The sequence below is a fragment of the Inquilinus sp. 2KB_23 genome (genome assembly GCF_052115705.1).
Classification (GTDB): domain Bacteria; phylum Pseudomonadota; class Alphaproteobacteria; order DSM-16000; family Inquilinaceae; genus Inquilinus; species Inquilinus ginsengisoli_A.
Window position 1 is genome coordinate 110,441 of record NZ_JBFRHF010000011.1, and the last position, 54,955, is coordinate 165,395.

59 protein-coding genes (2 of these 59 cut by a window edge) are annotated in these 54,955 nt (G+C 69.1%); 29 read left to right on the plus strand and 30 right to left on the minus strand.

What is annotated here, in order from left to right:
• The 8 genes from AB4112_RS16010 to AB4112_RS16045 form a co-directional block, all read right to left on the minus strand.
• Positions 1-334, minus strand: the start of a protein-coding gene (locus tag AB4112_RS16010; RefSeq protein WP_441720963.1) for an ABC transporter permease. It extends 611 nt beyond the left edge of the window; only the first 334 of its 945 coding nucleotides appear in the window; it begins with the start codon at positions 332-334; its stop codon lies beyond the left edge, outside the window.
• A 34-nt stretch (positions 335-368) separates the two neighbouring features.
• The gene (locus AB4112_RS16015; RefSeq protein WP_441720965.1) at positions 369-2,033 is read right to left on the minus strand and encodes a TIGR04028 family ABC transporter substrate-binding protein; all 1,665 of its coding nucleotides are present in this window, start codon (positions 2,031-2,033) and stop codon (positions 369-371) included.
• Positions 2,034-2,278: 245 nt separating this feature from the next.
• A complete protein-coding gene (locus AB4112_RS16020) occupies positions 2,279-2,986 on the minus strand; it encodes an aspartate/glutamate racemase family protein (RefSeq protein ID WP_441720967.1) in 708 nt (235 codons plus the stop codon).
• A 100-nt stretch (positions 2,987-3,086) separates the two neighbouring features.
• Positions 3,087-3,788, minus strand: coding sequence for an MBL fold metallo-hydrolase (locus tag AB4112_RS16025; protein WP_441720970.1), 702 nt, complete (start codon positions 3,786-3,788; stop codon positions 3,087-3,089).
• 55 nt (positions 3,789-3,843) lie between these two features.
• On the minus strand, positions 3,844-4,350 hold the full coding sequence (locus tag AB4112_RS16030; RefSeq protein ID WP_441720972.1) for a MucR family transcriptional regulator: 507 nt from the start codon (positions 4,348-4,350) through the stop codon (positions 3,844-3,846).
• Between the two features lie 266 nt (positions 4,351-4,616).
• Entirely contained in the window at positions 4,617-4,811 is a 195-nt protein-coding gene (locus tag AB4112_RS16035) for a hypothetical protein (protein ID WP_309793100.1), read from the minus strand.
• Positions 4,808-6,148 carry an ATP-binding protein gene (locus AB4112_RS16040; protein ID WP_441720974.1) on the minus strand — a complete coding sequence of 447 codons (1,341 nt, stop codon included), beginning with the start codon at positions 6,146-6,148 and terminating at the stop codon, positions 4,808-4,810. The genes AB4112_RS16035 and AB4112_RS16040 overlap by 4 nt, the downstream gene beginning before the upstream one ends.
• Positions 6,148-6,888: a response regulator gene (locus AB4112_RS16045; protein ID WP_441720977.1), complete on the minus strand. Its 741-nt coding sequence runs from the start codon at positions 6,886-6,888 to the stop codon at positions 6,148-6,150. Before AB4112_RS16045 ends, AB4112_RS16040 begins: the two co-directional genes overlap by 1 nt.
• A 219-nt stretch (positions 6,889-7,107) precedes the next feature.
• Here AB4112_RS16045 and AB4112_RS16050 point away from each other — a divergent pair, with 219 nt between their 5' ends.
• The 3 genes from AB4112_RS16050 to AB4112_RS16060 are packed head-to-tail and all read left to right on the plus strand — an operon-like array spanning position 7,108 to position 8,613.
• Positions 7,108-7,788, plus strand: coding sequence for a glutathione S-transferase family protein (locus tag AB4112_RS16050; protein WP_309793096.1), 681 nt, complete (start codon positions 7,108-7,110; stop codon positions 7,786-7,788).
• 10 nt (positions 7,789-7,798) lie between these two features.
• Positions 7,799-8,140 carry an ArsR/SmtB family transcription factor gene (locus AB4112_RS16055; protein ID WP_309793094.1) on the plus strand — a complete coding sequence of 114 codons (342 nt, stop codon included), beginning with the start codon at positions 7,799-7,801 and terminating at the stop codon, positions 8,138-8,140.
• A complete protein-coding gene (locus AB4112_RS16060) occupies positions 8,137-8,613 on the plus strand; it encodes an SRPBCC family protein (RefSeq protein ID WP_309793093.1) in 477 nt (158 codons plus the stop codon). Before AB4112_RS16055 ends, AB4112_RS16060 begins: the two co-directional genes overlap by 4 nt.
• Before the next feature lies 1 nt (position 8,614).
• Here AB4112_RS16060 and AB4112_RS16065 read toward each other — a convergent pair whose 3' ends face one another.
• The 4 genes from AB4112_RS16065 to AB4112_RS16080 form a co-directional block, all read right to left on the minus strand.
• The gene (locus AB4112_RS16065; RefSeq protein WP_309793092.1) at positions 8,615-9,721 is read right to left on the minus strand and encodes an alcohol dehydrogenase family protein; all 1,107 of its coding nucleotides are present in this window, start codon (positions 9,719-9,721) and stop codon (positions 8,615-8,617) included.
• A 14-nt stretch (positions 9,722-9,735) separates the two neighbouring features.
• On the minus strand, positions 9,736-11,115 hold the full coding sequence (locus AB4112_RS16070; protein WP_441720981.1) for an aspartate aminotransferase family protein: 1,380 nt from the start codon (positions 11,113-11,115) through the stop codon (positions 9,736-9,738).
• Between the two features lie 147 nt (positions 11,116-11,262).
• A complete protein-coding gene (locus AB4112_RS16075) occupies positions 11,263-12,756 on the minus strand; it encodes an NAD-dependent succinate-semialdehyde dehydrogenase (RefSeq protein WP_441720983.1) in 1,494 nt (497 codons plus the stop codon).
• A 131-nt stretch (positions 12,757-12,887) separates the two neighbouring features.
• Positions 12,888-13,379, minus strand: a complete 492-nt coding sequence (locus AB4112_RS16080) for an Lrp/AsnC family transcriptional regulator (RefSeq protein WP_309793088.1) — start codon at positions 13,377-13,379, stop codon at positions 12,888-12,890.
• Positions 13,380-13,445: 66 nt separating this feature from the next.
• Here AB4112_RS16080 and ehuR point away from each other — a divergent pair, with 66 nt between their 5' ends.
• The 10 genes from ehuR (at position 13,446) to doeB (ending at position 23,242) form a co-directional block, all read left to right on the plus strand.
• A complete protein-coding gene (gene ehuR, locus AB4112_RS16085; protein WP_441720985.1) occupies positions 13,446-14,837 on the plus strand; it encodes a MocR-like ectoine utilization transcription factor EhuR in 1,392 nt (463 codons plus the stop codon).
• Positions 14,838-14,971: 134 nt separating this feature from the next.
• The gene (gene ehuA / locus AB4112_RS16090) at positions 14,972-15,772 is read left to right on the plus strand and encodes an ectoine/hydroxyectoine ABC transporter ATP-binding protein EhuA (protein WP_309793086.1); all 801 of its coding nucleotides are present in this window, start codon (positions 14,972-14,974) and stop codon (positions 15,770-15,772) included.
• 37 nt (positions 15,773-15,809) lie between these two features.
• Positions 15,810-16,652, plus strand: a complete 843-nt coding sequence (gene ehuB / locus AB4112_RS16095; protein WP_309793085.1) for an ectoine/hydroxyectoine ABC transporter substrate-binding protein EhuB — start codon at positions 15,810-15,812, stop codon at positions 16,650-16,652.
• A gap of 23 nt (positions 16,653-16,675) precedes the next feature.
• Positions 16,676-17,335 carry an ectoine/hydroxyectoine ABC transporter permease subunit EhuC gene (gene ehuC, locus AB4112_RS16100; protein ID WP_309793084.1) on the plus strand — a complete coding sequence of 220 codons (660 nt, stop codon included), beginning with the start codon at positions 16,676-16,678 and terminating at the stop codon, positions 17,333-17,335.
• Positions 17,336-17,339: 4 nt separating this feature from the next.
• Entirely contained in the window at positions 17,340-17,996 is a 657-nt protein-coding gene (ehuD, locus tag AB4112_RS16105; protein WP_309793083.1) for an ectoine/hydroxyectoine ABC transporter permease subunit EhuD, read from the plus strand.
• A gap of 13 nt (positions 17,997-18,009) precedes the next feature.
• Positions 18,010-18,771: an ectoine utilization protein EutA gene (gene eutA / locus AB4112_RS16110; RefSeq protein WP_309793082.1), complete on the plus strand. Its 762-nt coding sequence runs from the start codon at positions 18,010-18,012 to the stop codon at positions 18,769-18,771.
• A 304-nt stretch (positions 18,772-19,075) separates the two neighbouring features.
• Positions 19,076-20,068, plus strand: coding sequence for a hydroxyectoine utilization dehydratase EutB (gene eutB / locus AB4112_RS16115; protein WP_309793081.1), 993 nt, complete (start codon positions 19,076-19,078; stop codon positions 20,066-20,068).
• Positions 20,065-21,048, plus strand: a complete 984-nt coding sequence (gene eutC / locus AB4112_RS16120; RefSeq protein ID WP_309793079.1) for an ectoine utilization protein EutC — start codon at positions 20,065-20,067, stop codon at positions 21,046-21,048. The genes eutB and eutC overlap by 4 nt, the downstream gene beginning before the upstream one ends.
• Before the next feature lie 11 nt (positions 21,049-21,059).
• The gene (gene doeA / locus AB4112_RS16125) at positions 21,060-22,238 is read left to right on the plus strand and encodes an ectoine hydrolase DoeA (RefSeq protein WP_309793077.1); all 1,179 of its coding nucleotides are present in this window, start codon (positions 21,060-21,062) and stop codon (positions 22,236-22,238) included.
• Complete coding sequence (gene doeB / locus AB4112_RS16130) at positions 22,235-23,242, plus strand: N(2)-acetyl-L-2,4-diaminobutanoate deacetylase DoeB (RefSeq protein WP_309793076.1); 1,008 nt, start codon at positions 22,235-22,237, stop codon at positions 23,240-23,242. Before doeA ends, doeB begins: the two co-directional genes overlap by 4 nt.
• A 4-nt stretch (positions 23,243-23,246) precedes the next feature.
• Here the strand turns inward: doeB and AB4112_RS16135 are convergent, their stop codons facing one another.
• Positions 23,247-24,164, minus strand: coding sequence for a LysR family transcriptional regulator (locus tag AB4112_RS16135; RefSeq protein ID WP_309793075.1), 918 nt, complete (start codon positions 24,162-24,164; stop codon positions 23,247-23,249).
• A 129-nt stretch (positions 24,165-24,293) separates the two neighbouring features.
• Between AB4112_RS16135 and AB4112_RS16140 the strand changes: the two genes are divergently transcribed.
• Together AB4112_RS16140 and AB4112_RS16145 are read left to right on the plus strand one after the other, a co-directional pair.
• Positions 24,294-25,181 carry an alpha/beta fold hydrolase gene (locus AB4112_RS16140; RefSeq protein ID WP_309793074.1) on the plus strand — a complete coding sequence of 296 codons (888 nt, stop codon included), beginning with the start codon at positions 24,294-24,296 and terminating at the stop codon, positions 25,179-25,181.
• Positions 25,178-26,149, plus strand: coding sequence for an MBL fold metallo-hydrolase (locus AB4112_RS16145; protein ID WP_309793073.1), 972 nt, complete (start codon positions 25,178-25,180; stop codon positions 26,147-26,149). Before AB4112_RS16140 ends, AB4112_RS16145 begins: the two co-directional genes overlap by 4 nt.
• Before the next feature lie 13 nt (positions 26,150-26,162).
• Here AB4112_RS16145 and AB4112_RS16150 read toward each other — a convergent pair whose 3' ends face one another.
• From AB4112_RS16150 to AB4112_RS16160, 3 genes are all read right to left on the minus strand, one after another.
• Positions 26,163-26,585, minus strand: a complete 423-nt coding sequence (locus tag AB4112_RS16150) for a DoxX family protein (protein WP_309793072.1) — start codon at positions 26,583-26,585, stop codon at positions 26,163-26,165.
• Between the two features lie 117 nt (positions 26,586-26,702).
• Entirely contained in the window at positions 26,703-27,323 is a 621-nt protein-coding gene (locus tag AB4112_RS16155) for a LysE family translocator (protein ID WP_309793070.1), read from the minus strand.
• A gap of 169 nt (positions 27,324-27,492) precedes the next feature.
• The gene (locus tag AB4112_RS16160) at positions 27,493-28,071 is read right to left on the minus strand and encodes an amino acid synthesis family protein (protein WP_309793069.1); all 579 of its coding nucleotides are present in this window, start codon (positions 28,069-28,071) and stop codon (positions 27,493-27,495) included.
• A gap of 161 nt (positions 28,072-28,232) precedes the next feature.
• Between AB4112_RS16160 and AB4112_RS16165 the strand changes: the two genes are divergently transcribed.
• From AB4112_RS16165 to proX, 10 genes are all read left to right on the plus strand, one after another.
• Positions 28,233-30,050, plus strand: a complete 1,818-nt coding sequence (locus AB4112_RS16165) for a helix-turn-helix domain-containing protein (protein ID WP_309793068.1) — start codon at positions 28,233-28,235, stop codon at positions 30,048-30,050.
• Between the two features lie 115 nt (positions 30,051-30,165).
• Complete coding sequence (locus tag AB4112_RS16170) at positions 30,166-31,146, plus strand: flavin reductase (RefSeq protein ID WP_309793067.1); 981 nt, start codon at positions 30,166-30,168, stop codon at positions 31,144-31,146.
• Between the two features lie 46 nt (positions 31,147-31,192).
• Positions 31,193-32,692, plus strand: a complete 1,500-nt coding sequence (locus AB4112_RS16175; RefSeq protein WP_441720998.1) for an aldehyde dehydrogenase — start codon at positions 31,193-31,195, stop codon at positions 32,690-32,692.
• Between the two features lie 47 nt (positions 32,693-32,739).
• The gene (locus AB4112_RS16180) at positions 32,740-33,828 is read left to right on the plus strand and encodes an LLM class flavin-dependent oxidoreductase (protein ID WP_309793064.1); all 1,089 of its coding nucleotides are present in this window, start codon (positions 32,740-32,742) and stop codon (positions 33,826-33,828) included.
• A 439-nt stretch (positions 33,829-34,267) separates the two neighbouring features.
• Positions 34,268-35,056, plus strand: coding sequence for an alpha/beta fold hydrolase (locus tag AB4112_RS16185; protein WP_309793063.1), 789 nt, complete (start codon positions 34,268-34,270; stop codon positions 35,054-35,056).
• Complete coding sequence (locus AB4112_RS16190) at positions 35,049-35,438, plus strand: carboxymuconolactone decarboxylase family protein (RefSeq protein ID WP_309793061.1); 390 nt, start codon at positions 35,049-35,051, stop codon at positions 35,436-35,438. The genes AB4112_RS16185 and AB4112_RS16190 overlap by 8 nt, the downstream gene beginning before the upstream one ends.
• Positions 35,435-35,749 (plus strand): NIPSNAP family protein, encoded by a 315-nt coding sequence (locus AB4112_RS16195; protein ID WP_309793060.1) that lies wholly within the window; start codon positions 35,435-35,437, stop codon positions 35,747-35,749. Before AB4112_RS16190 ends, AB4112_RS16195 begins: the two co-directional genes overlap by 4 nt.
• A 169-nt stretch (positions 35,750-35,918) precedes the next feature.
• Positions 35,919-37,103: a quaternary amine ABC transporter ATP-binding protein gene (locus AB4112_RS16200; protein ID WP_309793059.1), complete on the plus strand. Its 1,185-nt coding sequence runs from the start codon at positions 35,919-35,921 to the stop codon at positions 37,101-37,103.
• Between the two features lie 15 nt (positions 37,104-37,118).
• A complete protein-coding gene (locus tag AB4112_RS16205) occupies positions 37,119-38,066 on the plus strand; it encodes an ABC transporter permease (protein WP_309793058.1) in 948 nt (315 codons plus the stop codon).
• A 51-nt stretch (positions 38,067-38,117) separates the two neighbouring features.
• Positions 38,118-39,173 (plus strand): glycine betaine/L-proline ABC transporter substrate-binding protein ProX, encoded by a 1,056-nt coding sequence (gene proX, locus AB4112_RS16210; protein ID WP_309793057.1) that lies wholly within the window; start codon positions 38,118-38,120, stop codon positions 39,171-39,173.
• A 70-nt stretch (positions 39,174-39,243) separates the two neighbouring features.
• On the opposite strand, the gene AB4112_RS16215 is transcribed toward proX, so the two are convergent.
• The 8 genes from AB4112_RS16215 to AB4112_RS16250 all read right to left on the minus strand — a co-directional run bounded on the left by AB4112_RS16215 (position 39,244) and on the right by AB4112_RS16250 (position 45,622).
• A complete protein-coding gene (locus tag AB4112_RS16215; protein ID WP_309793056.1) occupies positions 39,244-39,564 on the minus strand; it encodes a hypothetical protein in 321 nt (106 codons plus the stop codon).
• Positions 39,565-39,576: 12 nt separating this feature from the next.
• Positions 39,577-40,851 (minus strand): hypothetical protein, encoded by a 1,275-nt coding sequence (locus tag AB4112_RS16220; RefSeq protein WP_441721006.1) that lies wholly within the window; start codon positions 40,849-40,851, stop codon positions 39,577-39,579.
• 160 nt (positions 40,852-41,011) lie between these two features.
• The gene (locus AB4112_RS16225; RefSeq protein WP_441721009.1) at positions 41,012-41,719 is read right to left on the minus strand and encodes a TylF/MycF/NovP-related O-methyltransferase; all 708 of its coding nucleotides are present in this window, start codon (positions 41,717-41,719) and stop codon (positions 41,012-41,014) included.
• Positions 41,720-41,883: 164 nt separating this feature from the next.
• A complete protein-coding gene (locus tag AB4112_RS16230) occupies positions 41,884-42,135 on the minus strand; it encodes an acyl carrier protein (RefSeq protein ID WP_309793053.1) in 252 nt (83 codons plus the stop codon).
• Complete coding sequence (locus AB4112_RS16235; RefSeq protein ID WP_441721012.1) at positions 42,132-43,925, minus strand: HAD-IIIC family phosphatase; 1,794 nt, start codon at positions 43,923-43,925, stop codon at positions 42,132-42,134. Before AB4112_RS16235 ends, AB4112_RS16230 begins: the two co-directional genes overlap by 4 nt.
• A gap of 10 nt (positions 43,926-43,935) precedes the next feature.
• Positions 43,936-44,667 carry an SDR family NAD(P)-dependent oxidoreductase gene (locus tag AB4112_RS16240; protein WP_441721015.1) on the minus strand — a complete coding sequence of 244 codons (732 nt, stop codon included), beginning with the start codon at positions 44,665-44,667 and terminating at the stop codon, positions 43,936-43,938.
• Positions 44,649-45,104, minus strand: coding sequence for a MaoC/PaaZ C-terminal domain-containing protein (locus AB4112_RS16245; protein WP_309793049.1), 456 nt, complete (start codon positions 45,102-45,104; stop codon positions 44,649-44,651). Before AB4112_RS16245 ends, AB4112_RS16240 begins: the two co-directional genes overlap by 19 nt.
• Entirely contained in the window at positions 45,101-45,622 is a 522-nt protein-coding gene (locus AB4112_RS16250) for an acyltransferase (RefSeq protein ID WP_309793048.1), read from the minus strand. The genes AB4112_RS16245 and AB4112_RS16250 overlap by 4 nt, the downstream gene beginning before the upstream one ends.
• A 211-nt stretch (positions 45,623-45,833) precedes the next feature.
• On the opposite strand from AB4112_RS16250, the gene AB4112_RS16255 reads away from it, so the two are divergent.
• Entirely contained in the window at positions 45,834-46,736 is a 903-nt protein-coding gene (locus AB4112_RS16255) for a proline iminopeptidase-family hydrolase (RefSeq protein ID WP_441721019.1), read from the plus strand.
• A gap of 566 nt (positions 46,737-47,302) precedes the next feature.
• Positions 47,303-47,809: a hypothetical protein gene (locus AB4112_RS16260; protein ID WP_309793046.1), complete on the plus strand. Its 507-nt coding sequence runs from the start codon at positions 47,303-47,305 to the stop codon at positions 47,807-47,809.
• 24 nt (positions 47,810-47,833) lie between these two features.
• Here the strand turns inward: AB4112_RS16260 and AB4112_RS16265 are convergent, their stop codons facing one another.
• The 4 genes from AB4112_RS16265 to AB4112_RS16280 form a co-directional block, all read right to left on the minus strand.
• Complete coding sequence (locus AB4112_RS16265; RefSeq protein WP_309793045.1) at positions 47,834-48,121, minus strand: DUF1488 family protein; 288 nt, start codon at positions 48,119-48,121, stop codon at positions 47,834-47,836.
• 43 nt (positions 48,122-48,164) lie between these two features.
• Positions 48,165-49,112: an isopenicillin N synthase family dioxygenase gene (locus AB4112_RS16270; protein WP_441721023.1), complete on the minus strand. Its 948-nt coding sequence runs from the start codon at positions 49,110-49,112 to the stop codon at positions 48,165-48,167.
• 66 nt (positions 49,113-49,178) lie between these two features.
• A complete protein-coding gene (locus tag AB4112_RS16275) occupies positions 49,179-50,060 on the minus strand; it encodes an alpha/beta fold hydrolase (protein ID WP_441721025.1) in 882 nt (293 codons plus the stop codon).
• A 137-nt stretch (positions 50,061-50,197) separates the two neighbouring features.
• Positions 50,198-50,794 (minus strand): TetR/AcrR family transcriptional regulator, encoded by a 597-nt coding sequence (locus AB4112_RS16280; protein WP_441721028.1) that lies wholly within the window; start codon positions 50,792-50,794, stop codon positions 50,198-50,200.
• 110 nt (positions 50,795-50,904) lie between these two features.
• Here AB4112_RS16280 and AB4112_RS16285 point away from each other — a divergent pair, with 110 nt between their 5' ends.
• Positions 50,905-52,092 (plus strand): acetyl-CoA C-acyltransferase, encoded by a 1,188-nt coding sequence (locus AB4112_RS16285; protein WP_441721031.1) that lies wholly within the window; start codon positions 50,905-50,907, stop codon positions 52,090-52,092.
• 12 nt (positions 52,093-52,104) lie between these two features.
• Here AB4112_RS16285 and AB4112_RS16290 read toward each other — a convergent pair whose 3' ends face one another.
• Both AB4112_RS16290 and AB4112_RS16295 read right to left on the minus strand, forming a co-directional pair.
• Complete coding sequence (locus AB4112_RS16290; protein WP_441721034.1) at positions 52,105-53,220, minus strand: hypothetical protein; 1,116 nt, start codon at positions 53,218-53,220, stop codon at positions 52,105-52,107.
• Positions 53,221-53,331: 111 nt separating this feature from the next.
• Positions 53,332-53,931 carry a class I SAM-dependent methyltransferase gene (locus AB4112_RS16295; RefSeq protein WP_309793039.1) on the minus strand — a complete coding sequence of 200 codons (600 nt, stop codon included), beginning with the start codon at positions 53,929-53,931 and terminating at the stop codon, positions 53,332-53,334.
• A 531-nt stretch (positions 53,932-54,462) separates the two neighbouring features.
• Between AB4112_RS16295 and AB4112_RS16300 the strand changes: the two genes are divergently transcribed.
• Positions 54,463-54,955, plus strand: the start of a protein-coding gene (locus AB4112_RS16300; RefSeq protein ID WP_441721037.1) for an MFS transporter. Its footprint extends 827 nt past the window's final position; 493 of the gene's 1,320 nt are visible here — the first part of the coding sequence; it begins with the start codon at positions 54,463-54,465; the stop codon falls past the right edge of the window.

The following is a 54,955-nucleotide window of genomic DNA, read 5'->3' on the forward strand; positions in this document are numbered from 1 at the left end:
CCAGCGCGAAGCCGAAGGCGGCCAGGCGGAAGGTCGGCGGCAGGTTGGCCAACAGGCCGTCGCCGACCGGCACGCCGGCCTGGACCGAATAGCCGAAATCCCCGGTCAGGAAATTGCCCAGCGTGTGCAGATACTGCGCCCACACCGGGCTGTCGGCGCCGTAGGATTCCCGGATCTCGGCGATCTGGACCGGGCTCAACCCCAGATCCGGATTCTGGAACTTGATCAGGATCGCGTCGCCCGGCAGGGCCTGCAGCAGGATGAAGGATGCCGTGAAGGCGGCCCACAGCACCACCACCGCCTGTCCCACCCTGCCGATCAGATATCTGGACATCGGGCCTCCTGCGCGATCCGGGATCCGCTGCGGCTCAGTGCGCCGCCAGCCAGGCGCCGTAGAAGCTGGGGCGGCCGACCGCCTCGAAGGCGACGCCCTTGGCGTAGGGCGCGCCGGCGAAGGCCTGCGGCTCCTCGAAGATTGGGATGGCATAGGCCTGGTCCAGCACATAGGCCTGGACCTCGGCGACGATCTGCAGCCGCTTGGCCGTGTCCGGCTCGGACGACAGCGCCACCAGCAGGCCGTTCAGCTTGTCGTCGACGAAGCTCTTCACCTTGGTGCTGGCGCCGCCCTTCTGCCGCAGCACGTCGCGGTTGGTCGGGTAGAACTGGCTCTTGATCACGTCGGGGTCGGCGCGGCCGACCATGGCCGGCGACACCGGCGTCTTCTCCGGGTCGAGATTGTCGACCGTGGCGCTGCCGGCATCGCCGGCCAGCACGTTCAGCTTGACCCCGACGCGGCCCCATTGCTGGGCCACCAGCTGCAGCGTCTCCTTGTTCTGCGGCTGCGGCAGGGATTCATAGGCGGTCAGCACCAGCTCGCGCCCGTCCTTCTGGCGCAGCCCGTCGGCGCCGACGGTCCAGCCGGCCTCGTCGAGCAGCCGCTTCGCCTCGGCCTCGTCATGGGTCAGCTTGGCCGACAGGTCGACATAGCCCTGCGCCGTCGAGGCGATGACCGAGGTCGCCTTCGGATAGTTGTCGGAGAACAGGGTGCCGACGATCTCGTCGGCGTCGGTGGCGTGCAGCAGCGCCTGGCGCACCCGCACATCCGCCACCAGCGGATTGTCCGGCCGGAACACCACGCTGTTGTTCACGCCGCGGGTCGGCGCGGCATAGACGAGGTAGCCCTGGTCCTTCACCTGCGGCTCGTCATAGGCCTGGACCTGGCGGATGAAATCGGCCTGGCCGGCCAGCAGCGCGCCGATCCGGACGCTGTCCTCCGGCGTCACGATCAGCTTGATGCCGTCGAGATAGGCGCGGCCCTGATGCGCCAGCGGCGCCGGCCCCCAGTTGTAGTCCGCCCGGGCCTTGAAGGTCAGTTCCTTGCCCAGGGTCTCGCTCTCGACCACGAAGGGGCCGGACCCGATGATCCTGGTCGCGTCGCCCAGCTCCTCGAACGGCCGCGCCAGGGTGGCCAGCGAGACGAGGCCGGAGCCGATCACCGATGTGCCCTGCAGGAAGCCCGGCGACGGCTTCTTGAAGAAGAAGCGCACCGTGTGCGCGTCGACCACCTCGCTGTGGTCGTAGTTGTTGATCACCTCCGACACCGGCTGCTTCAGGGCGGCATTGCCCTTGCCATAGGTGTCGAAGTTCTTCGCCACCGCATTGGCGTCCAGCGGCGTGCCGTCGGAGAAGGTGACGCCGCTGCGGATCTTGAAGGTGTATTCGGTGGCGTCGGCGTTGACGGTCCAGGATTCCGCGATCCACGGCTCGATCTTCAGCGTCTTCGGATCCTGCCAGGTCAGCTTGTCGGTGATCTGGTTCAGCACGCCGCCATTCGGATAGAACCCGCCCGCCGGGGGATACAGGTTGGTGTGGGGCTGCTGCTCGAGATAGACCAGCGTGCCGCCGGTGACGGGCGTGTCCGCATCGCCGGCGGCCGATGACGGGGCCGCGAGCAGCATCGTCGACAGCAGGGCGGCGACAGCTCCGGCGGTGGTTCTGAGACGGTGGTTGATCGGCACGATGGTCCCCCTCATCGCCGGACTCGGCGCTGCGATTTCCGCAAGAAAAATATGTGTATCAGCCGCGTGTGATGTGCCGAGTCCCGCCTTTGATCCGGCGATTGCCCGAAACAACGAGAGATAGATATTATTAGATATAATTTACCATGCAAGAAAAGTTTATAACCAATATATACGTATTAATAGTGTTATTTATGATGAAGCGAAGCCGCAGGCGAGCCGGGGCTTCGCCCTGCGGACGGCTTTATCTTGCGGTGCGTTCAGGTCGGCGTTGCGGCGCCTTGCACCGCGCGGCGCAGGGCCGCCCGGGCCAGCAGGCGGGTGGAATCGAGCGTCGGCAACGGCGAGTTCCCGTCGTTCATGATCAGCGGGATCTCGGTGCAGCCCAGGATGACCGCGTCGCAGCCCTGGTCCTTCATCCGCCCGATCACCCGCTGGAAGGCGGCGACCGCCTCGGGCTTCAGCACGCCGTAGACCAGCTCGTCCATGATGATGCGGTTGGTCTCGTCGCGCTCGGCGTCGGTCGGGCGCAGGAACTCCAGCCCCACCGTCGTCAGTTTGTCCGGATAGACCTCGCTGTCGACCAGCCAGCGGGTGCCGGTGACGCCGAGGCGCCGGAAGCCGCGCGCCACGGCCTCGTCGGCGACGACCTCGGCGATGTGCAGCCAGGGCAGGGGCGACCGCGGCAGGACGTCGGGCATCGCCTGGTGGATGGTGTTGTCCGGGCAGATCAGGAAGTCGGCGCCGGCCCGGGCCAGCCTGGCCGCCGAGTCCAGCATCAGCGCGGCCACGCCCTGCCGGTCGCCGCGTTCGAGGCAGGCGACATAGTCGGCCAGCGACGGCGTGTGCATCGAGATCTCAGGGTGGGCGTGCGGGCCGAGCAATTGCGCGCCCTCGGCGCAGATGGTGCGGTAGCACAGCGCCGCGCCTTCGGCGGAGCAGCCCACGATGCCGATGTGGTCGGGCATGACGGTCGGGTTCCATGAGGCGGAGTGGGGCCGCGCGGCCGCGGCGGACGTCCCATGGAGTATCGCCGAGGCCGGCGGGGCTTTCCAGTCCGCTCCCCCTCTACGGTCCCGACCCCCACTTCCTGCGGAACCGGGCGGAGGCGTCCTGCAGGATGGCGCCGCCATGCCCGAAGCAGGCGATCTGGAAATCCAGCGCCGCCAGCCGGCCCAGGCTGCGTCTGCCCTCCTCGAGATCCTCGTATCCCAGGCTCAGGCCCAGGCCCGGCAGGTTGCTGCAGGCATCGGCCGCGAACAGCACGCCGCCATGCTGCGGCCACAGGAACGCCAGCTGTCCGGCGCAGTGGCCGGGAACGTGGATCGCCGTCAGGCCCCCGGCGATCGGCAGGGTCTCGCCGTCGCGGACCTGGTGTTCGACGGTGGCCGGCGCGATCGCGTCGACCGGCCGGACAAACAGCCGGAACATCAGGCCGGTCAGCCGGCCCGGCGCCGGGTGGACGGCACGGAACCCGGTCCCGGCGATCGCAATCGGGGCATCGAGCGGGTGCATGTAGGCCACCGCCCCGGTCGCCCCCTTCAGCACGGCGAGGCTGCCGATGTGGTCGGGATGGGCGTGGGTCAGGACGATGTGGCGGAGATCGGATGGCTGCTTCCCGATCTGCCGCATCGCCCGCAGGATCCTGTCCGCGCTGCCCGGGAAGCCGGTGTCGATCAGGGTGCAGCCCCTGCACGAATCGAGCAGGAAGGTGTTCATCGCGCCGACGGGAATGGCGTAGAGGCCGGGCGCGATCAGCTTGGGCGCCATGGTCTCTCAGCCGCAGCATCCCGACTCGCCGCCGTCCTGCCTGCATCGGCCTCGATCATTCAGCCGCCGAACGCATCTGGGCGCGGCGCGGCGCCTCGGCCGGCTGTTCGTTCGACGCGTCGGGCGCCGTGGCTTCCGAGCGGTCATAGGTGCCGAGGCCGATCGCCATGGCGTAGGTCCGGCGCTGCTTGGCGTAGTTCGGGGCGATCATGGGATAGGTGGCCGGCAGCCCCCAGCGCTGGCGATAGGCCTCCGGGGTCAGGTTGTATGTGGCCAGCAGGTAGCGCTTCAGCAGCTTCCGCTTCCGGCCGTCCTCGAGGCAGACGATGTAGTCCGGCATCACCGACTTCTTCACGGGCACCGCGGGCTTCAGCTGGTTCGAGGCCGGTCGGGCCGTCGTATCGAGGTCGTGGAGCGCGTCATGGACCTGGCGGATGACGTCCGGAAGATCCCGGCTCGAGACCTTGTTGTGCGAGAGATAGGCGGTGACGATCTGGGTGGTGAGGGGCCGCATCTTGTCTGTCGCCTGGGTTTCACCGGCAGCGAGCTGGTTGTCGTTCATCAACATTCTCCACGGGAGATGGGCAAAGTCTGGATCGGCTCGGACGAACCCGCTCGTGGACTAGGCGAAGTCCTCGACGAGACGGGGCTCCCTGCGGTCCCGGCGCTCTGTCTCCAGGTCCTTGGTCGGACCCGGCATCCCGACCGGTTCACCAGCGAACACTACGGGAGGTGGCCCCTGGGAGAATGTCTGTGGGGTTTATTTTTGTTACGTTTTGTGTCCGATGTTTCAGTCTGTAACGAAGCGCGCCGGTTCGGTGTCCGCGATCAGGTGCGGCTGAGGTCCTCGATGACCTCGGAAACCCGGCGCCAGGCGTGGCTCAGCTCGATGTCGCCGTTATCCAGCGCCCGGGCCGCCAGCTGTACCGCGGCGCTGCCGGCCTGCCCGCCGTCCATCGCCATCAGCAGGCGGGCGCAGGCGACGGTGTCGCTGTGGTCCCGCCAAGCCGGATCGACGGTCATCGCGTGGCCTCCACGCTGCTGGCCGGTGCCGGCAATGTGATGCGGACGGTCAGGCCGGCGGGGTGCCGTTCCAGCAGGGATATGTCGCCGCCATGGCCCTTCACCACGTCCCGCGCGATCGAGAGGCCCAGGCCGAAGCCGTCGCCCGCCGCCCGCGCGTCGTCGGCCTTGAAGAAGGGTTCGAACACCCGGTCGCGCAGCTCGGCCTGGATGCCGGGGCCGTCATCCGACACCTCGATCTCGGCCGCACCGCCATTGCCGACCGCGAGGGCCACCGTCACCGACGAGCCGTGCTTGACGCCGTTCTCCACCACATTGGTGACGGCGCGGGTCAGCGCGCTGGGCCGGCAGGTCCAGGTCAGCCGGCCGGGCCCGGTGTAGGACACGGCATGGCCGACATCGGCGAAGTCGGAGCAGACGGTCTGCAGCAGGCTCGGCAGGTCGGTGCGCGACATGCATTCGGACCGGCCGTCCTGGCGCAGATAGTCCAGGGTCTCGTCCAGCATGCGGCTGACCCGCCCGATGTCATGCAGCATGGCGTCGCGCAGGCGCCGGTCCGCCACCCGCTCCGCCCGCAGCCGCAGGCGGGTCAGGGGGGTGCGCAGGTCGTGGCTGATGGCGGCCAGCATGCGCATGCGGTCGTCGAGCAGGGCGCGGATGCGGGTTCGCATCTCGTTGAGCGCGTCGGCGACCCGGACGATCTCGCGCGGGCCCTTGCGGCGCACCGCCTGGTCCTGGTCGGGGAACCGGCCGAAGGATTGCGTGGCGGCGGCGACGGCGGAGAGCGGCGCGATGATCCAGCGCACGGCGTAGACGGAGAGCAGCAGGACGACGACCAGCAGCGTGATCGAGGTCAGGGCGGTCGGCCCCAGGACGAAGTGCCACAGGTTGGGCCGCCGCGGCGCCTCGAAGACCAGGGCGCTGCCGTCGCTGATCCGGACCGCCAGTTGGCGGCCGCCCTGTCCCGGGTGCCGGACCACCTCGATCACGTCGTTGCCGCGATCGAGCCCTGGCTCGCGGGCCTCCAGCTCCGGCAGGCCGGGCAGGTCGGCGCGGGGCAGGGTCTCGAACTCGCCCGGCGGGACCTGGGTGACCTGGACGCCAGCGCGCCGGGCGGTGGCGATGATCACCGCTACATCGGCCGGGGTCTCCGCCGCCTGGGCCAGCTGTGCGATCTGTGCGATCCGGACGACCGGGCGGTCCCGAGACGATGGCCCGCCGGTGACCACGAAGGTGGCCGTCGCGGTCAGCACCGTGCCGATCAGCACGGAGAGCGTGACGATGCCGGTGATCTGGGTGGTGATGCTGCGGGGAATCAGGCGATCCGGAAACCGCATCAGCCCTCCTTCACGGTCGGGGTGAAGACATAGCCCCCCAGACGTACGGTCTTGATCAGCGTGGGGTCGCGCGGATCCGGCTCGATCTTCTGGCGGATGCGGCTGACATGGACGTCGATGCTGCGTTCGATCGGGCCCGACGCGCCGGAATGGACCAGCTCCAGCAGCTGCTCGCGCGACAGCACCCGGCCGGGGTTGCGGCACAGCACCAGCAGCAGGTCGAACTCCATGCTGGTCATGGCCACCCTGACGCCGTCCGGGTCGTGCAGCTGCCGCAGCGCGGCGTCGATCCGCCATCCGGCGAAACCCAGCGGCCGGGCGCGGCTGCGGACGGCTGTGTGCCCGCCCTGGGCGCGGCGCAACAGGGCGCGGATGCGCGCCATCAGCTCGCGCGAGTTGAACGGCTTGGGCACATAGTCGTCGGCGCCGATCTCCAGCCCGATGATCCGGTCGATGTCCTCGCCGCGCGCCGTCACCATGATGATCGGGATCTCCGACGCCGCCCGCAGCCGGCGGCAGATGCTCAGCCCGTCCTCGCCCGGCAGCATGATGTCGAGCACGATCAGGTCCACCGTCTTGCGGGCCAGGAACGCATCCATGTCGACTGCCGAACCCACCGAGGAGGCGATGAACCCGCTCTCGGACAGCACGTCGGTCAACATCCGCGAGATCTCGGGATCGTCCTCGACCAGCAGGATGTGCGGTTTCGCGGCAGGTCGGGTCGAACGGACGGGCGCCATGGCGTCGCTTGGCTTGACTGTCGGGATGAGGGGAAAGGCTTCGAGGCTGGCCCATTGTCGGTGCCGCACTGCCCCGCGTCACGTGATGTTGTGTGTCTTTTTGTTTCCGCCGCACCAGTGGTTTCGGGATAGTGAGCCGATTGGGAAACCAATGCTTGCGACGGCCGGGCCGGGCTGATAGTTAGCTGATATAGAAACTGTTCAGCCGGGAGCCGGACCATGGCACTGACGCTGTACCTCCATCCGCTGGCCTCGTTCTGCCACAAGGTCCTGATCGCGCTGTACGAGAACGGCACGCCCTTCGAGGGCCGGATCGTCGACAAGCTGGACGAGGCGTCCGCAGCGGAATTCACCGCCGTCTGGCCGGTCGGCAAATTTCCGGTGCTGCGCGACGAGGCCCGTGGCCAGATGATCCCGGAAACCAGCATCATCATCGAGTATCTCGACCGCCATCACCGCGGCCCGGTGCCGCTGCTGCCCGACGATCCCGACCTGGCCCTGCAGGCGCGGCTGTGGGATCGGTTCTTCGATCTCTACGTCCAGGGGCCGATGCAGAAGCTGGTGACCGATCTGCGGCGGCCGGACGGGCAGAAGGACCCCCAGGGCGTCGCCGAGGCGAAGGCGACGCTGGCCACCGCCTACGATGTGATCGAACGGCAGCTGGAAACGGGGCCCTGGGCGATCGGCGAGGCATTCAGCATCGCCGACTGCGCCGCCACCCCGGCGCTGTTCTACGCCGGCACCCTGGTGCCCTTCGCCGCGAGCCATCCGCGGACGGCCGCCTATTTCGAGCGCCTGGTGGCGCGCCCCTCGGTGGTCCGCACCCTCAGGGAGGCGCGGCCCTACTTCCATTTCTACCCGGCATACGACGCCATCCCGGCGCGGTTCCTCGCGGATTGAGCCGGGTGCCGTGACTCCGGACCCGCTCGACCGCCTGTTCCACGCGCTGTCGGACCCGACCCGCCGCGGCATGGTCGACCGGCTGAGCCGGGGGCCGGCTTCAGTGAAGGAGCTGGCGCGGCCGCTGGCCATGGCGCTGCCGTCGGTGCTGAAGCACCTGCATGTGCTCGAGGCCGGCGGCATCGTGCTGTCGGAGAAGGCCGGCCGGGTGCGGACCTACCGGATCGAGGCCGCGGCTTTGGCCCTGATCGAGGGCTGGGTGGCCGACCGCCGGGCCTCCTGGAATGGTCGCTTCGATCGTCTCGACCGCTATCTCGCCGACCACCCCGACGACCCTGGAGCCCAGGAATGACCATCCGATCCGTCGCCCACGAGACCTTCGTCATCGAGCGCAGCCTGGCCGCCCCGCCGCGCCGTGTCTTCGCCGCCTGGGCGAATGCCGAGGCCAAGCGCAGCTGGTTCGCCTGCCACGACGATTGGGCCGGGGTCGAGTACAGCCTCGATTTCCGCGTCGGCGGGACCGAGCTGAACCGGGTCGCTCCGCCGGGCCACCCCGACCACCTCTACCAGGCGCGGTTCCTCGACATCGTTGCCGACCAGCGCATCGTCTACGCCTATGACATGCAGGTCGGGCAGACGCGGATCTCGGTATCGCTGGCGACCGTCGTCCTTGAACCGTCCGCCGCCGGCACCGCGATGACCTTCACCGAGCAGGTGGTGTTCCTCGATGGCTACCCCGACCAGGGCAGCCGGCGACGTGGAACCGAGGAGGGGCTGGACCGGCTGGCGCTGTTCGTGCGGCAGGCGGGGCCGGCCCGCCAGTAAGTCACCCCGCCGCGGCGCTCCATTTCGCGTCGGGTACCACCACCAGCTTGCCGACGAAGCCCTTGGCGATGAAATCGGCCTGGGCGCGGCGGAAGTCGGACAGGCGGTAGATGCCGCCGACCAGGGGCTTGAGCTTGCCGTCCTCGATATAGCGCACCAGCCGCCGGAACGCGCCGCGGGTGCCCTGGGACGAGCCGTGCAGCTCGAGGTGCTTCAGATACATCGTCCGCAGGTCGAGCTGCACCACCGGGCCGGCGATGGCGCCGGCGGTGGTGTAGCGCCCCTCCGGCCGCAGGATGCGCAGCAGGTCGTTGAACATGGCACCGCCGACCAGATCGGCGACGACGTCGATCGGCCGGCCCTTGGTCGCGGCCTCCACCGCTGAGACCAGGTCGCCGGCGTCGCGGGTGATCACGGCTTCGGCACCGATCGCTGCCACCGCATCCTCCTTGCCGCGCCCGACCACGGCATAGGGGATGGCGCCGCGGGCCCGGCACAGCTGGACGATGCCGGAGCCGACGCCGCCGGAGGCACCGGTGACCAGCACCCGCTCGCCCGCCGCCACCCGGGCCCGGTCCAGCATGTGCTCGCCGGTCAGGTAGGCGCAGCAGAAGGTGGCCAGCTCGACATCGGTCATCGGTGTGTCGACGCGATGGGCGTGATCGGCCGGAACGGTCATGTAGTCGGCATAGCCGCCGTCGCGGCCGTGGCCGATGTAGTCGATGTCGGCCAGGCTGTCGTCATCGCGGTTGTAGATGCTGAAATCGACCATCACCCGTTCACCGATCCGCCCGGCGGGCACGCCGGGGCCGACCGCGGCGATGCGGCCGACCGCGTCGGTGCCCTGGATCCGCGGGAAGGTCAGGGTCGACCGTTCGCCGCGGCCGCGCCAGCTCGACACCGCGTCCGGATCGGCCTCGGTGCCATAGGCGCCTTCGCGGACCCAGACATCGGTGTTGTTCATGCCGCAGGCCGAGACCGCGATCAGCACCTCGCCGGCGGCCGGCCTCGGCACCGGCACGTCGCTGCGATGGACCAGCTTGTCCGGCCCGCCATGGCCGGTCAGGACCACGGCGTGCATGGTGGCGGGGATGGTTTCGGCGATCATGGCGTCCCTCCCGTTCACAGCTCTCTGGACACCGCCTCGACCGCGCCGGCGACGGCCTTGACCACGATGTCGGCCTCCTCGCGGGTCAGGCACAGCGGCGGGGCGAGGCCCAGGATGTCGCCCTGGGGCATGGCGCGGGTGATGACGCCGCGGGCCAGCGTCGCCGCATAGATCCGCGGGCCGATCTTCAGCGCCGGGTCGAACGCCACCCGGTCGTCCTTGTCGGCGCTGAACTCCACCGCCGCCGCCAGGCCTTCGCCGCGCACGTCGCCGACGATGCGCTGCCCGGCCAGGGCATCGGCCAGGGACTGCCGGAAATAGGCGCCGGTCTCCCGCGCGTTCTCGACCAGGCCCAGGCTGTCGACCAGCTCCAGATTGGCGACTGCGGCGGCGGTGCACAGCGGGTGCGAGGAATAGGTCCAGCCATGGCCGATGGCGCCCAGCGCGTCGGAGCCCTTCTCCAGGATCTTCCAGACCTTCTCCGACACGATCACGCCGGATAGGGGCGCATAGGCCGAGGTCAGGCCCTTGGCGATGGTGATCAGGTCCGGCTTGATGCCGTAATGGTCGGACCCGAACATCGAGCCGAGGCGGCCGAAGCCGGTGATGACCTCGTCGGCGATCAGCAGCACGTCGTATCTGGCCAGGACCGCCTGGATCTTCTCCCAATAGCCTGATGGCGGCGGCACCAGCCCGCCGGTGCCGAGCATCGGCTCGCCGATGAAGGCGGCCACCGTCTCCGGCCCCTCGGCCAGGATCATCTCTTCCAGCTTGTCGGCGCAGGCTTGGGAGAACTGCTCCTCACTCTGCGATCGGTCCTGGCGGCCGTAATAGTAGGGGGCCTCGGTGTGCCGCACTTGGGTCAGCGGCAGGTCGAAGGCCTTGTGGAACACCTCCAGCCCGGTCAGGCTGCCGGTCATCAGGCCGGAGCCGTGATAGCCGCGCCAGCGCGAGATGATCTTCTTCTTCTCCGGCCGCCCCAGGACGTTGTTCACGTACCAGACCAGCTTGATGTTGGTCTCGTTGGCGTCGGAGCCGGACAGGCCGAAGAACACCCGCGACATGCCGGCGGGGGCCCGGTCGATGATCATCTTGGCCAGCTGGATCGACGGCTCGCTGCCATGGCCGACATAGGCATGGTAGTAGGCCAGCTTCTGCGCCTGCGCGGCGATCGCATCGGCGATCTCGCGGCGGCCATAGCCGACATTGACGCAGTACAGGCCGGCGAAGGCATCCAGGCTGCGCTTGCCGTCGCGGTCGGTGATGTAGACGCCTTCGCCGCCGGTGATGATCCGGTTCGGCGTCTCGCCCCGCGCATGGGCCGCCATATGGGTCGAGGGATGGAAGAAATGGTCGCGATCCCAGGCGTCGAGTTCGTTGCCGCGAAGGGCCATCGAAAGTCTCCTCAGTAAAAGGGTGCTGCTTGGACAGACGAGCCCGTCAAAATCGTCATTGCGAGGAGACGAAGTCGACGAAGCAATCCATGGCGCCGCCTGGCATGGATTGCTTCGCTGCGCTCGCAATGACGATCTTTCATGGGTTCAGGCCGCGTCGAGGCAGAGGTATTTCAGCTCGGTGAAGGCTTCGATGCCGTGGCGCGAGCCTTCGCGGCCGAGGCCGGACTGCTTGGTGCCGCCGAACGGGATCGGGGCGCCGGTGATCTTCACCCGGTTGATCGCGACCATGCCATAGTCCAGCGCCCGGCCCAGCCGCAGCATGCGGGCGCCGTCGCGGGTGACGACGTATGCGACCAGGCCGTATTCGGTGTCGTTGGCGCGGGCGACGACCTCGTCTTCGCTGTCGAACGGGACGACGGCGGCGACCGGGGCGAAGGTCTCCTCGCGCATGATCGCGGCGCTGTCCGGCACATCGGCCAGCACGGTCGGTGCGAAGAACAGCGGGCCGGCGGCATGGACCCCACCGCCGGTCAGGCAGCGGGCGCCCTGCGCCACCGCGTCCGCCACCTGGGCCGCCGCCTTGGCCACGGCGCGATCGTGCATCAGCGGCCCGATCTCGGTTTCGGAATCGAGGCCGTTGCCGACCTTGAGCGTGGCGACCCGGGCCGCGAAGGCCTGGCAGAAGGCGGCGTAGACCGGCCGTTCGACATAGATCCGGTTGGCCGCCAGGCAGTCCTGGCCCGAAGTGGCGAATTTGGCATCGACCGCGATCGACACGGCGCGGTCGAGATCGGCATCGGCGAAGACGATCAGGGGCGCGTGGCCGCCCAGCTCCAGCTGCAGCCGCTTGATCGTCGGGGCGCAGCGTTCGGCGATCAGCCGGCCGATCTCGGTCGACCCGGTGAAGCTCACGGCCCGCACCCGCTTGTCGGCGCACAGGCGGCCGACGATCGGCTCCGGGTCGCCGGTGACGACGTTGAACACCCCGGCCGGGATGCTCGCCCGCTCCGCCAGCTCGGCCAGGGCCAGGGCAGAAAGCGGGGTCTGCGACGACGGATGCGCCACCACGGTGCAGCCGGCGGCCAGGGCGGCCGCGGCCTTGCGGGTCAGCATGGCGCAGGGGAAGTTCCAGGGGGTGGCGACGCCGACCACGCCCAGCGCCTCGCGCCGCACCATCATCTCGGCGCCGGGCAGGTGGCTGGTGACGGATTCGACGTTCAGGCGCTTCGCCTCCTCGGCGAACCACTCGACGAAGCCGGCACCGTAATCGATCTCACCGCGGGATTCCGCCAGCGGCTTGCCCTGCTCCAGGGTCATCAGCAGGGCCAGGTCTTCCCTGGCCGCCAGGATGCGGTCGAACCAGTTGCGCAGCCGGGCAGCGCGCTCTTGCGGCAGCAGCGCCCGCCAGGCGGGAAAGGCGGCCTGGGCGGCGACGATGGCGCGGTCCGTCTCCGCCGCGCCCAGCCGGGCGACGCGGGCAATGGCGATGCCGGTGGCGGGATCGGTGACCTCGAACACGGCGCCGCTCGGCGCCGCGGTCCAGCGGCCATCGACATAGGCCATCTCGCGCAGCAGCCGGCGGTCGGTCAGGCGGCCCAGCGCCTCATGCTGGCTGGGCCGGGTGGCGAGGGCGGTCATGGGCGGGCCTCCGTCAAGGGCGAGGCCTGCAGGGTAGGGGCGGGGCCGGGGAGAAGGAGGCTGTTTGCGGGGGAGGATGGAGAGGATGTCTCCGCCCATCCCCTCCCGAGGAGAGAGTCTCTCCGGCCCCGCTAGGCCTGACCCGGTTCCGCCAACACCTCGATCGGCACGGCGACATCGTCCTTCACCGTGCGGGTGACGATGTAGGTGAAGTACCGGTCGATGCCGATCTCGCTCTCCAGCAGCCGGTCGATCAGCCGCTGGTAGCCGTCGATGTCGCGGGCGACGATCTTCAGGAGATAGTCGATGCCGCCGCCCAGCGACCAGCAGCCGACCACCTCCGGCACCGCCTTCACCGCCCGCTCGAACCGGTCGAAATCGGCCTGGCGGTGGGCGCCCAGCGTGATCTCGACGAACACCATGGCGAAGGGCGCGATCCGGCGCAGCGCGATGCGGGCGTGGTAGCCGGTGATGATGCCTTCCTGCTGCAGCCGGTGCAGCCGGGTCCAGCACGGCGTCGGCGACAGCCCGACCCGCTCGGCGAGGGCGAGTTTGGTGATGCGACCGTCGCGCTGGATCTCGGCGAGGATGCGCAGGTCGATGGGATCGAGCTTGACGGACATGGCGTAGACCATGCCGGGTCGGGATTCCGGTTGTCAATTGAACTGATCCTGGACCACAGTCCAATCATGACAATCTGGCAACCCGACCCCAACACCCTGCGCCGGCCCGCCTATCTGTCCCTGGCCGACCAGATCGCGCGCGCCATCGCCGACGGGCGGCTGCAGCCGGGGGAAAGGCTGGCGACGCATCGGCAGATGGCGGAGACGCTGGCGCTGTCGGTGCAGACCGTCAGCCGCGCCTATGAGGAGTTGATCCGCCGCGGCCTGATCTCCGGCGAGACCGGGCGTGGCACCTTCATCCGCCCGCCGCAGCGCGAGCCGGCGCCGCCTTATATCCCGGAGCGGCTGAGCGAGGTGATCGATCTCTCGATCCTGAAGCCGGTGGTGTGCGAGACCAAGCACATCGAGGCGATGAAGGCGGCGCTGCATGATCTGGCCGACACCCTGCCGCCCTCCGCCGTGCTGTCCTTCCGGCCGAACATGCTGTTCGCCCGCCATCGCCGGGTGGGCCAGGACTGGCTGCGCGACCATTGCGGGGTCGAGGCGACGCCCAGCACCATCCATCTGACCAACGGTGCCACATCGGGCATGACCATCGCCCTGATGGCCGCGGCGCCGCCGGGATCGACCGTGGTGACCGAGGCGGTGGGCCATCACACGCTGGTGCCGCTTGCCGCCTATCTCGGCCTGCGGCTGCAGGGCCTCGCGATCGATGCCGAGGGTGTGATCCCGGAGGCGCTGGACGAAGCCTGCCGCGAGGGCGATGTCCGCGCCCTGTTCGTCATGCCGAACCCGATCAACGCCACTGCCAGCCTGATGGGCGCGGCGCGGCGGGCGGAGATCGTTGCGATGGCGCGGCGCCACGGGCTGCAGATCATCGAGAACGACGTGCTGGCGCCGCTGTTGAGCGAGCGGCTGCCGCCGCTGGCGGCCCTGGCGCCGGAGCGGACGCTGTACGTCACCACCTTCACCAAATGCGTGATGCCGGGGCTGCGGGCCGGCTATCTCGTGGTGCCCGACCGGCTCTGCCCGGCCGTGGCCAACCGCAGCCTGGTCACCAACTGGATGGCGACCGGGCTGGTCGCCGAACTGGCCGCCCGCTGGGTCGAAACCGGCACGGCGGCGGAGCTGGTGCGCTGGCAGAACACGGCGATCCGCGGCCGCCAGGCGATCGCGGCGGAACTGCTGGCCGGCATCCCGCATCGCGCCCATCCGGAAGGGCTGCATGTCTGGCTGCCCCTGGGCGAAGGCCGGTCGGAGGAGGAGTTCGTGTCCCATGCCCGGCTGCAGGGCGTGGCCATCGCGCCGGGTGCGTCCTTCGCCATCGACGGCCGTCCGGCTTGGCCGGCGGTGCGCGTCTCGGTCGGGTCGACCACGCCGGAGCAGCTGCGCGACGGCCTCAAGATCGTGGTCAACCTGCTGCAGGGCGAACCGGAGCCGGTGTTGCTGGCGATGTAGAAACAGGCATGCCGATGCCTAACAAATCATCACGAACTGAAAATTGTACTGATTTGTTTTTCCATTTGACATGATTTTGTCTCCCTCCCATCGTGACGTCCATTCAAGGCCGTCGCCGCAACAGGGAGAGCGACTTGCCAGACCCGACATCATCGGCCCCATGCATCAGCGTCGAAGGCGTGACCAAGCGCTTCGGCCCGCTGACTGTGCTGAACGACCTGTCCTTCACCGTGAAGCCCGGTGAGAAGCTGGCGCTGATCGGCCCGTCCGGCTCCGGCAAGACCACCATCCTGCGCATCCTGATGACGCTGGAGGAGATCAACGGCGGCCACATCCGCATCGAGGGCGAGCAGCTGTTCCACATGCCGCGCAATGGCGGGCTGGTGGCGGCCGATGAGCGCCACCTGCACAAGATGCGCGCCAAGATCGGCATGGTGTTCCAGCTGTTCAACCTGTTCCCGCACAAATGCGTGCTGGACAACGTCACCTTGGCCCCGATGCTGACCGCCGGCGTCGACCGCAAATCGGCCGAGACGCGAGCGATGGAATTGCTCGAGCTGGTCGGCATGGCCGGCAAGGCCAAGGCGATGCCGGCGCAGCTGTCCGGCGGCCAGAAGCAGCGCGTCGCCATCGCCCGCGCTTTGGCGCTGCAACCCAGGATCATGCTGTTCGACGAGGTCACCTCGGCGCTCGACCCCGAGCTGGTGGAGGAGGTGCTGAACGTCATGCGCCGCCTGGCCGCCGAGACCGACATGACCATGTTGCTGGTCACCCACGAGATGAGCTTCGCCCACGACTTCGCCGACCGCGTCCTGTTCTTCGACCAGGGCCGGATCGTGGAGGAGGGGCCGCCGGACGCGATCTTCCGCAATCCGCGCGAGGAGCGGACCCAGATTTTCCTCAAGAAGATCATTGCCGCCGGCCATCGGGTCTGACGCCGCGCTGCGACAACGCAAAACAGGAGAGGCAGAAATGAACAATGGATTTTGCGCGCGTCTGGTCCTGGCCGCCGCGTCGGCCGTGGCTTTGGCGCAGCCGGCCGCAGCCGACACGCTGGACAATCTCAAGGAGCAGGGCTTCGCTCGCATCGCCATCGCCAACGAGCCGCCCTTCACCGCGGTGGCGGCGGACGGCAAGGTCTCCGGCGCCGGGCCGGACGTGGCCCGCGAGGTGTTCAAGCGCATGGGCGTGGCCGACGTCGTCGCCTCGATCTCGGAATACGGCGCCATGATCCCCGGGCTGCAGGCGCGCCGCTTCGATGCCGTCACCGCTGGCCTGTTCATGAAGCCGGAGCGCTGCCGCGCCGTCGCCTATTCCCAGCCGATCCTGTGCGACGGCGAGGCCTTCGCGGTGAAGAAGGGCAATCCGCTGAACTTCCAGAGCTATGCCGACATCGCCGCCAATGCCGACGCCAAGATCGGCGCGCCCGGCGGCGGCACCGAGGAGCGGCTGGCACTGGAGGCCGGGGTACCGCGGGAGCGGGTGATCGTGGTGCCGGACGGGCAGAGCGGCATCAAGATGCTGCAGGACGGCCGCATCGACGCCTATTCGCTGCCGATCCTGTCGATCCAGGACCTGATGAAGAAGGCGTCGGACCCGAACATCGAGATGATCGGCCCGGTGAAGAACGCCCCGGTCTATTGCGACGGTGCCGCCTTCCGCAAGCAGGACACGGCGCTGCGCGACGCCTTCGACAAGGAGCTGGCGGCGCTGAAGCAGTCCGGCGAATTCGCCAAGATCGTCGAACCCTACGGCTTCTCGGCCAAGGCCGCGATCGAGACCAACCGCGACGCGCTGTGCGGCGGTCCGAACTGAGGGGCTGAGGGAAGAGCCGCCGCATGACCGACTGGGCCGGCTATTTCGGGCTGATCCTGCAGGGCGCCTGGGTGACGATCGAGCTGACCGTGCTCGGCTGCGCCCTGGCGTTGGTCGTCGCCTTCCTGGCCGGGCTGGGGCGAATCTCGTCCAGCTTCGCCCTGCGATCGCTGGCCACCGTCTATATCGAGTTCTTCCGCGGCACCTCGATCTTCGTGCAGCTGTTCTGGGTCTATTTCGTGCTGCCGCTGGCGGGGTTCGAACTCAGCCCGCTGCAGGCCGGGGTGCTGGCGCTGGGCCTCAATGTCGGGGCCTATGGCGCCGAGGTGGTGCGCGGCGCGGTGCAGTCGATCGGCCGCGAACAGCGCGAGGCCTGCGTGGCGCTGAACCTGACACGGCGGCAGAGCCTGCGCCATGTCATCCTGCCCCAGGCCTTCGTGCTGATGCTGCCGACCTTCGGCAACAATGCGATCGAACTCTTGAAGGCCACTGCCGTGGTGTCGCTGATCTCGCTGGCCGACCTCACCTTCCAGGCCCAGATCGTGCGGGCCCAGACTGGCAGCACCGCCTTTCCCTTCCTCACCATCCTGGTGATCTACTTCCTCCTCGCCACGCTGATCTCGACGGGAGTGCGGGCGCTGGAACGCCGCCTGGCGCGCGGCCTCGACGGCGTGCGGAGCTGACGCCATGGATTGGGACTGGGCCTTCGTCGTCGAGATCCTGCCGACCCTGCTGCAGGGCGCCAAGATCACCATCCTGGCCACCATCCTGGGCTATGCCCTGGCGGTGGTGCTGGGCCTCGGCCTGGCGCTGCTGCGCCGGTCGCCGCGCCGCTGGCTGGCGCGCGGCACCGGCTTCGTCGCCGAATTCATCCGCGGCACCCCGCTGCTCGTGCAACTCTACTTCCTGTTCTACATCATGCCGGATCTCGGCCTGACCCTGTCGCCGCTGACCGCCGGGGTGATCGGCCTCGGCCTGCACTACGCCACCTACACGGCGGAGGTGTACCGCGCCGGCATCGACAACACGCCGCGCGGCCAGTGGGAAGCGGCGAAGGCCTGCAACCTCACGGTCGGCCAGAGCTGGCGCCACATCATCCTGCCGCAGGCGATCCCGCCGATGATCCCGGCCCTGGCCAACTACTTCATCGCCATGTTCAAGGAGACGCCGCTGCTCTCCGCCATCACGGTCCTGGAGCTGATGAACCAGGCCCGCAGCGTCGCCAACTTCAACTACCGCTACCTGGAGCCGATCACGCTGGTCGGCGCCTTCTTCCTCGTCATCAGCCTGATCGCCGTGACCGGCCTCCGCGTCCTGGAGCGCCGCTTCCGGCCGCTGCGCTGACCCGGAGTCGATGATGCCGCTGCCCGAGATCGAACGATCCGCCCTGCCGCTCAGCTTCGACGACCGGCCGCTGCCGAAGCGGGTCGGCCTCGTCACCCTGGCGACCGACCACACCAGCGAGCCGGATTTCCGTCGCATGGTGGCCAGCGACCGGATCGGCGTCTATGTCGCCCGCATCGCCTATGCCAACCCGACCACGCCGGAGAATCTGCGCCGGATGCAGCCGCGGCTGAGCGAAGGCGCCCGGCTGATCCTGCCGGAAGAGGATCTGGATCTCGTCTGCTACTCCTGCACCTCGGCGTCGGTGGTGATGGGCGACGATGCGATCGAGGTGGCGATCCGCGAGGCCAAGCCCGGCGTCACCGTGGTGACGCCGCCGCTGGCCGCGCGCCGCGGCCTCGACGCGCTGGGCGTCCGCCGGATCGCGCTGCTGACGCCCTACACGGTCGAGACCAGCCGGCCGATGGCGGCCTATTTCGCCGATCACGGCTACGGCATCGCCCGCTTTACCTGCCTCGGCCTCGACGACGACCGGGAGATGGCGCGGATCACCCCGGCTTCGATCATCGCGGCGGCCGAGGCGGCGATGACGCCGGACGCCGAGGCGCTGTTCATCTCCTGCACCGCCCTGCGTGCCGCCGGGGTGGCGGCGGAGATCGAGCGCCGGATCGGCAAGCCGGTGGTGACCAGCAACCTCGCCACCGCCTGGATGGCCCTGCGGCTGTGCGGCGACGACCAGCCCCGGCCGGATCTCGGCCGGCTGATGGCGGTGTGAGGGGCGGGGTGATGGTCGGCGCATCCCATTCGAGCAATTCGGGCTATTCGAGTCCCCCCTCCCCTTGCGGGWGGGGGGTAGGGGGAGGGGGTTCCCTCCGCCAGAACCGGCCGCATCCGGTCGGAACTCCGAGGCCCATCGCATTCGCGCGCGGACGCGCGCAGACCCCTCCCCCTGCCCCCCTCCCGCAAGGGGAGGGGGGACAAAAAAAGGTGGGCCTGCGTCCTGAGGGAACAGTTCGTAGGTTGGGTTCGCCAAGTGCGAACCCAACCTACGTCTCTCTGCGGACGGCGAGGCCCGCCCGATGACCCACGCCGTCACCCTCGCCACCATCCATGCCGCCGCGGAGCGCATCGCCGGAGAGGTCGTGCGCACGCCGCTGGTGCCGTCGCCGACCCTGTCGGAGCGCGCCGGCGCGCCGGTGTTCCTCAAGCTCGAGACCCGGCAGACCACCGGCAGCTTCAAGCTGCGCGGCGCGACCAACGCGGTGCTGTCGCTGCCGCCGGAGGCCCGCAAGGTTGGGATCGCCGCCGCCTCGACCGGCAATCACGGCCGCGGCCTGGCTCATGCCGCCGCCCGCCAAGGCCTGCGTTGCATCGTGTGCATGTCCGCCCTGGTGCCGGAGAACAAGGTCGCCGCGATCCGCACCCTGGGGGCGGAGATCCGCATCGTCGGCCGGTCGCAGGACGACGCCCAGGATGAGGTCGACCGGCTGGTGGCGGAGGAGGGGTTCACCGCCATCCCGCCCTTCGATCACCCGGATGTGATCTCCGGCCAGGGCAGCATCGGGCTGGAGATCGTCGCCGACGTGGCCGACGTGGAGCAGGTGGTGGTGCCGCTGTCCGGCGGCGGCCTGTTCGGCGGCATCGCCGCGGCGGTCAAGGCGTTGCGGCCACTGGCCCGGATGACCGGCGTGTCGATGGAACGCGGCCCGGCGATGCAGCTCAGCCTTGCCGCCGGCCGCCCGGTGCCGGTCGAGGAATTGCCGACCCTGGCGGATTCGCTCGGCGGCGGCATCGGCCTGGACAACCGCCACACCTTTGCCCTGGCCCGCGACCTGCTGGACGAGGTCGTGCTGCTGGCCGAGGCCGAGATCGCCGCGGCGATCGACCACGCCTATGCCGCGGAGCAGGAGATCGTCGAGGGCGGCGGCGCGGTCGGCATCGGCGCGTTGCTGGCCGGCAAGCTCACCGTATCCGGTCCGACCGTGCTGGTGGTCTCGGGCCGCAACATCGACATGGCGCTGCACCGCAGGATCGTCAGCGGCGCCTGGGAGGAGACACCGTGCCCCGCATGACCATCGTGACGGAGGCGGAACTGCGCCGCGCCGTGCCGCTCGACCGCGATACCGTCGCCTGCGTCGAGCAGGCGTTCCTGGCGCTGGCCACCAAGGCGGTGGTGATGCCGCCGATCCTGCGCCTGGACATCCCTGAGCATCATGGCGAGGTCGATGTGAAGACCGCCTATGTGCCCGGCCTGGACGGCTTCGCCATCAAGATCAGCCCCGGCTTCTTCGACAACCCGAAGCTGGGCCTGCCCAGCACCAGCGGGCTGATGGTGCTGTTCAGTGCCAGGACCGGGCAGGTCGATGCGGTGCTGTTCGACAATGGCTACCTGACCGACGTGCGCACCGCCGCGGCGGGCGCGGTGGCGGCCAGGCACCTGTCCCGCAAGGATGCGAAGGTGGCCGCGATCTTCGGTGCCGGCATGCAGGCGCAGCTGCAGTTGCAGGCGCTGATGCTGGTGCGGCCGATCGTCGAGGCGCGGATCTGGGCCCGCCGGCCCGAGCGGGCGGATGCCCTGGCGGTGACGTTGTCCGACCGGCTGGGCATCGCCGTCCGCGCCGAGGTGGCGCCGGAAGCAGCGGTCGACGGCGCCGACATCATCGTCACCACCACGCCGGCGACCGAACCGGTGCTGAGCGCCGGCTGGCTGTCGCCCGGCCAGCACATCACCGCGATAGGCTCGGACGCCGAGCACAAGAACGAGCTGGATCCCGCCATCCTCGCCCGTGCCGACCTCTATGTCGCCGACAGCCTGGCGCAGGTGCGGCGGCTGGGCGAGCTGCATCACGCCATCGCCGCCGGCACCGTCGCGGCCGATGCCGTCTTCCCCGAACTCGGCGCCGTCATCGCCGGCACCGCGCCCAGCCGCAGCTCCGCCACCGCCATCACCGTCGCCGACCTCACCGGCACCGGCGCCCAGGACACCGCCATCGCCACCCTGGCCCGCGGCCGCGTGGCCGCCGCCGGCATCGGCACCCCCTTCGAAAGCTGAAAGGCACCGCCATGTCCGTCACCTTGAACTTCAGCCGCGAGGAATATGCCGCGCGGCTGGCCAAGACCCGCGCCGCCATGGCCCGCCAGGGGATCGACCTGCTGTGGGTCAGCGACCCCTCGAACATGGCGTGGCTGACCGGCTATGACGGCTGGTCCTTCTACGTCCACCAGGGCGTGCTGGTGCCGCCGGAGGGCGAGCCGATCTGGTACGGCCGCGGCCAGGACGCCAACGGCGCAAAGCGCACCGCCTATCTCGCGCATGACAACATCATCGGCTATCCCGACCATTACGTGCAGTCGACCGAACGGCACCCGATGGACCGGCTGGCCGGGATCATCGACTCGCGCGGCTGGGGCCGGCTGTCGATCGGCGTCGAGATGGACAATTACTGGTTCTCGGCCGCCGCCTTCGCATCGCTGCAGCGCCACCTGCCCAACGCCCGCTTCGCCGACGCCACCGCGCTGGTGAACTGGCAGCGCGCGGTGAAGAGCCCGCAGGAGCTGGACTACATGCGAAAGGCCGCGCGCATCGTCGAGGCGATGCACAAGCGGATCGTCGAGAAAGTCGAGCCCGGCCTGCGCAAGAACGACCTCGTCGCCGAGATCTACGATGCCGGCATCCGCGGGGTGGACGGCGTCGGCGGCGACTATCCCGCAATCGTGCCGCTGCTGCCCTCGGGCGCGGACGCCTCGGCGCCGCACCTGACCTGGGACGACAAGCCGATGCGCAGCGGGGAGGGAACCTTCTTCGAGATCGCCGGCTGCTACAAGCGCTACCACTGCCCGCTGTCGCGCACGGTGTTCCTGGGCAAGCCGACCCAGGCCTTCCTCGACGCCGAGAAGGCGGTGCTGGAGGGGATGGAGGCCGGGCTGGAGGCGGCGCGGCCGGGCAACACCTGCGAGGACATCGCCCATGCCTTCTTCGGCGTGCTGAAGAAGTACGGCATCACCAAGGACAACCGCACCGGCTACCCGATCGGGCTGAGCTATCCGCCGGATTGGGGCGAACGGACCATGAGCCTGCGCCCGGGCGACCGCACCGTGCTGGAGCCCGGCATGACCTTCCACTTCATGACCGGGCTATGGCTGGAAGACATGGGGCTGGAGATCACCGAGAGCATCGCCATCGCCGAGGGCGGGGTCGAGATCCTGGCCGACGTGCCGCGCCAGCTCTTCGTCAAGCCATGACCGGTGTCGACCTGCCGCCATCGCCGATCGTGCCGTCGGTCGATTTCGACCGCGACGGGGTGCAGCACGGCACGCTGCGCCTGCCCTACAGCCGGGACGATTCCGCCTGGGGCTCGGTGATGATCCCGATCGCCGTGATCCAGAACGGGGAGGGCCCGACCGCCCTTCTCACCGGCGCCAATCACGGCGACGAATACGAGGGCCCGATCGCGCTGTTCGACCTGGCGCGGACGCTGGATCCGGCGCAGGTGCGGGGGCGGGTGATCATCGTCCCGGCGATGAACTACCCGGCCTTCCGCGCCGGCACCCGCACCTCGCCGATCGACAAGGGCAATCTGAACCGCAGCTTCCCCGGCCGGCCCGACGGCACCGCGACGCAGAAGATCGCGGACTATTTCCAGCGCGCCCTGCTGCCGCTGGCCGACATCGTGCTGGACTTCCATTCCGGCGGGAAGACGCTGGATTTCGTGCCCTTCGCCGCCGCCCATATCCTGCCCGACAAGGACCAGGAGGCGCGCAGCTTCGCGGCGGTCGCGGCCTTCGCGGCGCCCTGGTCGATGCGGATGCTGGAGATCGACGCCGTCGGCATGTACGACACCGCGGCCGAGGCGGCGGGCAAGGTCTTCGTCACCACCGAACTCGGCGGCGGCGGCACCGCCACGGCCCGCACCGTCGGCATCGCCAAACGCGGCGTGCGCAACCTGCTGCGCCATGCCGGCATCCTGGCGGAGGCGGTGGAGCCGGCGCCCAGCCGCTGGCTCGACATGCCGTCTTCCGACTGCTTCTGCTTCGCGGAGCAGGACGGCATGGCCGAGACCTGCGTCGATCTCGGCGACCCGGTGCGGAAGGGCGACGTCATCGCCCGGATCCACCCGGTCGACCGCACCGGCGGGGCGCCGGCGGAATACCGGGCGGCGCTGAACGGCATCCTCGCCGCCCGGCACTTCCCCGGCCTGGTCAAGGCGGGGGACTGCCTGACGGTGATCGGCACCGTGGAGGATTAGGGCGTCACGGTCGGTTCATGTCGGCGAACACCGCCTTCAGCCGGGCCGCGGCGAAATCCATGAAGGCCCGGACCTTGGCGGTCGCCAGCCGGCCTTCGGGGGCGATGAGATGGGCGGGCAGCGGGGGCAACTCGTCGTCCGGCAGCAGGATGACGAGGCGGCCTTCCCGGACGTGGCGGTCGATCTTGTACGACATGACGCGCAGCACGCCCTCGCCGTCCACGGCGGCGTCCACCGCGGCCTGATCGGCATTGACCATCAGGCGCGGGCGCACCCGCACGTTGCGGTTCACCCGGTGTCCCGGCGCCGGCGGGAAGCTCCAGACCTCATTCGGGCTCAGCGGGGCGATCGCGATGCAGTCATGCTCCGAAAGATCGGCCGGCACCGTGATCGCCGGCTTGCGCGCGAGGTAGTCCGGCGAGGCGCACAGCACGCGCCTGACATTGCCGACATGCAGCGCGATCATCGCCGAATCCGGCAGGGCCGCGATCCTCAGCGCCACGTCCACGCCCTCCTCGATCAGGTTGATCATCTGGTCGAGCAGCAGGAAGCGGACCTGGACGTCGGGATGGGCCCGCAGGAAGGCGCCGATGATCGGGCGCAGGATCTGGGTTCCGAACATCACCGGCGCCGTGATCGTCAGCAGGCCACGCGGCGCGGTTCGTTCGCCGGCCACCGACAGGTCGGCTTCCTCGAGGTCGGTCAGCATGCGGCGGCAGGCCGCGGCGTAGCGTTCGCCCGCATCGGTCAGCCGCAGGCCACGCGTGCTGCGATGCAGCAGCTGGACGCCGACCTGGCTTTCGAGAAAGGCGATGGCGCGGGTGACGGCGGCCGGTGAGCGGCCCAGCCGACGTCCGGCACCGGCAAGGCTCCCTTCATCGAGCGTGGTGACGAACACGCGCATGGCGTCCAGTCGGTCCATCGGTCCTTCCGGCTGGCGAAAGCAAGGCTTTCCCACGATAGACGTTCTGGCGACGGGGACAAAGCCGTAGCCTCTTGCGGCGGCAGATGGGTCACTCCCCCGCAGGCCCTCCAGATGAGGAAGACCGAGATGCAAGCCCCGAAGCCGGCCGTCACCCACCATCGCACCGTCGCCATCGAAGGCGTGGAGGTCTTCTACCGCGAGGCCGGCCCGGCCGATGCGCCGGTCGTGCTGCTGCTGCACGGCTTCCCGACCTCGTCGCATATGTTCCGCAATTTGATCCCCGCTTTGGCGGACCGCTACCGCGTGATCGCGCCGGACTATCCCGGCTTCGGCCAGAGCGGCATGCCCGACCACCGGGAGTACGCCTACACCTTCGCCCACTACGCCGATGTGGTGGACGGGCTGCTGGAGCAGCTCGGCGTCCGGCGCTACGCCATGTATGTGATGGATTATGGCGCGCCGGTCGGCTACCGCCTGGCGCTGAAGCACCCCGAGCGGGTCAGCGCGCTGATCATTCAGAACGGCAACGCCTATGAGGAGGGCCTCAAGCAGTTCTGGGACCCGATCAAGGCGTATTGGGCGGAGGACTCGGCGGCGCGGCGCGAGGCGCTGGCCTTCCTGGTGGCGCCGGAGACGACGAAGTTCCAGTACACCGACGGCGTGCGCGACGTCTCACGCATCTCCCCCGACAACTGGGTCCACGACCAGGCGCTGCTGGACCGGCCGGGGAACAAGGACGTCCAGCTCGACCTGTTCAAGGACTACGGCAGCAACGTCCCGCTCTACCCCCAGTTCCAGGCCTTCTTCCGCGAGCGCAAGCCGCCGACGCTGATCGTGTGGGGCCAGAACGACGTCATCTTTCCGGCCGACGGCGCCCACCCCTACAAGCGCGACCTGCCGGACCTCGAATTCCACCTGTTCGACACCGGCCATTTCGCCCTGGAGGACAAGGCCGACGAGATCTTCCCCCTGATCCGCGACTTCCTCGATCGGAAGGTAGGGGGCGGGCCGTGACGCCGGCCGATCACCCCGTCGCGTCACGCCAGGGCTTCTGTCTGTGCTGCGGCGGCTCGGCCACCTTCGCCCCTGACGGCAGCTGGCTGACCCCGCACCAGGTCTTTACCGAGGCCCGCGGCATCGTCGACACGATCCGCGCGGCGGCGGCCACGGCGCCGATCCAGGTCCACACGCTGCGCGGCAATGTCAGCGTGCTCGAGGGGTCCGGCGGCAACATCGCCGTGCTCACCGGCCCGGACGGCAAGCTGCTGGTCGATGCCGGCATCGGCGTGTCCCGGCCGCAGCTCACCAAGGCCCTCGCCAGCCTGGGACCCGAGCCGATCACGCACCTGATCAACACCCATTGGCATTTCGACCATGCCGACGGCAATGAATGGCTGCATGCCGAAGGTGCTGCCATCCTGGCCCATGAGAACACCCGCAAGCATCTCATCGCCGCCCAGCGGGTCGAGGACTGGAACTTCGACTTCCCGGCATCGCCGCCGGGCGCCATTCCGGCCGACGTCTTCGCCACGGACCGGAGCGTGCAACTGAACCGCTCCACCCTCGCGCTGAAGTATTACGGCCCGGCCCACACCGACAGCGACATCTCCGTCACCTTCGCCGAGGCGGACATCGTCCACGCCGCCGATATCTACTGGAATGGGATCTACCCGTTCATCGACTATTCGACCGGCGGCAGCATCGACGGCACGATCCGCGGGGCCGAGGCCACCCTGGCTGTGACCACCGACAAGACGATCATCATCCCGGGCCACGGCCAGCCCGTCAGCAACCGGGCGGAGCTCCAGGCCTATCGCGACATGCTGGTGGCGATCCGGGACAACGTCGCGGCGCTGAAACGCCAGGGCCGGTCCCTGGAGGAGATCGTCGCGGCCAAGCCGACCGCGGCCTATGACGCGAAATGGGGCCAGTTCGTCATCGGCCCCGCCCTCTTCACCAAGCTGGTCTACGAGGGCGTCTGAAACCGCGCCGGGCCTACGACCTGCCGATCACGGTCCGGGAGACCGCCAACAGCCGCCCCGGACCGTTCACGGCCGCGAACAGCAGCCCGGCGATGAAGGAGAAGTGATCGACGAAGAAGCCGAACTCGGCCTGGTTCCCCGCCCAATGCGATGGGCCGTGGAAGGCGAAGGCCAGGAACAGGACATAGGCCGCGGCGACGAGCGCCGCTTCCGAGAAGAACGCGCCCGTGAGGAAACAGATGGCCAGCGCACATTCCAGGATCGCGGCAAGCCAGGCCAGGAGAAGCGGAGCCGGAAAACCCGCGGCGGCGATGTAGCCCGCGGTGTCGCCCATGCCGAGGAACTTGAAGCTCACGGCCATGATGAAAACCGCGGCGAAGATGATCCTGCCGATGAGAATAGCGATCGACCGCCACGAGGGTTCTGATGCATCCATGCTCGTCGGCCTTTCCCCCATGTAAGATACGCAGAGTAACCGAACTGGAATACCAGGTTCAACTGCTGGGCTGGCGCGAGTCGCGACCTTGCGGGAACTGAGGCGCTCGCGATCCTATCAAAGAATTGCCAGGGCCGTGGTCGCCACCAGGATGGCCGCGAACAGCAGATTGACCACCCGGGATATCGTCGGTTGGTGCAGTAGTCTGGCAAAGACGCTGCCGGCGACCAGCCAGGCGAGATGGATCAGGGTGATCATCCCGGTCAGCACCGCCACCTTGATCATCGTTTCCGTCAGGCGGGAATCGGCGGCGAGCGTGGTGCCGGTGAAGACCGCGGCGATGGCGAGATAGGCCTTGGGATTGGCCACCGCGAGCAGAAAGCCGCCGACGAGGCCGGGCGCCTGGACGTCCCGGCCGGGTTCGGACAAGGGCGGCGCCGTGGCGATCCTGAACGCCAGATAGATCATGTAGGCGACGGACAGGCCCAGCAGGACCGGGGCAAGGCGTGGCAGCGACAGCAGGATTGAGACCAGCCCCGCGGCGATCGCGAGCAGGACGGCGGTGGTGCCCAGGATCAGCCCCGACACATAGGGCAGGGACCGCCGGAAGCCGAAGGCGGCGCCGACGGCGGTGACGCTGATGGTCGACGGGCCCGGGCTGCCCATCACCACCAGGGCCGCCAGGACCAGCGACAGGACGGGGTGCCAGGCCCCGGGGTCCAAAAGCAGCTGATCCATCATGGGAATCCCTGTAGCGTCGCCGGATGGGAACCAGGCTACAGGGGCGAAGCGACGCCGGTCTTGGACGCTTGTGCGACACCGGCCCGCGCGGCGGTAGGGCCAAGGGCGCCTGCAGCCACGGCCTCACGCCGGGGCAATGGGCCGCCGCGCTCGGCTAGCCCATCGGTCAGGCCAGCCCCATCTCCCGCATATCCTGGAACCGGTCGGCGATGCGCGGATGCAGCCGGCCGCCATCCGCGGCACCGATCGCCACCAGCACCTCGTCCGGCCCCGGCGCGTCGGTGACGGCGAATTCGGCGGTGATGAAATGCGACCGCTTGCCGGTCTCGGTCTTGTGGATCATCGGCACCGAGACGGTGACGCCGGCCGGCCCGCGGGTGTTGGTGAAGCTGAGATAGGCGGTGCCGCCCACCGCGTTGCGGAACACATTGCCGAAGCGCAGCGTGTGGATCAGGGCGGAGGCGTGCTCGACCTCGCCGCCGGTGCCGACGATCGCGGCCTTGCCATAGGCCTCGATCCGGTCCGCCGGCATCAGCTCGAGCAGCCGGGCGACCAGCGCCTCGGCCAGCGGCGGGGCGATCGCCAGCACCTCCGGCCGCAGGTCCTCGACGAAGCCGCGCCCTGCCCAGGGGTTCGCCAGCACCGCCGCGACGATGACCGAGGTCACCGGCCGGGCGCCGCGCTTGCCGCCCTCGATGAATATCTGCTCCGTGTGGGCGGCGATCTTGCGGATCTCAAGCGTCATGGCGCGCTCTCATGCTCTCGGCTGGTTCGGAGGCCGCGACCCTAGGCAGCGCCGCGGCGGGCGTCTTCCTATGAATCGGAGGAAACGGACGCTGAAATCCCCCCGGCCGGGAGGTAGAGTGGGGCGCGCGCCCGCGCCTAAACTCGGCATCGTTTCCGCAGATGAGCCATTTGCCCTTGGACCACCGGTCGCTGCTCCGCGCGCTTCGCGATGCCGCCAGCCTGATCAATTCCAGCGGCGACCTCGCCACCATGCTGCGGCACCTCGTCTACGCCGCCTGCCACCACGGCATGTGGTCGATGGGCGCGGTGATGAGCGTCGACCAGCAGAACGGCTATGCCTATGTCGTGGCCCGGCACGATCCGACGCTGATCCCGAACGTGCTGGAGAACCGCTGGAACCTCGCCACCAGCCCGTCGCTGATCGCCCTGACGCGCAACGAGCCGGTGGTGATCCCCGACGCCTTCGCCTCCGAGGAGTTCCCGGCCTACCGCCAGGAGGCGCATGAGCGCGGCTACCGCACCGTGGTGGTGCTGCCGATGGGCTGCCACGACGCCGAGGGCCGCGCCATGGTCCTGACCGTGCAGTCGCGCACCGTGGTCGAGGTCACCGAGGACGACCTCGCCTTCCTCGGCAGCATCGTCCATCTCGGCGCCATCGCCGTCGACAAGGCGCACCGGCTGCGGGCCGAGCACGTCTTCGCCGAACGGTTGCAGAGCGTGCTGGCGGTGAATTCGGCGCTGATGGAGCAGGTGCTGGCCGACGGGTCGGTGGTGTCGGCGGCGGCGATGATCGGCGAGGTGTTTCCCAACCCGATCGTGGTGCTGGACCTGACCGCCAACCTGATCGTCGCCGGCCGTTCGCCGCGGCCCGAGATCCTGGACGACGCGGCCTGGCAGCTGGCCGTTCGCACCACGCTCAACCGGCAACTGGTGAAGGCGGCCCGCGCCGCCGTGGACCAGCCGCGCGCCGAGGCCTGGGACCTGCATCTCGACCATGGCGCCGGGCGGTTCAAGGTGGCGGCGCGGATCGAGCCGCTGGTGATCGACCGCGAGGCGGTCGGCGTGCTGATGGTGTTCCCGCGCTCGACCGATTTCGGCGACCTCGACCACCTCTTGCTCGACAGCGCCAAATTCGCGCTCAGCGTCCAGATGATGCGCAGCTTCATCCGGTTCCGGGCGGAATCGCAGACCCTGACCGACCTGTTCTCCGAGATCGTCGAGCAGCGCTGGCGCGACCCGGCCGACATCACCGCCCGGGCGCTGCGGCTGGGCTTCGACCTAGCCGTGCCCGCCCTGCTGATCGCGGTCGGTCTTCCGGCCGGTACCGGCATCGGCACCGCCACGGGGCTGGAACTGCACCGTTCGGTGACCCGCGCGGCGCAGGAACAGCATCCCCAGTCCAGCGCCGTGGCCTTCGGCGATGCCATCATCTGCCGGCTGCCGACCGATGGCGGCGACGGCGAGGAGGCGGCGCGGAAGCTGATGCGCCGGATCGTGGAGGAGGCGCGGCGGGTCCTCGACGCCGTCCCGATCGTCGTAGCCAGCAAGCCGTGCCGCGCGCTGGGCGACTATCCCGGCGCCTGGGAGCAGTGCCAGCGCATGATCGTGCTGGCCCGCCGCTTCCATCGCCAGGGGGTGCTGACGCCGCAGGATTTCGGGCCGTTCCCGGTGCTGCTGTCGGCCGCCGACACCGATGAGGTCCGGGGCTTCGTCGACGGCGCGATCGGCGCCGTGGCGCGCCACGACCAGAAGCACGGCACGGCCTATATCGAGACCCTGGCCCGGTTCCTCGACCAGGGCTGCCGCAACCAGGCCTGCGCCGACGCCATGGGCCTGCACGTCACCACGCTGCGCTATCGCCTGGCACGGATCCACGAGCTGTTCGGCATCGAGCTGGACACGCCGGAGCGGCGCTTCTCGCTCGAACTCGCCATCCGGCTGCACGGCATGGTCAAGGACGGCGCCGGCCGCGGCTGACGCCCCCGCTTGCTCCGACGGATAGGAGCATCATCGCCTCCGCTTCCTCTCGACCGCAGGAAGATCACCCGGTTCCGAGCGAATAGCCTCACTCGAAATCGAGGAGGCCCCGCGGATGTCAGCACCCCAGCAGAACGGTCACAGCCCGATCGACGCCGTCGAGCTGCGGCGGGCGTTCGGGACCTTCGTCACCGGGGTCACCGTCGTCACCACCTGGGACGGGGAGGGGGCGCCGCGCGGCATGACCGCGAACTCCTTCACCTCGGTGTCGCTCGACCCGCCCCTGCTGCTGGTCTGCATCGGCAGGCACGCGGCCAGCTTCCCGGCGTTCAGTACCTCCACCGCCTTCGCCGTCAACCTGCTGCACGAGGCGCAGACCGACGTGTCGTCGCTGTTCGCGTCGAAGTCGCCGGACAAGTTCGGGGCGATCTCGCACGACACCGTCCACACCGGCGCCCCGGTGCTGACCGACTGCATGACCTGGTTCGACTGCACCGTGCACGACCGGGTCGAGGCCGGCGACCACATGGTGCTGATCGGCCGGGTGCAGGCCTTCGGCACCAGCGCCTCGGCCCCGCTCGGCTTCTGCCGCGGGCGCTACGCCGCGGTGAAGGACCCGCTGCCGGCCGGCTGGTCGCCGTCGCACAGCATGGTGGTCGGCTACCTGATCGAGCATGACGGCCGCATCCTGCTGCGCGCCGACGGCCACGGCGGCTGGGGCCTGCCCACCGCGCGCCGCCGCCGGGCCGAGCACGCCGTCGACCTCGACGATGTCGGCGCCCTGCCGCTCTTGTCCGACTCCACCTTCCTCTATGCGGTGTTCGACGTCGGCGACAGCGACCCCGGCTACATCATCTATCGCGGCCGGCTGGAGGACGCGGCCCCGGCCGCCGCACTGCCGCCCGACCTCCGCTTCTTCGCGCCCGAGGATCTGCCCTTCGAGGCGATCCCGGTGCGCGAGATCCGCTCGATGCTGCGGCGCTACCTGCGCGAACGCAGCTCCGACCGCTTCGGTATCTACATCGATTCCAGCGATGGCGGCCGCGTCGCGATGATCGATGGCGACGCCCGCCCCTGGCAGGCCAGCGACGCCTGAGCCGCCCCTGAAATTCCGACCGAAGAGACGCATGATGAGTCATTCCGTGAAGAGCATCGAAGGGTCGCGCCAGGGCCTGTTCATCGGCGGCCGGCGCGTGGCGCCGCTGTCGGGCCGCTATATCGCGAGCTATGACCCGACCACCGCCGAACCCTGGTACGAGGTGGCCGATGCAGGGGCCGAGGATGTCGATGCGGCGGTGCGCTCGGCCCAGGCCGCCTTCGTCGACCCGGCCTGGCGCCGCATGACCCAGACCGACCGCGGCAAGCTGGTGCGCCGGCTGGCCGACCTGCTGCTGCAGCATGCCGACGACCTCGCCCGGATCGAGACCCGCGACAACGGCAAGCTGCTGCGCGAGATGCTGGCCCAGCTGCGGGCCATGCCCGACGCCTATCTCTACTTTGCGGGGATGGCCGACAAGCTGCAGGGCGACACCATCCCGGTCAACAAGCTGGACATGCTGAACCTGACGCTGCGCGAACCGGTCGGCGTGGTCGGCATGATCACGCCGTGGAATTCGCCGCTGATGCTGCTGACCGGCACGCTGGCGCCCTGTCTGGCCATCGGCAACACGGTGGTGATCAAGCCGTCGGAGCACACCTCGGCCTCCACCTTGGCCCTGGCCGAGATCATCATGGAGGCGGGGTTCCCGGCCGGCGTGGTCAATGTCGTGACCGGCAACGGGGCCACCGCGGGCGAGGCGCTGACCCGCCATCCCGGCCTGGCCAAGATCGTGTTCACCGGCAGCACCGCGACCGGCAAGCGGATCGCCGCCAACGCCGCGTCCCAACTGGTGCCCTGCCAGATGGAGCTGGGGGGCAAGTCGCCGCATGTGGTGTTCGCCGATGTCGACCTCGACCGCGCGGTGAACGGCGTCGTCGCCGGCGTCTTCGCCGCGGCCGGGCAGACCTGCATCGCCGGGTCGCGCTGCTTCGTCGAGGCCGGCATCTACGACAGGTTCGTCGACAGCCTGGTCGACCGCACCCGGCGGATCCGCATCGGCCATCCCGAGAACGACGACACCGAGATCGGGCCGCTGGCCCTGTCGGCCCAGCTCGAGAAGGTCGAGGGCTATGTCGGCTCCGGCGTCGCCGAAGGCGCCCGGATCGCGGTCGGCGGGCACCGGCCGCAGCAGGGGGAGCTGGGGCGCGGCTGGTATTACGAGCCGACGGTGCTGGTCGATGCGCGCAACGACATGGGCTTCATGCGCGACGAGATCTTCGGCCCGGTGATCGGGGTGGTGCCGTTCCGCGACGAGGCGGAGCTGATCGGCCTGGCCAACGACACCCGCTACGGCCTGGCCGCCGGCATCTGGACCCAGAACATCGACCGCGCCCTGCGCTTCGCCCGCAACGTCGATGCCGGGACGGTGTGGATCAACACCTACCGCTCCGCCGCCTACATGTCGCCGAATGGCGGCTTCAAGGAAAGCGGCTACGGCCGGCGCGGCGGCTTCGAGGTGATGCGCGAGTTCTCGCGCCTCAAGAACGTCGTCGTCGACTACTCCGGCGCGACCCAGGACCCGTTCGTCATCCGCCTGCGCTGACGGCGCCGCACCTCGCAACCTTTCGACCCAATGGGGAGAGCGACCCGATGAAATTCGCCGTTTCGATCAATATGGAGCGCTTCAGCCCGGCCCGGGACATGCAGACCGTCATGGCCGAGACGCTGGAGCTGGTGAAGATGGCCGATGCCGGCGGGTTCGAGACCGTGTGGACGGCCGAGCACCACACCATCGAATGCACCATCGCGCCGAACCCGTTCACCACCCTAGCCTGGTACGGCCACCACACCGACCGGATCCGCCTGGGCACCGCCACCCTGGTCGCGCCCTACTGGGACCCGATCCGCCTGGCCGGCGAGGCTGCGCTGTGCGACCAGCTGACCGGCGGGCGCCTCGAATTCGGCATCGCCCGCGGCTCGTACCAGTACGAGTTCGACCGCATGGCCGGCGGCATGATCCAGCAGGAGGGCGTGGCCTATCTCAAGGAGATCGTGCCGGCGGTGAAGGCGCTGTGGGCCGGCGACTACGCCCATGACGGCAAGTACTGGAAGTTCCCGCTGGCGACCTCGGTGCCGAAGCCGCTGCAGAAGGGCCACCCGCCGATCTGGGTCGCCGCCCGCGACCCCGGCACCTTCGACTGGGCCGTCGGCATCGGCGCCAGCATCCTGTCGACCCCGCTGTCCGCCCCGGCGGCGGAGATCGCGGTGCTGGGCGACAAGTTCGCTAAGGCGGTCGCCGACCATCCGAAGGTGCCGCGGCCGCGCTTCATGATGCAGCGCCGGACCTGCGTCTATGAGCGGCCGGAGGATTGGGAGGTGCCGGTCCGCCACAGCGTCGATTACGGCCGCTATTTCGAGAACCTGTTCCAGAATGTCGGCACCGTGACCAACGGCTTCCCCGAGGCGGTGCCGTTCGAGGTCGTGGCCAACCGGTCCAATTACAGCCCGGAAAGCGTGCGCGAGAACCTGATGTTCGGCACGCCGGACGAGGTGATCGAGAAGCTGCTGCCCTATGAGGCGGCGGGGGTCGACCAGTACTGCCTGGGCCTGTCCTTCAACCTGCCCTTCGAGCTGCAGAAGAAGACCCTGTCGCTGTTCATCCGCGAGGTCATGCCGGTGTTCGCGGAACGGGCGCGGTCCCGCGCGGCGGATGCGGCCAAGCTGGCGATGGCAGGCTAGGTCTGGCTTTGGGAATGTCTGACTCACAGATCCTCCGGCATACCCCGATTGCCTCTCCCGCTTGCGGGGCTTCTCAGAATGCCTCCGGATCGTCCCGGAGGTTCGCAATGACTTCGACCGCACTCAAAAATGAGTCCCCCCTCCCCTTGCGAGAGGGGGGTAGGGGGAGGGGGTTTTCGATGCGCAGAGCCGACCCGGACTCGCGCAATTTGGCTCCGGAGGCGAAGCCTGTCCTTTGCCCATTCGCGCGCGGACGCGCGCAGCCCCCTCCCCCTAACCCCCTCCCGCAAGGGGAGGGGGGACGAGAAAGGAGCGGGCTCGGTCTATTCCGAAAAGGTCTCGCTTGCGGGAGAGGCAAAACAAGGCCGGCTGCATCGGCCACGAGCCGCCAGATCTACCCCGCGCCGGGTCAGCTAATTGTGAGCCAGGACACCAGCCGATGACGGTCGCCCTTCATCATCGCGTGGATGGTACAGGCATCCGCCCGCTTGTCCTGGTCCATGGCGTGGGGTCGTATCTCGAGGCCTGGGACGGCGTCGTCGCGGCCCTGGAAGGCGACTTCCGCATCCTGCGCTTCGACCTGCGTGGGCATGGGCGGTCGGAACGGGTGACGGGGCGCTACGAGATCGACGATTTCGTCTGCGACCTGTTGGAACTGGCGGATCGCGAGGGCTTCGGCCGCTTCGACCTCGCCGGCTTCTCGCTCGGCGGGTTGATCGCCCAGCGCCTGGCGCTGACCCATGGCCACCGGGTGCGGCGGCTGGTGCTGCTCAGCACCATCGCCGGCCGCACCGAGGCCGAGCGCGAGCGGGTGCGGGACCGGCTGGCGGCGATGCAGCGCGGCGAACCGGCCTCGCATTACGACGCCTCGGTCGGACGCTGGCTGACCGAGGCGTTCCAGGCGGCCAATCCGGAGCTGCTGCAGCGGCTGCGCGAACGCAACGCCGCCAACGACCCGGGCTGCTATGCCGCTTCATACCGCGTCCTGGCCGAAACCGATCTCGGCGATCAGCTCGACCGCATCCGCCACCCGACCCTGATCGCGACCGGCGCGGACGACCAGGGATCGAACCCGCGGATGGCCCGCTTCATGCACGACCGCATCGCCGGGTCGCGGCTGGAGATCCTGCCCGGCCTGCGCCATTCGATCCTGGTCGAGGCGCCGGACCGGATCGCCGGCCTGATGCGCGACTTCCTGCTCTTTCCCGACGAGGCCCCTCATGGATGAAACGCTCCGTGCCCGCGGCGAGACCGTGCGCCGCGCCGTGCTCGGCGACGCCTATGTCGACCGCGCCCTGGAGAATGCCGACGACTTCTCGCGGCCGTTCCAGGATGTGCTGAACGAGTATTGCTGGGGCCAGTGCTGGACCAATGACGACCTGGATCTGCGCCAGCGCAGCCTGCTCAATCTCGGCATGCTCGCAGCGCTGGGCCGGATGCACGAGTTCCAGGTGCATTTCCGCGGCGCCATCCGCAACGGGCTGAGCGATGCCGAGCTGCGGGCGGCGCTGATTCAGATCGCGGTCTATTGCGGCGTGCCGGCCGGCGTCGAGTGCTTCCGCATCGCCAGGGCGGTCCGCATCGAGATGGCGGCGGAGGCGGCGCCGTGATCGTCGAGGAGCGGATCTACAAGGTCAAACCGGGCCAACTGGCGCGCTATTTGCAGCTGGTGCGCGAGGAGGGGCTGGCGATCCAGCAGCCGATCCTCGGCAACCTGATCGGCTATTTCCACACCGAGATCGGGCCGCTGAACCACATCGTCCATCTCTGGGGCTATGCCGACCTCAACGACCGGGCGGAGCGGCGCCGGCGCCTGGCCGCCGACCCGGCCTGGCAGGCCTTCCTGGTCAAGCTGACCGCGACGCTGGACACGCTGGAGAACCGCATCCTGGTGCCGACCGATTTCTCGCCGTTGCGGTAGGGGAGGGAGGCATCGCGGGTTTGCTACTCTTCATAGGAGGGCCGGGGCGCTGTTTCCCCCGCATCGCGGGAAGACGCATCGCCGGATTCCAGCCCCAATATCCCAGGGCCAAAGAACGGTGGCTGGCGCGACTGCCGCGACTGGCCGCCCCGAAAACAGGGTGGTGACGGTGACGGATCGAATTCGGGTCGAGCACCTCTACAAGGTCTTTTCCGACATGCCGAAGGCCGCGCTGCAGCGGCTGGCCGCCGGCGCGACCAAGGAGCAGGTCCAGGCCGAGACCGGCCAGGTGGTGGGGCTGAACAACGTCTCGCTGTCGGTTCCGGCGGGGGCGATCTACATGATCATGGGCCTGTCCGGCTCCGGCAAATCCACCCTGGCGCGCTGCATCAACCGGCTCATCGAACCCACCGCCGGGCGCATCCTGCTGGATGGCGACGACGTGGTCGCGGCCGACGCCGCCCATCTGCGCGACATCCGCCGGACCCGCGTGTCGATGGTGTTCCAGCACTTCGCCCTGATGCCGCACCGGACCGTGTTCGAGAATGTCGAATTCGGCCTCAAGCTGCGCGGCATCTCCGCCCGCGAGCGCCGGAAGAAGGCGGAGGAGATCCTGTCCGTGGTCGGGCTGGCGCGCTGGGGCCACCATCTGCCGAGCGCGCTCAGCGGCGGCATGCGCCAGCGGGTGGGGCTGGCCCGCGCGCTGGCCACCGATGCCGATGTGCTGATCATGGACGAGGCGTTCAGCGCCCTCGACCCGCTGATCCGCACCGAGATGCAGGACGAACTGCTGCGGCTGCAGCGCACGCTGCACAAGACCATCCTGTTCATCACCCACGACTTCCAGGAAGCGCTGAAGCTCGGCACCCGCATCGCCATCATGGCCGACGGCGCCGTGGTGCGGGAGGGGACGCCGCAGGAGATCGTGACCGCCCCGGGCAGCGACTACGTCGCCGCCTTCACCCGCGAGGTCGACCGGTCGCGCCTGTTCGACGCCCGCTCGGTGATGGTCGACGCCGCCCCGATCGTCGTCCGTGCCGACGGCACCGCCGACCGGGCCGGCCCCGGCCGCGCCGGCCGGTCCTTCGTGGTCGACGATGCCGGCCGGCTGATCGGCACCATCGCCGAAGCCGACCTGCCGCGGCTGCAGCAGGGCATCAGCGCCCGGACCCTCGCCGCCGCCGGCTGCGCCACCGTGCCGGGCCATGCCCGGCTGGCCGACATCGCCGGCGCCTGCAGCACCGGCCAGCCCGTGGCCGTGATCGACGATGGCGGCCGGCTGCTCGGCTGCGTCGAACCCGCCCAGATCCTCGCCCGCATCGCGGCCCCCGCCGCGACCGCCCCCCACTCCTGACAACGGACGGCACCGATGTTCGATGCGGATGATCTCTACGTCCTGCCGGTCGACAAATGGATCCAGGCGGGCGTGCAATGGATGTCGCAAAACCTGCGGCCCTTCTTCCAGACCGTCAAATGGCCGGTGGAGCACCTGCTGGGCCTGATCGAGCACACGCTGCAGGGCATTCCATTCCCGGTCTTCGTCGTGCTGGCAGGGCTGATCGCCTGGAAGCTCTCGTCCCGCGGCGTCGCCCTATTCACCGTGGTGTCCCTGGTCGTCATCGCCTTCACCGGCGTCTGGACCGAGGCGATCACGACCCTGGCGCTGATCACCACCGCAATCGTGATCTGCGTCTGCATCAGCGTGCCGATCGGCATCCTGTGCGCCCGCAGCGACGCGGTGTGGCGCATCGTCCGCCCGGTGCTGGACGTGATGCAGACCACGCCAACCTTCGTCTATCTCGTGCCGATCGTGATGATGTTCGGCGTCGGCACCGTGCCGGGCGAGGTGGCGGTGATCATGGCGGCGGCGCCGCCACTGATCCGCTTCACCAATCTCGGCATCCGCATGGTCGACAAGGAGATGGTCGAGGCCGGGCTGGCCTTCGGCGCCACCGGTCGGCAACTGCTATGGGAAGTGCAGCTGCCGCTGGCGATGCCGACCATCCTGGGCGGCCTGAACCAGACCGTGCTGACCGCCATGGTGATGTCGGTGGTGGTCGCCATGATCGGCGCGGAAGGGCTGGGGCTGGTGGTGCTGCAGGGCCTCGGCCGGCTGGATGTCGGCCGCGCCGCGGTCGGCGGCCTGGCCATCGTGCTGCTGGCCATGACACTCGACCGCATCACCCAATCGCTCGCCAAATCCAAGGGCGGCAAGGGGGTATCGCTCCGCGCCGTGCTGCTGCGCCTGGTCGGCCGGCAGGACGATCGGGCACAGCCGGCCGTCGCCGGCGGGTCGACGGCGCAGCCTACGGCCTGACCCGGATCTTCATCGTTCGGCAAACAACAAAAGTCACTCGGAGGCACACCAATGGTTTCCAGCATGGGCCGTCGCGCCCGCCTGTCTTCAACAGTTCTGGCAGCAGCAATCCTGACCGCAGCCCTGTCCGCAACGGCGCTGCCCGCCCTGGCGGCCGACCTGCCGGGCAGCGGCAAGACCATCCGCTTCGTCCAGGACGACAGCCTGGGCGGCAACTATGTCGAGGACCAGATCCTGGTCACGGCGTTCAAGAAGCTGGGCTACGACGTCAACGTCACCGTGATGAACGGCACGCTGTTCTTCCAGGCGGCGTCGCAGGGCGATGTCGACATGAGCTCCGCCGTCACCCTGCCGCAGCGCGAGCCGGGCTACCGCAAGGTCGAGAAGGAGCTGGCGGTCGTCGGCACCGGCGGCATCCGCGGCGGCGGCATCAACGGCTACCTGATCGACAAGAAGACCGCCGACGCCAACGCCATCACCCATTTCGACCAGCTGAAGGACCCGAAGATCGCCGCCCTGTTCGGCACCGACGGCAAGGCCGAGCTGACCGGCTGCGATCCCGGCTGGAGCTGCGCCGACGTCATCGAGCACCAGGTCAAGGCGTTCGGCCTGTCCGACACCGTCCACATCGTCCGCGGCAAGTACGAGGCGCTGATGGGCGAGACCGTGGCCCGGGTCCAGCGCGGCGAACCCGCGCTGTACTACACCTGGAGCCCATCCTGGGTGAACGACGCGCTGGTGCCCGGCAAGGATGTGGTGTGGCTGCCGACCCCGTTCGATTCCCTGCCCGAGGGCATGCCGCCGATCAAGACCGCCCTGGTTCCCGGCGTGGTCGGCTGCGCCGGCGGCCAGGACCCGTGCCGCATGGCGCTGGGCGAATGGAACTACAACACCGTCGTCAACCGCAGCTTCCTGGCCGCCAACCCGGCGGTGAAGACGCTGATCGAAGCCGCCAGCTGGCCGCGCGAGACCTGGGTGGCCTGGGAAGGCTCGATCAACAAGGACGGCAGCAGCAACCGCAACATCAAGAAGCTGGCCGACGACTGGATCGCCGCCAACCAGGCCGAATTCGACGGCTGGGTCGCCCAGGCAATGGCCGGGCAGTGACGGCCTGATCCTTCCCTCTGTAGCAAGGGCCAATCCCTGACCGATCGATCGGTCAGGGATTGGCTGTTTGCTAGCGCCGGCGCAGAATCCTCGCCAGTGCCAGGAGCCCGGCCGCCAGCCAGCCGAGGAGGGCCAGGACGGTCAGCGGCGCGGTGAAGATCATCAGCCAGCCCATCATGCCCATGCCGTAGAGCAGGCCGCCGATGTCGGTGCCGGCCACCAGGCAGGGATGGATGCTGCCCTCGTCGACCGCGCATCCCAGAGTGTTGGCGATCAGGGCGGTCGCCAGCACCGACAGCAGCGGCAGCAACAGCAGGACCGTCAGGGCCGCCAGCATCCACCGCAGGCCGCGCCACAGGGAGGATCTGCCCGGTCGTGCCGGCATGGTCACGGCGGGCCGCCGTCAGCTCTGCAGGAAGAACGCGGGGACCAGGAACACCAGCGGCGCGAACAGCGCGATCTGGGTCTTCGGCAGAGGCACTCCGTTGCGCCGCAGCAGGAACAGCTGCGCCTGAAGCGCCAGGAACAGGGTGCAGGCGAAGACCAGCGCCGCGGTCGCCAGGGTCAGCAGGTGCAGCGCACTCAGCGTGGCCAGGGCCACGATCATCAGCCCGGCGCAGGCGACCAGCCACAGCGTCGCCTGTTTCGAGATCAGGGTGCGGTTGATCCGGAACTCCAGCAACGCCAGCGACACCCACCAGATCACCTGCATGCAGGTGATCGGCAGCACGCCCGACATTTGGTCCATGTATCCGGCCCAAGCGGGCAGCAGGACGGCGCCATACAGCTCGAAGGTGGTGAGGAGGACGGACGCCCCCACCATGGTGACGGCCAGCAGGATCACGAAATACCGGTCGAACCATTCGGCCGAGGCCTCGTACAGCGTCTTGTAGAAGGCGGTGCCGACCAGCTGGTGGACCAGGAAGATCGCGATCGAGATGCGGAAGCAGACGGAATAGACCGAGACCGCCTCCACCGACAGGAAGTAGCCGATCAGGACGCGCGAGCTGTTGACGATGGTGAAATAGACCAGCGAGTTCACCATCATGAAGAAGCCCATGCGCCGGGCGTCGGCGTGGGCGGCGAAGAAGTGCGGCCGGATCGTCCGGGCCAGGGCGATGAAGGAGAAGATGGTGACGCCGAGCACCACGCCGCCATAACCCAGGACCACCGGCCCCAGCGGCACCCGCCCCAGCATGAGGAAGACCACGCCGCCGACGGCGAGGAAGAGGTAGAGCGACAGGTTGTCGGAGACCAGGGTGCGGTAGCGCCGCCCGATGGTGCGGTAGTAGGTGGCCGCTGTGAGCTGGGCGCCGGTGCCGACGATGGCAATCGCGGCAAAGGCATAGAGGAGGTCGCTGGACGCAGCATAGGCGACAGCCGCCGCGGCGAGGCCGAGCACGCCGATCGACGCGACGACGAAGAACAGCAGGTCCTGGACGCGATCCTCTTTCCGGATCAGCACCAGTTGCGGGATGGCGCCGAGAATGCCGAGGCTGAGGACCTGGGCCCCGATCGTGCCGACGCTGAGCGACAGCTCCGCGGTGCCGTAATCCTGGATGTTCATGATCTGCGACAGCAGCAGGGGGCCGAAGAAGGCGATCCCCTTGCCGAGCGCGAAGGCCATCAGGAACAGTGCCGCCTGTCCGCCGATCGCTCTGACCCGTGCCAGGTTCATGCGCCGGTGCCAACCTCATCGCCGAAGCCCGGGCATCGCACGGACTCCAGACCCGCAGGCCGTCCCGCAGCCCCCTCGCCGTGCCTCTGGCCTGACGTCCGCCTCAATCCCGCATCCTCATGATCGCTCTCGACATCCTGCATCCGGCCGGGCCGGGCCTTCAGCTCCGCCCGGTGACCTTGAGGGCGACCCGTCCCTCGTAGATGGCGAGATAGTCGTAGGTCACGGCATTGGCGGCGCAGAATTCCTGCCAGGCCTTGTACTCTCCCAGCTCCCAGCCGGGGTAATTCAGGTACTCGTCGAAAATGATGATCGTGCCGACGACGATCCGCTTGTCGATGGTCTGAAGGACGTAGGTCGTCGCTTCGTAGGTGTCGCAATCGACATTCATGAAGGACAGGTCGCCGGGATGTTCCGCCAGGAAACCCGGCAGGGTGTCCTGGAACCAGCCTTTGATCAGCCGGACATTCGACCGCACCTTGGGCAGTTGCCCGCCCACGTCGAACAGCCCCTTCTCGCTGCCGATCTGCCCGCCCCAATCCTCCATCAGCCCTTCGAAGGAGTCGAAGCCGTAGACCATCTCGTCGGTCAGCGACGCGAAGGTGTTGACGCCCTTGCCCTGCCAGACGCCGAATTCCAGGTTCAGCCCGCCCGGGACGCGCTTTTTGAAGGCGTAGGGGCGAAGCCCGTCCGGATCATCGAACAGGATCGCCGACTTCATATGCTCCGTGCCATAGGCCGCAGACCGCTCCCTGGCCATCTGCTGCATCACGCCGACCACCGTGCTGGTGCCCAGGCGGCGGCGCAGCCGGCGCGCGGTCGGCAGCAGCAGGACGTCGACAAACTTTTTGGCAAACTGCTCGAGCATATGCTTCAACTCCTGCTGATGGACAATGGTCGCATCGTGAACGTCAATCGAATCATGCCCTGCCGGGGGAGGCAGGGCTAAATCCAGGACCGTCTGTTGCCTCGCGACCGGGCTCGTCAAGACCGTCGATGATCGGGGGGGTGTGCGGCGAAGGGGCGTGCCCCTCAGCCGGCGGCGGCCAGCTGTTCCGAGATGTAGTCGACCATCTGGCCGACATTCTGGAAGTCCTTGATCCGGCGCGCGTCGAGTTTCACGCCGAAGGCGCTCTGGGCGCCGACGATGATCTTGATCTGGTTCAGGCTGTCCCATTCCTCGATGTCGGCCGCGGTGGTCTGCGGCGTCAGCACGATGCTGTCATCGTCGAACACCGCGTGGAACACGTCGGCGAGGCGGGCGATCACGTCTTCCTTGGTCAATTGCCGTCTCCGTCAGGGGTCACGATGCTGATGTGGTGCTGCATGCGCGCGCGTTGCGGCAACAAAGAGGCGGCATAACGGCCCTCCGGCGACGTCTCCTCGAAGCCGAGCTCGGCCAGCACGTCCTTGACCAGGGCGTTCTTCGGCGACAGCCGGAAGTCGAGCACGATGCGGTCGAGGTCGAGGCGGGCCGCCCGGCGCCGGATCAGCTCCAGCGTCGCATGCTCCAGCCGGCGCGAGAACACCCGGCAGCTCATCACCCAGTTGCGGATGACCAGCGCGCCGTCCTCCGGCTCGGTCACGGCGATGGCGGTGATGCCGTGGTCCTGCAGCCGGTCCTTGAAGCGGATGGCGATGACGCCGTCGCGATTGGCGGTGATCTCGTCGGGCGTGAACACCGTCGGGTTCAGCTTGAACTGGTTGGTCTTGGCGATCAGTTGGACGATGCGGTCGAGCGAGGCGGGGCCGACCGGCTCGACCTCCGCCACCGGCTCCAGGCTGGCCAGGAAGGCGTCGATGTCGTGGGCCGCGCCGGCCTGCGCGATGGTCTCGGCGCGGGTCCGGTACAGCGCATTGCGGCGCAGATCCTCGCCGGTGATGCGCGAGGTGGGGAAGGCCTTCTCCCGCTCGATCGCGGCGCAGTAGCCGGCCGGATCCTCCGGCAGGTCGACCACCAGGACCTCGCCGAGCTCACGCTGCACCCAGGCGCGCTCGACCGGGTTGTCGTCGACGAAGACCAGGCTGTCGAGGCCGACATTCAGGGTGGCGGCGATGCGGCGCAGGTTGGTCGCCTTATCGTCGAAATTGGCGACGAAGCAGGCGATGTCCTCTTCCTTCAGGATCATCGAGGGATGGTCGCGGAAGGGCTCGCGCGCCAGATCCTCCCGGTTCTTGGAGCAGACGGCGAGGATGACGCCGCGCCCCGCCAGCCGCTTGGCATAGGCCTGCAGCGCCAGGAACGCCTCGCCCTCCGCGGTCTCGCGGCCGAGCACCAGCCCGGAGAGGCCGACATCGCCGACGACGCCGCCCCACACCGTGTTGTCGAGGTCGAGCACCAGCACCTTGCGGGCCTTGCCCAGCTGCCCCGCCGCGGCGGCGGCCAGGGTGTCGGCGACCTCGACCAGGGCTGCGGCGCCGAAGGGCTGCTTGCACAGGGCGTACAGCGCCGCGTCGTGCCAGGCCGGGCCGACGCGCTGCGCCAGCGCCTCGGCATCGACCACGGTGACATGCGCCGGCACCGCCTCGGCGATCGCGCGGTTGACGCTGCGGGCGTGGAACAGCAGCCCGCCCGGCGACAGCCCGTCGAGCTCGCCCAGCGGCCGGTCCGGCGGCGGGTCGAAGCTGAGCTGGACCGTCGGGACGGCAAGGGCGGACCACAGCCCCTGCCAGTCGGCCACCTCGCGGGCCACCGCCGCATCGGAGTCCGCGCGCGTGGCGTCGAAGCCGGGCGCGTGGGCCAGGTCGCGATGGGTCGGCAGCACCATCACCAAGTCGGCGCCGCGGCACACGCCGCCGCCCGGGTTCAGGATCTCGGTCGCGATCCCGCCATAGGGGCCGGCGGCGATCGTCGCGACCACGCCGCGCCGCAGCAGCAGCGCCGGCAGCAGGTCGACCACCATGTCGGACAGGAAGGAGGACACGACGGCGATGCGGACCGGCGGTCCCGCGATCTCGCCGCTCGCGATGGCCTTGCGCACCCGCCTGCCGGCGCGCTGCAGGGCGACATAGTCCTGCGAGGCGAAGCCGGGCGCCCGGCATTCGTCGATCAGGGTGGTCACGGCCATGTCCATCGCCATCTCCTCAGCGCCGCTCCGCCCGGCTGACCTGCAGCGGCGTGCCGTAGAGGCAGTCGGCCGCGTCGGTCATCAGGAACGCCACCATATCCGCGACATCCTCCACCGTCGTCAGCCGCTTTTCCGGCAGCCGCGTCACATGGTCTTCCAGCCAGGCGTCGGGGATGTCCGAGGTGAACTCCGTCCGCACCATGCCCGGCGCCACGATATGGACCCGGACGCCGCGCCCGATCCATTCCTGGGCCACCACCCGGGCATAGGCGGTGATCGCGGCCTTGGCCGCGGAATAGCTCGCGGTCTTCACCGGCGGCATGCCCATCGCATATTCCGAGGTCACCACCACCATCCGTGTGGTGGCGTCCTGGCCGGCGAGCAGCGGGAAGGCCGCGGCCGCGCAGAGATGCAGGGCCTTGAGCTGCGTCGTGATCTGGCGGTCGAACTCGCCCCAGCCGGTGCGGTGCGTCAGCTTCTTCGCGAACGGCGCGGCCACCGAGAACACCAGCCCGGAGAGGGCGGTGCGGGCCTCCGCGATGCGCGCGAACAGGGCGCCGATCTCGGCCTCGTCGGTGAGGTCGGCGATCTCCACCGTGGCGGCCGGGCCGATCTCGGCGGCCAGCGCGTCGAGCCGGTCGCGCTGGCGGCCATGCAGGATGACGCTGGATCCCTGCCGGGCCAGCCGCCGGGCGATCCCGGCGCCGATGCCGCCGGACGCGCCGAGGATCAGGACAGGGTTTTGCACAGCACCGACCCCCGGGCGACGACGATGGGCTTGCCGGCCCCGGCCTTGGTCGCCCTGACCTTCAGGCGCAGCATCGACTGGTCGGGCCAGATCTCGGCGACCTCTCCGGTGAGAGTCACCCGATCGCCCGGCAGCACGGCGTTGGGAAAGGCCAGGGTCTGTTCCAGCAGCAGGCAGCGCCGGCCCGGCAGCACCATGCCGATGAAGCCGGACAGCTTGGCGCCCAGCAGCATGCCGTGCGAGACGCGGTCGGCGAACCCCAGCGAGGTGGCATAGGCCGGATCCATGTGCAGCGGGTTGTAATCCCCGCTCACCGCAGCGAAGGCATCGATCTCCGCGTTCTCGGCGGTCCAGGCGATCGTGGCGGTATAGCCGACCGGCAGCGCGTCCAGCGACAGGTCCAGGGCGGTCTCGGGAAGGGACTGGGGATCGGTCATCGCGGCACCCGCTCGATATCGGCCAGGGATTGCAGGGTCGGGCGCGGCGACGACACCACCGTGTTCGGCGGCACGCTCTTGCGGACGATGGCGCCCGCGGCCACCACCGAGTTCTCGCCGATGGTCACGCCGGCGAGCACCATCGAGCCGGCGCCCAGCCAGACGCCGCGTTCGATCCGGATCGGCTTCGAAAAGGACTTGTAGGGCGGCAGCGTGGTGATGTCGGCGTAGCCGGTGTCGATCAAGACGCCCTTCGACAGATGGACGTCGTCGCCGAGGTAGATCGGGGCGGCGGCGCCGATGGTGCAGCGCTGGCCGATGATCACGCCCTTGCCGAGGGTGAGATTCTCCGGCTGTTTGATTTCAGCCGTCCAATGCACGAACACGTCACGGGAAGTCGGGAACAGGGCGCGCGCCCGCGCGAGATTGACAAATCGCATGAAAAGTCGAAGGGCCGCAAGAATACCCAAAGTGATCGCGCGTATTGGCGACCAGCCCAGAAAATTCCCCAAGAGCATATGCCGTTCCCTCCTAAGCACAAATGCTCAATGCAAATCTGGGAGTCGCCCAAAGCCCCTGACGACCAACGCGAACCCGGACGGTATGTATCGGCATCGTTTGAGCATTGCAAGGGGCCGCCAGCGCCAATGGCCGGCGGTTCCTGCCATCGGGGTTGTTCCGAACCCTACGGGCGGCTAGCGTCGTTTGCACAGCAGCAAGGGGGGTGCAATGGCAGGGACGATCACCAGCCGGGAAGACCATGTTGGCTTCCGCGGACACCGCACCTGGGTCCGGATCACCGGCGACCTCGGCGGGCCGAAGCGGCCGCTGGTCGTGGCCCATGGCGGGCCGGGCTGCACCCACGACTATGTCGATTCCTTCAAGGACCTGGCGGCGACCGGGCGGGCGGTGGTGCATTACGACCAGCTCGGCAATGGCCATTCGACCCATCTGCCGGACAAGGGCGCCGACTTCTGGACGGTCGACCTGTTCCTGGACGAGCTCGACACCCTGCTGCGCCATCTCGGCATCGCCGACGGCTACCACCTGCTCGGCCAGTCCTGGGGCGGCATGCTGGGGGCGGAGCATGCGGTGCGGCGGCCGCCCGGGCTGAAGAGCCTGGTCATCGCCAATTCCCCGGCCTCGATGGCGCTGTGGATCCGCGAGGCGAACCGGCTGCGCGCGGCGCTGCCGCCCGATGTCCAGGCGACGCTGCTGCGGCACGAGCAGGCCGGCACCATCGATTCCGCCGAATATGCCGCCGCCAGCCGGGTGTTCTACGACCGCCATGTCTGCCGCGTGGTGCCCTGGCCGCCCGAGGTGGCGCGCACCTTCGCGGCCGTCGACGCCGACCCGACCGTCTATCGCAGCATGAACGGGCCGACCGAGTTCCACGTCGTGGGCTCGCTGAAGAACTGGAGCGTGATCGACCGGCTCGACCGCATCGCGGTGCCGGTGCTGCTGATCTCGGGCCGTCACGACGAGGCGACGCCGGCGACGGTGCAGCCCTTCGCCGACCATATCCCGGATGTGCGCTGGCGGATCTTCGAGGAGTCCAGCCACATGCCGCATGTCGAGGAAAAGGCGGCCTGCCTCGCCGCGGTGGCGGAGTTCCTGGACGCGCGGGACTGAGAGACCGTCTGGGAACGCGCCGGCGCCGCCGTCTGATGGCGGTTCCTGCGCTTCCCGTGCTCGACGAGACCAAACGTCCGCTGCGCTCCGGTTCTCGCAACCACAAACAGTCTTCGAGCGGCCGGATCTCAATCGTCTGGATCGGCTCGAACAGCGGGTTGGGGCGTGCCGTCCGGCCGGTCGCGGCGGCGCAGCAGGCAGGCCGCCTCCGCCGCCATCGCGCCCGCCAGCGGGTGGCCGCGATCTCGCCCAGGATCCAGTCGAGATAGACCGCCGCATTGCTCGATCATGCCGTGCGCCGAGCCCCGTGGACCCGATCCGCCGGATCGGCGGACGTCGGATCCCCTCGGTCAGCACGCATCGGCGCGTGTCGCGCCCAGCCGGTCTGTCTGCGATGAATCAGGTGTCACAGCCATCACAATAAGAAGCGATCGCAATTTCTATCCCGTGAAGGGCGCTCGTGCTCCGACGCATAGACTGAAGCCCGGGTCATATAAAAATAGCATGCAAAGCGATAACACTATTTTTGGTATATGTCGGGCTGACGCTTTCAATGAGGCCTTTCCATGCGACAGCAGGACCGTGTTGCCCCAAAGCGCGATCGCAACACCGAAGCCCGGTTCATCAACCGCCGCGCGCCGTTGATCGCGGTCGTGTCCGTGCTGCTCTCCGCCTGCAGCGTCTATGACATGCATCCCGATATCGATCCCTATGCCTCCCGCGACGGCGGCGTCCATTACGAGGCGGATCTGAAGCTGTGCCAGGACCATGTCGCGGGACAGCCGTCGTCTCGCCCGAACGGCGCGATGCTTGTCGCGGCGACAACGATGGCGGGGGCGACGATTGCGGGAGGGGGCGCGACTCTCTTCAACGGCAATGTCCGGAACGCGGCCGGCCTGGGCGCCCTGACGGGGGCGGCCGCCGGGTTCAATGGATTGGCCGCGTCCATGACCTCGAATGGGGCGGTGGACGATCTGACGCTTCTCCAGATCTGCCTGATGAAACAAGGCTACACCGTCGTGTGGGGCAACGGCTTTCGCATGCCGGCTTTCAAGCATCCGCCTCCGGAGTGAACGGCGTGCCCGGCTTTCGATCCGTCACCGCCGCCGCAGGTCGCGGCCATCCAGGGTTACGTTCGCATCGGGGTCCAACCGCCGTTCCTCGATCCGCAGCTCCACCGCGCGTTCGATCGCGGTGCGGTGGTAGTGGTAGACCTCCACCGCTTCGGCCGGGGTCGGCTTGTGGCCGAGCAGGGTCCGCATCGCCGCGGCCGGCAGGAAGGCGCGGCCGATGTAGTCGCCGATCTCGACCCCGAACTCGACAGCCTGGCGCGGCTCGTTCCAATCGGCATCGTCGGGGAAGGTGAAGATCGGGCGGGGCGGCATGGCGCCTTCTACCAGCCGGCCCGGCGGCGCGGCAACGCCCGGGTCAGACCGGTGCCGGCGTGCGGGCCGCCCGCGGCCAGGCGGCGCGGTAGGCGGCTTCCACATAGGGGCCGCAGGCCAGCGGTTCGGTGCGGTCGCCGGTCACCGGCGTGATCACCGCGGCATAGTCGGGGTTGGCGAAGAACGGCACCGAGATCCGATCCCGGCCCGACCGGTTTGCGACGCGGTGCGGGGTGGAGACGAAGCGGCTTTCGGTCCAGCGCTGCATCATGTCGCCGATGTTGATGACGAAGCTGCCCGGGACCGGCGCCGCCGCAATCCACTCGCCGGCGCGGTTGCGTACCTCCAGCCCGCCCGAGGCGTCCTGCAGCAGGATGGTGAAGGCGCCGGTGTCGGTGTGCGCCTCGACCCCCATCGCATCCTCGTCGGGCGGCTGCGGCGGATAATGCAGCAGGCGCAGCTGGGTCAGCGGCTTGGTGAAATAGGGCCGGAAATAGCCGGCGTCGAGGCCGAGCGCCCGGGCGAAGGCGTCCAGCAGCCGGTCGGACAGCGCGGTCATCGCGCTGTAGTAGGTCTCCAGCGCCATCCGGAAATCCAGGCCATCCTCCGGCCACCGGTTGGGCCCGTGCATGACGCTGCCGGCGCGGACGTCGGGATCGTCAGGGCCGAGGTCGAGCATCAGCTGGAACGCCTCCAGCAGACGGCGGGGCACGCCGGGGCCGGTGATGCCCATCGGCACATAGCCGCGGAAGCAGGGCGACCCGGCGACATCCAGCGCGTCGCGCTCCGCCTGCGGCCGATCGAAGAACCAGGCCGCCGCGGCCAGCACGCCGTCGACCACCGGCTCCGGCACGCCATGGCCGGTGACGTAGAAGAACCCGGCGGTCTCGCAGGCCCGGCCGATCCTGGCGGCGATTTGACCGGCCGCCACCGCGTCGTCCTGCTGCAGCGCCGCGATGTCGATCACCGGGATCCGCCAGAAATCGGTCATCGCATCCGCCCTGCCGCTGTGAAAGACGGGGCAGGGTGGTCGCGATGGGTCAGGGGGTCAATGGACCTATTTTTCAGTCAGGAACTCAAGGACCACGCGATTGAATTCCTCCGGGTTCTGCAGCAGGCCGAAATGGCTGACATTCGGCAGGATGTGCAACTCGGCGCCGGGGATGGTGCGGGCCATGTAGTCCGTATGCCCGCGCTTGATGGCCTCTTCGTACTCGCCGTCGGCAATCGCGGTCCGCACCGTGATGCCGCGCAGCTGGTCGGCGGTGAAGTCGGGCTGCGTCGACCACATCTGCGAGACCTGCTGCAGGAACGCGTCATACTGGTCCGGCGTCTTGGACAGCTTCTGGTATTCCGTGCCGGCGCGCTCGATGAAGGCGGCGAAGGCCGGGCTCTTGTCGAAATCCGGCTTCAGCCCGGTCAGGTCGGAATTGGCGCCGTAGGCGTAGAGGCGGTTCAGCCGCTCCGGCTGGTGGATGGCGATGTCGAGGCCGATGATGCCGCCATCGCTCCAGCCCACCAGGTCGGCCTTCGGAACCTTCAGGTAGTCCAGCAGCGCCAGCACGTCCGACGACATGAGGTCGTAGCTGTAGGGCTGGGCCGAACGCGTGCTGCGGCCGTGGCCGCGGCTGTCGGCCACGATCACCTGGAAGTTGCGCGCCACCAGTTCGGGCACCAGGCTGTTCCAATAATCCGAGTTGGACAGGCCGCCATGCAGCAGGATCACCGGCCGGCCCTTGCCGTAGACGGCGTAATACATCTGGATGCCGTTGACCGGGGCCATGCCGGTGGTGGCGCCCTTCGGCGCCGGGGCCGGCGCCGGCAGGGTCTGCCACACCTCGGCCGCCCGGGCCTGGCCGGTCGCGATCGGCGCCATCAGGGCCGGGGTCGCGACGCCCAGGCCGATGGCCACCACCGCGCCTCGCAGGATGCTTCTCATCGATCGGTGCATATCCGTCCTCCCCGGGGACAAAGTGAACTTCCTCGATCGAAGCTGGCCGACACTCATTTCGCAAGAATGTCAGATCCGGGTGCGTCGGTTACAGCTGCAATGGGCGACCGACCGGTCCGCCAGCCTCAGCAGGCGGGGGCTTGCGGCGCCGGCACCAGGCTGCGGAGAGTCCGCCTTCCGGCCGCCAGCAGGCGGTCCGACAGGACAGGGTCATCCGCCGCGGTGCGCGCCATGATCAGGGCGCCGACCATGGCGTTGACCGCCTGCGGCGCGGCCGCCGGGTCGCCGCCATCGGCCCGCAGGGCGTCCTCCGCCAGCCGCAGCAGCCCCTGCAGGCCCTGGGTGAAGGCGGCGCGGGTCTCGGCCGGGTGGCGCGCGATCTCCGCCCCGATCGCGGCGGCGGCGCAGCCCTGGCCGGGATTGTCGCGATGCGCCGGGCTCAGATAGGCGTCCGCCAGCGCCGCCACGCGCTCGCCGGCCGGGTGGCGCTCCACCGTCCTGCGCAGCCGGGCGCCGTTCTGGCTGAAGCCCTCGGCGCAGGCGGCGGCGACCAGCGCCTCCTTCGACGGGAAATGGGCGTAGAAGCCGCCATGGGTCAGGCCGGCATCCGCCATCAGCGCGGCGACGCCGACCGCCTCCACCCCATCCTCGCGGAAGCGGCGGGCGGCGGTCTGGACGATCCGGTCGCGGGTCTCGCTCTTGTGGTCCTTGCTGTAGCGCATGGGCGTCTTCCCGATCATCGCCGCCGGCGCGGTCTCGTCAGCGGGTGGTTGTCTTTTTAGATGATGGTTATAATATGTTGTTCATCATATTATAGACCCGAGGACTTCCCATGTCCGCTGAAGATCCCGTCGTGATCGTCGGTGCCGCCCGCACCCCCCTCGGCCGGTTCCGGGGCGCGCTGGTGCCGCTGGCCGCGCCGCAGCTGGGGGCGGCCGCCATCGCCGCCGCCGTGGCCCGGGCCGGCGTCACGCCGGCGCAGGTCGACGAGGTGCTGATCGGCTGCGTGCTGCCGGCCGGGCAGGGGCAGGCGCCGGCGCGCCAGGCTGCCCGCGGGGCAGGGCTGCCCGACGCGGTCGGGGCCACCACGGTCAACAAGGTCTGCGGCTCCGGCATGAAGGCCACCATGCTCGGCCGCGACCTGATCGCCGCCGGCTCGGCCGGGATCGTGGTCACCGGCGGCATGGAGAGCATGTCGAACGCGCCGTACCTGCTGCCCGGCGCCCGCGACGGCCTGCGCTTCGGCCACAGCCGGATCTTCGACCACGCTGCGCTGGACGGGCTCGAGGACGCCTATGACAAGGGCCGGGCGATGGGCGATTTCGGCGAGGCCACGGCGCAGCGCTACGGCTTCACCCGGGCCGACCAGGACGACTACGCCGTGACCTCGCTGCGGCGGGCCCAGGCCGCGATCGCCGAAGGTGCCTTCGTGGCCGAAATCGTGCCGGTGTCGGTGCCCGGCAAGGGCGGCGCGGTGGAGATCGCGGTCGACGAGAATCCGCAGAAACTGTCGGCCGACAAGATCCCGACGCTGAAGCCGGCCTTCCGGCCCGACGGCACCATCACCGCCGCCAGCTCCAGCGCCAATGCCGACGGCGCCGCGGCGCTGGTGCTGGCCCGGCGTTCGGTGGCCGACCGGCTGGGGCTGCCGGTGCTGGCGGTGATCCGCGGCCACGCCACCCACTCCCAGGCACCCGAATGGTTCACCACGGCGCCGATCGGCGCGATCCGCACCCTGCTCGACCGGGTCGGCTGGCGGGCCGGCGACGTCGACCTGTTCGAGATCAACGAGGCCTTCGCCGCGGTGGTGATGGCGGCGATGCGCGACCTCGACCTGCCGCACGACAAGGTCAACATCCATGGCGGCGCCTGCGCGCTGGGCCATCCGATCGGCGCCACCGGCGCCCGGCTGATCGTCACCCTGCTGGCGGCGATGCAGCGGCAGGGCGTGCATCGCGGCGTCGCCGCGCTGTGCATCGGCGGCGGCGAGGCCACGGCCATCGCCATCGAACGCCCCTGAGGGGGCCGCGGTTCAGCCCGGGATCGCATTCCCGGGCAGGATCCGCAGGTCCAGCGCGATCAGCGTGGCGCCGGCATAGCCGCGCAGCGCCGTCGCGGTGGTCGATAGGGTCAGGCAGCTTTCGGCCTGGCCGGGATAGCGGGTGCACAGCGCATCGCCGCGGATGGCCCAGCTGCCGACCTGGCGCCGGGTCGCCTCGGACCGGGTGACGACCCCGCTCGGGTCGTAATACTCGGTCCAGGCCCCCTGGCGGTTATAGCGGAGGTCGGTCCCGGTCAGGGAGTTGCCGACCACGAGCGAGCGCAGCTTGTCGCCGCCCACCGCGTTCGGCACCAGCGCCGCGGCCGCCACCGGCCGCGGCAGCGGCTTGGTCTGGCCCGGTGCGATGCCGCCCAGCTGGCTCAACAGCCCGGGATAGGCCGGATCGGTCGGCGTCACGACGCGCTGCGACCGACCGGCCCCGGCGGCGTCGTAGGTGATCACGATCGCGGCGTCGGGACGCATGGTCGCGCTGTCGCCGGCCACCGGCTGCGGCGCCGGGACATAGCCCAGGGGCCGCGGCACGAAGGCGGGGCCGGGCGACGCGGGCACCACGGTCGGGGCGATCGGCTGCTGTCCGATCACCAGCGGGCGCGACGGCGCCACCGGAGCCACCGGCAGCGGCATCGATGGCTGGGCCGGTGACCGGATCACCACCGGGGGCGGCGGGGCGACCAGCACCTGCTGCTGGATGACCGGCTGCGGCGCCGCGGCCGACGGCAGGACCGAAGGCACGGCACGCGGCTGCAGGGCGATGATGCTGAAGCCGCCGCCAGGGACGCCGGCGAGGCGGGCGTCGAGGAAATGGGCACTCGCCAGGTCGGCGGTCGAATAGCCGGAACCGCGGCCGGGCCGGGCGCAGGGCACCGCCAGGTCGACCGGCGTGCCGATGGCCAGGCGGCCGGCGCTGTCGGGGAAGGTGCCGATCACGCCGGTGCCGATCCGGCACGACCCGACGCCGGACAGGCCGATATCCTCGCTGTAGCGATTGACCTGGAGCTGCACGTGGTAGGCGGTGTTCGGGACCTGCGCCTGCGCCGCCGGCGCGGCCAACCCGAAAACGGCCAGCAGAACTGCCGAACGTTTCATCGTCGCACTCCCCCTCGAAGCCCGACGGAGGCGGCATCGATCCCGCGCCGCCGTCCCGTTCACCAGTTCGGAATTATGCCCTGTCGCGCATCCGCACGGAAGCGGGGCGGGTCAGCCCGCCTTGCCCTGCCGGTAGGCCCAGACCGAGGCCGGCGGGATGTTGGCTGGGACGAAGCCGACGCGGCGGCCGGCCAGCCCGAGCTTGTCGCGCGGCAGCGGCGAGGCGAGGGCGTAGGTGTACAGCACGATCTGCCGGCCCTTCGGCATCACCGAATAGGCCGAATCGACGATCGCCTGCTGCTCCTCGATCGTCAGCAGCATCATCGGGATGCCGCACAGCGTGGTGCCGACCTTGCCGACGACCTGCGGCGGCAGGATCTCGGTCAGGCGGCGGGCATCGCCTTCGATGACATGGATGCCGGGAAAGATGTCGCGCAGGTGCTGCGCCATCTCGTGGTTGATCTCGATGACGTAGAGCCGGTCGGCCGGAACCCCGCGCTCCAGGATGCCACGGGTGATGGCACCGGTGCCGCCGCCGAGCTCGACGACATACTCGTCGGGCGCACGGACGATCTCCTGCGTCAGCCGGCGCTTCAGCGCGGGCGAGGACGGGGTCACCGATCCCACTTCGCGGGGGTTGGCGAGCCAGCGGCGGAAGAACAGCCAGGGGTTCATATCCGGCCGGTCTTGGGCGGCTTTGTGGTCGGTCATCGGGCAACAGGTCCTTACGACGTCGAACGGATGGAGGCGTTTTGGGTCCTCCGGGCGACGAACGCTGTGATGCGCCGTTCTGTTTCCAATCGCAAGATCGTCGCGGCATTCCGGGCGTTTTGTCGACCGCAAAACAGCAAACACACGGAATCAGATGTTCGGCCGCTTCCGTTTGGCTTTTTCCGAAAAATGAACAGTCATTCGAGAGACCCGGCCTCGGACCGCGATGGATTCGCCTGTTGAACTTGGGGCGGCCGGCCAGCGCATTCCCTGGAAATTCTCGCCGCTGCGGATTACCGCGGTAACCCATTCTGCCGGTTCCGACATCAAAGCGTAGCGGCGATCCGGCATCTGTCGGTGGGGCACTGGCGGGGATTTCGAGGGATGCGACGGCCGGCGGCCTTCATCGGACGCGTTCCAGTCATGCCGGCGGCGCTCGGCGCCAGGGCCGGCCGGAGTTGACGCCGCTGCCTTCCCCGACAGAAATAGTCCCCGTCCTCCCGGCTCGCGCAACCATCGGTGCATCGCTTCATGACTGACACAACATTCGGAGCGGCAGCGCCCGCGCCCGCCAACACCACTGGCCGGATCGTGGTCGCGAGCCTGATCGGCACCGCCATCGAGTTCTACGACTTCTACGTCTACGGCACCGCCGCTGCACTGGTGCTGGGCCCGGTGTTCTTCCCCAGCGAATCGGAGACGGCGCAGCTTCTGCTGTCCTTCGCCACCTTCGCCATCGCCTTCATCGCCCGGCCGGTCGGCTCCGCGCTGCTGGGCCATTTCGGCGACCGCATCGGCCGCAAGGCGACGCTGGTGGCGTCGCTGCTGCTGATGGGGATCTCGACCACGCTGATCGGGTTCCTGCCCGGCTACGCCACCATCGGCTGGGTGGCACCGGCCCTGCTGTGCCTGCTGCGCTTCGGCCAGGGGCTGGGCCTCGGCGGCGAATGGGGCGGGGCGGCGCTGCTGGCGGTGGAGAATGCGCCGGCCGGCAAGCGCGGCTGGTTCGGCATGTTCCCGCAGC

Excerpts from the sequence above, each read along its gene's own strand:
- AB4112_RS16015 (WP_441720965.1), bottom strand. The coding sequence starts at position 2,033 with ATGAGGGGGACCATCGTGCCGATCAACCACCGTCTCAGAACCACCGCC.
- AB4112_RS16020 (WP_441720967.1), bottom strand. The coding sequence starts at position 2,986 with ATGCCCGACCACATCGGCATCGTGGGCTGCTCCGCCGAAGGCGCGGCG.
- AB4112_RS16025 (WP_441720970.1), bottom strand. The coding sequence starts at position 3,788 with ATGGCGCCCAAGCTGATCGCGCCCGGCCTCTACGCCATTCCCGTCGGC.
- AB4112_RS16030 (WP_441720972.1), bottom strand. The coding sequence starts at position 4,350 with ATGAACGACAACCAGCTCGCTGCCGGTGAAACCCAGGCGACAGACAAG.
- AB4112_RS16035 (WP_309793100.1), bottom strand. The coding sequence starts at position 4,811 with ATGACCGTCGATCCGGCTTGGCGGGACCACAGCGACACCGTCGCCTGC.
- AB4112_RS16040 (WP_441720974.1), bottom strand. The coding sequence starts at position 6,148 with ATGCGGTTTCCGGATCGCCTGATTCCCCGCAGCATCACCACCCAGATC.
- AB4112_RS16045 (WP_441720977.1), bottom strand. The coding sequence starts at position 6,888 with ATGGCGCCCGTCCGTTCGACCCGACCTGCCGCGAAACCGCACATCCTG.
- AB4112_RS16050 (WP_309793096.1), top strand. The coding sequence starts at position 7,108 with ATGGCACTGACGCTGTACCTCCATCCGCTGGCCTCGTTCTGCCACAAG.
- AB4112_RS16060 (WP_309793093.1), top strand. The coding sequence starts at position 8,137 with ATGACCATCCGATCCGTCGCCCACGAGACCTTCGTCATCGAGCGCAGC.
- AB4112_RS16065 (WP_309793092.1), bottom strand. The coding sequence starts at position 9,721 with ATGATCGCCGAAACCATCCCCGCCACCATGCACGCCGTGGTCCTGACC.
- AB4112_RS16070 (WP_441720981.1), bottom strand. The coding sequence starts at position 11,115 with ATGGCCCTTCGCGGCAACGAACTCGACGCCTGGGATCGCGACCATTTC.
- AB4112_RS16075 (WP_441720983.1), bottom strand. The coding sequence starts at position 12,756 with ATGACCGCCCTCGCCACCCGGCCCAGCCAGCATGAGGCGCTGGGCCGC.
- AB4112_RS16080 (WP_309793088.1), bottom strand. The coding sequence starts at position 13,379 with ATGTCCGTCAAGCTCGATCCCATCGACCTGCGCATCCTCGCCGAGATC.
- ehuR (WP_441720985.1), top strand. The coding sequence starts at position 13,446 with ATGACAATCTGGCAACCCGACCCCAACACCCTGCGCCGGCCCGCCTAT.
- ehuB (WP_309793085.1), top strand. The coding sequence starts at position 15,810 with ATGAACAATGGATTTTGCGCGCGTCTGGTCCTGGCCGCCGCGTCGGCC.
- ehuC (WP_309793084.1), top strand. The coding sequence starts at position 16,676 with ATGACCGACTGGGCCGGCTATTTCGGGCTGATCCTGCAGGGCGCCTGG.
- ehuD (WP_309793083.1), top strand. The coding sequence starts at position 17,340 with ATGGATTGGGACTGGGCCTTCGTCGTCGAGATCCTGCCGACCCTGCTG.
- eutA (WP_309793082.1), top strand. The coding sequence starts at position 18,010 with ATGCCGCTGCCCGAGATCGAACGATCCGCCCTGCCGCTCAGCTTCGAC.
- eutB (WP_309793081.1), top strand. The coding sequence starts at position 19,076 with ATGACCCACGCCGTCACCCTCGCCACCATCCATGCCGCCGCGGAGCGC.
- eutC (WP_309793079.1), top strand. The coding sequence starts at position 20,065 with ATGACCATCGTGACGGAGGCGGAACTGCGCCGCGCCGTGCCGCTCGAC.
- doeA (WP_309793077.1), top strand. The coding sequence starts at position 21,060 with ATGTCCGTCACCTTGAACTTCAGCCGCGAGGAATATGCCGCGCGGCTG.
- doeB (WP_309793076.1), top strand. The coding sequence starts at position 22,235 with ATGACCGGTGTCGACCTGCCGCCATCGCCGATCGTGCCGTCGGTCGAT.
- AB4112_RS16135 (WP_309793075.1), bottom strand. The coding sequence starts at position 24,164 with ATGGACCGACTGGACGCCATGCGCGTGTTCGTCACCACGCTCGATGAA.
- AB4112_RS16140 (WP_309793074.1), top strand. The coding sequence starts at position 24,294 with ATGCAAGCCCCGAAGCCGGCCGTCACCCACCATCGCACCGTCGCCATC.
- AB4112_RS16150 (WP_309793072.1), bottom strand. The coding sequence starts at position 26,585 with ATGGATGCATCAGAACCCTCGTGGCGGTCGATCGCTATTCTCATCGGC.
- AB4112_RS16155 (WP_309793070.1), bottom strand. The coding sequence starts at position 27,323 with ATGGATCAGCTGCTTTTGGACCCCGGGGCCTGGCACCCCGTCCTGTCG.
- AB4112_RS16160 (WP_309793069.1), bottom strand. The coding sequence starts at position 28,071 with ATGACGCTTGAGATCCGCAAGATCGCCGCCCACACGGAGCAGATATTC.
- AB4112_RS16165 (WP_309793068.1), top strand. The coding sequence starts at position 28,233 with ATGAGCCATTTGCCCTTGGACCACCGGTCGCTGCTCCGCGCGCTTCGC.
- AB4112_RS16170 (WP_309793067.1), top strand. The coding sequence starts at position 30,166 with ATGTCAGCACCCCAGCAGAACGGTCACAGCCCGATCGACGCCGTCGAG.
- AB4112_RS16180 (WP_309793064.1), top strand. The coding sequence starts at position 32,740 with ATGAAATTCGCCGTTTCGATCAATATGGAGCGCTTCAGCCCGGCCCGG.
- AB4112_RS16185 (WP_309793063.1), top strand. The coding sequence starts at position 34,268 with ATGACGGTCGCCCTTCATCATCGCGTGGATGGTACAGGCATCCGCCCG.
- AB4112_RS16190 (WP_309793061.1), top strand. The coding sequence starts at position 35,049 with ATGGATGAAACGCTCCGTGCCCGCGGCGAGACCGTGCGCCGCGCCGTG.
- AB4112_RS16205 (WP_309793058.1), top strand. The coding sequence starts at position 37,119 with ATGTTCGATGCGGATGATCTCTACGTCCTGCCGGTCGACAAATGGATC.
- proX (WP_309793057.1), top strand. The coding sequence starts at position 38,118 with ATGGTTTCCAGCATGGGCCGTCGCGCCCGCCTGTCTTCAACAGTTCTG.
- AB4112_RS16220 (WP_441721006.1), bottom strand. The coding sequence starts at position 40,851 with ATGAACCTGGCACGGGTCAGAGCGATCGGCGGACAGGCGGCACTGTTC.
- AB4112_RS16225 (WP_441721009.1), bottom strand. The coding sequence starts at position 41,719 with ATGCTCGAGCAGTTTGCCAAAAAGTTTGTCGACGTCCTGCTGCTGCCG.
- AB4112_RS16235 (WP_441721012.1), bottom strand. The coding sequence starts at position 43,925 with ATGGACATGGCCGTGACCACCCTGATCGACGAATGCCGGGCGCCCGGC.
- AB4112_RS16245 (WP_309793049.1), bottom strand. The coding sequence starts at position 45,104 with ATGACCGATCCCCAGTCCCTTCCCGAGACCGCCCTGGACCTGTCGCTG.
- AB4112_RS16250 (WP_309793048.1), bottom strand. The coding sequence starts at position 45,622 with ATGCTCTTGGGGAATTTTCTGGGCTGGTCGCCAATACGCGCGATCACT.
- AB4112_RS16255 (WP_441721019.1), top strand. The coding sequence starts at position 45,834 with ATGGCAGGGACGATCACCAGCCGGGAAGACCATGTTGGCTTCCGCGGA.
- AB4112_RS16260 (WP_309793046.1), top strand. The coding sequence starts at position 47,303 with ATGCGACAGCAGGACCGTGTTGCCCCAAAGCGCGATCGCAACACCGAA.
- AB4112_RS16265 (WP_309793045.1), bottom strand. The coding sequence starts at position 48,121 with ATGCCGCCCCGCCCGATCTTCACCTTCCCCGACGATGCCGATTGGAAC.
- AB4112_RS16270 (WP_441721023.1), bottom strand. The coding sequence starts at position 49,112 with ATGACCGATTTCTGGCGGATCCCGGTGATCGACATCGCGGCGCTGCAG.
- AB4112_RS16275 (WP_441721025.1), bottom strand. The coding sequence starts at position 50,060 with ATGAGAAGCATCCTGCGAGGCGCGGTGGTGGCCATCGGCCTGGGCGTC.
- AB4112_RS16280 (WP_441721028.1), bottom strand. The coding sequence starts at position 50,794 with ATGCGCTACAGCAAGGACCACAAGAGCGAGACCCGCGACCGGATCGTC.
- AB4112_RS16285 (WP_441721031.1), top strand. The coding sequence starts at position 50,905 with ATGTCCGCTGAAGATCCCGTCGTGATCGTCGGTGCCGCCCGCACCCCC.
- AB4112_RS16290 (WP_441721034.1), bottom strand. The coding sequence starts at position 53,220 with ATGAAACGTTCGGCAGTTCTGCTGGCCGTTTTCGGGTTGGCCGCGCCG.
- AB4112_RS16295 (WP_309793039.1), bottom strand. The coding sequence starts at position 53,931 with ATGACCGACCACAAAGCCGCCCAAGACCGGCCGGATATGAACCCCTGG.